At 71.6% G+C, this 41,891-nt stretch carries 39 protein-coding genes; 10 read left to right on the forward strand and 29 right to left on the reverse strand.

The features are described from left to right. The first annotated feature begins 939 nt into the window (after positions 1 to 939). Both VF746_21825 and VF746_21830 read left to right on the forward strand, forming a co-directional pair. A complete protein-coding gene (locus tag VF746_21825; GenBank protein HEX8695066.1) occupies positions 940 to 1,167 on the forward strand; it encodes a hypothetical protein in 228 nt (75 codons plus the stop codon). Further along, on the forward strand, positions 1,161 to 1,571 hold the full coding sequence (locus tag VF746_21830) for a hypothetical protein (protein HEX8695067.1): 411 nt from the start codon (positions 1,161 to 1,163) through the stop codon (positions 1,569 to 1,571). The genes VF746_21825 and VF746_21830 overlap by 7 nt, the downstream gene beginning before the upstream one ends. Positions 1,572 to 2,631: 1,060 nt before the next feature. Here VF746_21830 and queG read toward each other — a convergent pair. From queG to VF746_21845, 3 genes are all read right to left on the reverse strand, one after another. After that, the gene (gene queG / locus VF746_21835) at positions 2,632 to 3,828 is read right to left on the reverse strand and encodes a tRNA epoxyqueuosine(34) reductase QueG (GenBank protein ID HEX8695068.1); all 1,197 of its coding nucleotides are present in this window, start codon (positions 3,826 to 3,828) and stop codon (positions 2,632 to 2,634) included. Between the two features lie 76 nt (positions 3,829 to 3,904). After that, on the reverse strand, positions 3,905 to 4,702 hold the full coding sequence (locus tag VF746_21840) for a glucose 1-dehydrogenase (GenBank protein ID HEX8695069.1): 798 nt from the start codon (positions 4,700 to 4,702) through the stop codon (positions 3,905 to 3,907). 294 nt (positions 4,703 to 4,996) lie between these two features. Continuing rightward, the gene (locus tag VF746_21845; protein HEX8695070.1) at positions 4,997 to 6,538 is read right to left on the reverse strand and encodes a DASS family sodium-coupled anion symporter; all 1,542 of its coding nucleotides are present in this window, start codon (positions 6,536 to 6,538) and stop codon (positions 4,997 to 4,999) included. A 408-nt stretch (positions 6,539 to 6,946) separates the two neighbouring features. On the opposite strand from VF746_21845, the gene VF746_21850 reads away from it, so the two are divergent. Together VF746_21850 and VF746_21855 are read left to right on the forward strand one after the other, a co-directional pair. Continuing rightward, positions 6,947 to 7,186 (forward strand): hypothetical protein, encoded by a 240-nt coding sequence (locus tag VF746_21850; GenBank protein HEX8695071.1) that lies wholly within the window; start codon positions 6,947 to 6,949, stop codon positions 7,184 to 7,186. Positions 7,187 to 7,353: 167 nt separating this feature from the next. Continuing rightward, positions 7,354 to 7,563, forward strand: a complete 210-nt coding sequence (locus tag VF746_21855; GenBank protein ID HEX8695072.1) for a DUF5683 domain-containing protein — start codon at positions 7,354 to 7,356, stop codon at positions 7,561 to 7,563. Positions 7,564 to 7,664: 101 nt separating this feature from the next. Here the strand turns inward: VF746_21855 and VF746_21860 are convergent, their stop codons facing one another. Beyond that, positions 7,665 to 8,849, reverse strand: a complete 1,185-nt coding sequence (locus VF746_21860) for a hypothetical protein (GenBank protein HEX8695073.1) — start codon at positions 8,847 to 8,849, stop codon at positions 7,665 to 7,667. A gap of 74 nt (positions 8,850 to 8,923) precedes the next feature. Further along, positions 8,924 to 9,964 (reverse strand): bifunctional oligoribonuclease/PAP phosphatase NrnA, encoded by a 1,041-nt coding sequence (locus tag VF746_21865; protein ID HEX8695074.1) that lies wholly within the window; start codon positions 9,962 to 9,964, stop codon positions 8,924 to 8,926. 710 nt (positions 9,965 to 10,674) lie between these two features. Here VF746_21865 and VF746_21870 point away from each other — a divergent pair. The 6 genes from VF746_21870 (at position 10,675) to VF746_21895 (ending at position 17,255) form a co-directional block, all read left to right on the forward strand. Next, positions 10,675 to 12,201 carry an amino acid permease gene (locus VF746_21870; GenBank protein HEX8695075.1) on the forward strand — a complete coding sequence of 509 codons (1,527 nt, stop codon included), beginning with the start codon at positions 10,675 to 10,677 and terminating at the stop codon, positions 12,199 to 12,201. A gap of 215 nt (positions 12,202 to 12,416) precedes the next feature. Then, positions 12,417 to 14,627, forward strand: a complete 2,211-nt coding sequence (locus tag VF746_21875; protein ID HEX8695076.1) for a sodium-translocating pyrophosphatase — start codon at positions 12,417 to 12,419, stop codon at positions 14,625 to 14,627. A 291-nt stretch (positions 14,628 to 14,918) separates the two neighbouring features. Further along, positions 14,919 to 15,155, forward strand: coding sequence for a DUF4160 domain-containing protein (locus VF746_21880; GenBank protein HEX8695077.1), 237 nt, complete (start codon positions 14,919 to 14,921; stop codon positions 15,153 to 15,155). Then, on the forward strand, positions 15,148 to 15,573 hold the full coding sequence (locus VF746_21885; GenBank protein ID HEX8695078.1) for a DUF2442 domain-containing protein: 426 nt from the start codon (positions 15,148 to 15,150) through the stop codon (positions 15,571 to 15,573). Before VF746_21880 ends, VF746_21885 begins: the two co-directional genes overlap by 8 nt. A gap of 8 nt (positions 15,574 to 15,581) precedes the next feature. Next, the gene (locus tag VF746_21890) at positions 15,582 to 16,613 is read left to right on the forward strand and encodes an NAD-dependent epimerase/dehydratase family protein (GenBank protein ID HEX8695079.1); all 1,032 of its coding nucleotides are present in this window, start codon (positions 15,582 to 15,584) and stop codon (positions 16,611 to 16,613) included. A gap of 237 nt (positions 16,614 to 16,850) precedes the next feature. Then, the gene (locus VF746_21895) at positions 16,851 to 17,255 is read left to right on the forward strand and encodes a response regulator (GenBank protein HEX8695080.1); all 405 of its coding nucleotides are present in this window, start codon (positions 16,851 to 16,853) and stop codon (positions 17,253 to 17,255) included. Positions 17,256 to 17,537: 282 nt separating this feature from the next. On the opposite strand, the gene VF746_21900 is transcribed toward VF746_21895, so the two are convergent. The 24 genes from VF746_21900 to VF746_22015 all read right to left on the reverse strand — a co-directional run bounded on the left by VF746_21900 (position 17,538) and on the right by VF746_22015 (position 41,359). Next, positions 17,538 to 18,812, reverse strand: a complete 1,275-nt coding sequence (locus VF746_21900) for a hypothetical protein (GenBank protein ID HEX8695081.1) — start codon at positions 18,810 to 18,812, stop codon at positions 17,538 to 17,540. Positions 18,813 to 18,816: 4 nt separating this feature from the next. Then, complete coding sequence (locus VF746_21905; GenBank protein ID HEX8695082.1) at positions 18,817 to 19,029, reverse strand: hypothetical protein; 213 nt, start codon at positions 19,027 to 19,029, stop codon at positions 18,817 to 18,819. Then, positions 19,026 to 19,916: a metallophosphoesterase gene (locus VF746_21910; protein HEX8695083.1), complete on the reverse strand. Its 891-nt coding sequence runs from the start codon at positions 19,914 to 19,916 to the stop codon at positions 19,026 to 19,028. Before VF746_21910 ends, VF746_21905 begins: the two co-directional genes overlap by 4 nt. Positions 19,917 to 20,262: 346 nt before the next feature. Continuing rightward, positions 20,263 to 21,333 (reverse strand): tRNA (adenosine(37)-N6)-threonylcarbamoyltransferase complex transferase subunit TsaD, encoded by a 1,071-nt coding sequence (gene tsaD, locus VF746_21915; GenBank protein HEX8695084.1) that lies wholly within the window; start codon positions 21,331 to 21,333, stop codon positions 20,263 to 20,265. Then, positions 21,330 to 22,298: a hypothetical protein gene (locus tag VF746_21920; protein ID HEX8695085.1), complete on the reverse strand. Its 969-nt coding sequence runs from the start codon at positions 22,296 to 22,298 to the stop codon at positions 21,330 to 21,332. The genes tsaD and VF746_21920 overlap by 4 nt, the downstream gene beginning before the upstream one ends. Before the next feature lie 4 nt (positions 22,299 to 22,302). Beyond that, entirely contained in the window at positions 22,303 to 22,839 is a 537-nt protein-coding gene (locus VF746_21925) for a TlpA disulfide reductase family protein (protein HEX8695086.1), read from the reverse strand. A 517-nt stretch (positions 22,840 to 23,356) separates the two neighbouring features. Continuing rightward, entirely contained in the window at positions 23,357 to 24,286 is a 930-nt protein-coding gene (locus VF746_21930; protein HEX8695087.1) for a PASTA domain-containing protein, read from the reverse strand. Then, positions 24,283 to 25,599 carry a 16S rRNA (cytosine(967)-C(5))-methyltransferase RsmB gene (gene rsmB, locus VF746_21935; protein ID HEX8695088.1) on the reverse strand — a complete coding sequence of 439 codons (1,317 nt, stop codon included), beginning with the start codon at positions 25,597 to 25,599 and terminating at the stop codon, positions 24,283 to 24,285. The genes VF746_21930 and rsmB overlap by 4 nt, the downstream gene beginning before the upstream one ends. Positions 25,600 to 25,737: 138 nt before the next feature. Beyond that, a complete protein-coding gene (locus VF746_21940; protein HEX8695089.1) occupies positions 25,738 to 26,538 on the reverse strand; it encodes a thiazole synthase in 801 nt (266 codons plus the stop codon). A 221-nt stretch (positions 26,539 to 26,759) separates the two neighbouring features. Continuing rightward, positions 26,760 to 26,993 carry a sulfur carrier protein ThiS gene (gene thiS, locus VF746_21945; protein ID HEX8695090.1) on the reverse strand — a complete coding sequence of 78 codons (234 nt, stop codon included), beginning with the start codon at positions 26,991 to 26,993 and terminating at the stop codon, positions 26,760 to 26,762. After that, a complete protein-coding gene (locus VF746_21950; protein HEX8695091.1) occupies positions 26,981 to 27,610 on the reverse strand; it encodes a thiamine phosphate synthase in 630 nt (209 codons plus the stop codon). Before VF746_21950 ends, thiS begins: the two co-directional genes overlap by 13 nt. Before the next feature lie 24 nt (positions 27,611 to 27,634). Next, positions 27,635 to 28,570: a methionyl-tRNA formyltransferase gene (gene fmt / locus VF746_21955; protein HEX8695092.1), complete on the reverse strand. Its 936-nt coding sequence runs from the start codon at positions 28,568 to 28,570 to the stop codon at positions 27,635 to 27,637. Then, a complete protein-coding gene (def, locus tag VF746_21960) occupies positions 28,567 to 29,064 on the reverse strand; it encodes a peptide deformylase (protein ID HEX8695093.1) in 498 nt (165 codons plus the stop codon). Before def ends, fmt begins: the two co-directional genes overlap by 4 nt. A gap of 101 nt (positions 29,065 to 29,165) precedes the next feature. Next, on the reverse strand, positions 29,166 to 29,483 hold the full coding sequence (yajC, locus tag VF746_21965) for a preprotein translocase subunit YajC (GenBank protein HEX8695094.1): 318 nt from the start codon (positions 29,481 to 29,483) through the stop codon (positions 29,166 to 29,168). Between the two features lie 44 nt (positions 29,484 to 29,527). Then, positions 29,528 to 30,739 (reverse strand): tRNA guanosine(34) transglycosylase Tgt, encoded by a 1,212-nt coding sequence (gene tgt / locus VF746_21970; protein HEX8695095.1) that lies wholly within the window; start codon positions 30,737 to 30,739, stop codon positions 29,528 to 29,530. Between the two features lie 69 nt (positions 30,740 to 30,808). Then, positions 30,809 to 31,693, reverse strand: coding sequence for an acyl-CoA thioesterase II (gene tesB / locus VF746_21975; GenBank protein ID HEX8695096.1), 885 nt, complete (start codon positions 31,691 to 31,693; stop codon positions 30,809 to 30,811). A gap of 192 nt (positions 31,694 to 31,885) precedes the next feature. Next, a complete protein-coding gene (locus VF746_21980; protein HEX8695097.1) occupies positions 31,886 to 33,124 on the reverse strand; it encodes a serpin family protein in 1,239 nt (412 codons plus the stop codon). Positions 33,125 to 33,451: 327 nt separating this feature from the next. Next, complete coding sequence (locus VF746_21985) at positions 33,452 to 34,816, reverse strand: hypothetical protein (GenBank protein ID HEX8695098.1); 1,365 nt, start codon at positions 34,814 to 34,816, stop codon at positions 33,452 to 33,454. Positions 34,817 to 34,822: 6 nt separating this feature from the next. Continuing rightward, positions 34,823 to 35,923, reverse strand: coding sequence for a redox-regulated ATPase YchF (gene ychF, locus VF746_21990; GenBank protein HEX8695099.1), 1,101 nt, complete (start codon positions 35,921 to 35,923; stop codon positions 34,823 to 34,825). A gap of 126 nt (positions 35,924 to 36,049) precedes the next feature. Beyond that, a complete protein-coding gene (locus tag VF746_21995; protein ID HEX8695100.1) occupies positions 36,050 to 36,625 on the reverse strand; it encodes a hypothetical protein in 576 nt (191 codons plus the stop codon). Positions 36,626 to 36,797: 172 nt separating this feature from the next. Next, positions 36,798 to 37,604, reverse strand: coding sequence for a ceramidase domain-containing protein (locus tag VF746_22000; GenBank protein HEX8695101.1), 807 nt, complete (start codon positions 37,602 to 37,604; stop codon positions 36,798 to 36,800). A 114-nt stretch (positions 37,605 to 37,718) separates the two neighbouring features. Further along, positions 37,719 to 38,450: a glycoside hydrolase family 25 protein gene (locus VF746_22005; GenBank protein ID HEX8695102.1), complete on the reverse strand. Its 732-nt coding sequence runs from the start codon at positions 38,448 to 38,450 to the stop codon at positions 37,719 to 37,721. Between the two features lie 229 nt (positions 38,451 to 38,679). Further along, a complete protein-coding gene (locus VF746_22010) occupies positions 38,680 to 39,111 on the reverse strand; it encodes a class I SAM-dependent methyltransferase (GenBank protein ID HEX8695103.1) in 432 nt (143 codons plus the stop codon). Positions 39,112 to 39,589: 478 nt separating this feature from the next. Further along, a complete protein-coding gene (locus VF746_22015; GenBank protein HEX8695104.1) occupies positions 39,590 to 41,359 on the reverse strand; it encodes a sodium/proton-translocating pyrophosphatase in 1,770 nt (589 codons plus the stop codon). Positions 41,360 to 41,891 lie beyond the last annotated feature (532 nt).

The raw sequence follows: 41,891 nt of genomic DNA on the forward strand, positions 1-41,891 counted from the left end.
GAAAAGGTCTCACACAGAGGGCACAGAGAACACAGAGGAACAGCGGAAGAGATTGAAGTTCTCTCCGTGTCCTCCGTGTCCTCTGTGTGATGCCAATCTGTTTCTCGCGAACCAGAACAATGCTCGGAAACGTGGTATGAAAGGTTCGTTCGCTTGGCGACTCCACCACCTGCGTCACGAACTCGGATTGACTCAGCTTCAGGTCGCGCTCCTGATGGGAACGACGTCTTCGACGATCAACAATTGGGAGTGCGGACGATCCATGCCGCACCGCTCGCATCGCGAGTCGGTTGATTGGCTATTCCAAATGCGCAGAGTTCGGAACGGAGTCTAAAAGGATTGCCCTGCTCTCCCCGCGCGCGGCTCTGGTCAGACCAGCGCCGGAGCTAACGCGGGCTGGGAGATGCACTCCAGCACCGCCTCCACCTTCAGCGGCTCGACTTCCCTTGCCGCGGGCCAGGTCGGCCTCGGGATTGGAGCAGGGCGGCCAGTCGGTTGCGTATGCGCGCCGGGCGCAGGTTCGATGAGGAGCAGCCAACTGGTAGCCTGCCACAGAACCTTGAACGTACAGCAGAAAGATCATTCCAATACACCAAAGTTTTTCTTGAAGTGTTCGATACGCCGGACCACATTAGAATCAAGAGTTCTTCCGGGTCCGTAACTGGCCGTGATGAGCGGTGCGCTAACACGGCTCCGCCAGCGCATAAGAGGAATCGATCGGCCGAGCGGAGCGACTCTCTCACGGCCGGACCAACCGCGATGAACATGAGCATATCATCATCGTGACAGACTGTTCCCCCGCTCCCCGTAGCCAAACGGCGCCAGATAACAGGAGATCACTTCATGAGGAAGCTCGCGATACTTGTCTTGGTCGTCAGTCCACTCAGTCTGCTGGCGCAACGCACGCCAGTGGCGTTCACGAACGTGAACGTGGTTCCCATGGACCACGACACCGTGCTGCCGGCACAGACGGTGGTGGTGCAGGGCACGCGCATCACCGCGGTGGGGCCGACGTCGCAGGTGGCGGTGCCGGCCGGGGCGCAGCGCATCGACGGCACCAGCAGGTACCTGATGCCCGGGCTGGCCGACATGCACGCGCACGTGGTCTCGCCGGGGACAGCTACACCGGAACGACGTTCGAGCGTCCGGACTTCCAGGACATGGTGAGCTTCTGCAAGGCGAACCCGCGTCCGAAGTCCAGCATCGGATACATCGAGATGTACGCACCCAGCCGGTTCGGACGGATTCTCGACGAGGAGAATCGTCCAGACCTGAACGCGTACATGCTGATGTACCTGGAACTGGAAAGGAGCGGCTGGCAACTCCGGTTCGTTACGATCGAGCTTACCGGAAATCCGACGATCGACTACGTCCTCATCGCAATCCACGCTACCGAAGCAGCGAATTACGCTACGAACCTCTCGAAGGACGTCTCGCGCGGAATCAGGAACGCGTCCCGCGAGGGCTGGTGGCCGCACGCCATTCCACCGTTCGGCACGCTCCGTTTCGACACGCGAGCCAACAAGGTCCTGCGCCATGGCGAAGCTCGACGGGCGGAGCAGGCGGTGTGATCCTGGTCCCGGACCCTGTGCTGGCGGGTGTCTGGGAGTACGCGGCTCACCAGCTTCTCGCGGGCGCCAGCTATGACGCCGTCGGCGCGGCCATCTACGAGCGCGGTATCCGCGGCCGACACGGCGGCACGCTAGGACACCGGCACGTTCGGAACATTCTCACCAACTGCGCACTGATCGGTGAAAACGAATTTAAGGACCTTGGCCCGGACGGCCGGCCGGTACGGAGAAGAGTGAAAGCGCGCTGGCCCGCGCTGGTCGACGAAAAGCTTTTCCGCGAAGTGGAAGCCGAGGTCGAACGGCGTAATGCCAACCCGCGCAACAAGAAGCGCAAGGTGCGCGGGTGGTACCCGCTCCGACCGATCTGCGCACACTGCGGGCTTGAGTATAACGGCAGCCGACTGAGCAAAGCGCAGGATGAAGCGAGGAGCTACACGCACCCCGTCCCCAAGGAGCGGCTGAATCCCGAGGCGTATCAACTCTTCCACGCCGAGGGGTGCAAGGCGTACTCGATCGTCGCCGACGAACTCGAGGCCGCCATCGGTGACATCATCCTCATGGAGAGGGTTTCCGCGGACTTCGAAGCGGAGATCCGTGGGTACATTCTGGAGCGCGAGGAATTCCGAACGGCTGCAGAGCAGTCCATCGAGGCTGCCCGCGCGGAAGTCCAGGCGACCAAGACGAGGCTCGATAAGATGCTGAGAGCCATCGCTTTGGCCGCCGATGCCGATTTGGACGAGTCGGAGTTCCGGCGTGAGATCGAGCCGCTCAAACAGGATCTCAAGGCAGCGAAGAGACGCTTGGCCGAGGCCGAACAGCTGGCCAGTTCGCGGGAAGATGCGTGGGAGACACTATCAGCGATCCTCCACGAGACCCGCAATCTCGCGGAAACGTGGGATATCGCTGGACCCGAGGAGCGGAAGATCCTGCTGGACTACTGGGTACTCGATGTTTGGATCGTCGTCGACCCGATCCCGGGGATGAAGCGCGCGAACCAGAAAACCGCGGTGGTCACGCTGGCGGCCGCGCCCAACCTAGTCAAGCCATTGCCGGTCGGGCGTCAACTCGACAGCGCACCCGTGATCTCCTCGCGGACCCAGGGATCCTCCTCACTCACCAGTCGCCGCACGAGGGTCGAACCGATCGAAGCAATCACCTCGGCCGAACAGTCAGCGCCAGAAGCGATTCTGCCGAGCGCCCAGGCTGCATGCCCGCGGACCAGCGCCTCCGGGTCGTCAAGCGCACGGGTAAGGGCCGGCACCGCGTCGGGCGAGCCCCAGTTCCCCAGCGCGACGGCGACGTTGCGCAGCAGTCCGCGACGCTTTGCCCGCTTCACGGGCGACCCGCGGAACCGGCTGGAAAATTCCTCCTGCGTCAGCGACATCATTTCGGTGAGCTCAACGCCATCCACGCCCAGCCGCGGCACGAAAGCTGGCTCCGCCGTTGGCGTTGAGAATTTATGGTTGAATGGGCACACTTCCTGGCAGATGTCGCAGCCGTAGACGCGGTTGCCGATCAGCGGGCGGAGCTCGCGCGGGATCGGGCCTTTGAGCTCGATGGTGAGGTAGGAGATGCACCGCCGCGCGTCCATCCGCGGCGCGCCGGCCTCGTCGCGGCCCAGCAGCGCGCCCGTGGGGCAGGCGGACAGGCACGCCGAGCAGGTGCCGCAGTGGTCGCGCGCGAACGGCTCGTCGTACGCCAGCTCCACGTCCAGCAGCACCACGCCGAGGAAGTAGTACGACCCCCGCCGCGGCTGGATGAGCATGGTGTTCTTCCCGTGCCACCCGAGCCCCGCCCGGCTCGCCAGCTCGCGCTCCAGCACCGCCCCCGTGTCCACGTACGCCCGCCCGCCCACCGGCGTCAGTTCCGCGCCGATCCACTCCTGAAGGGCGATCAGCCGCTCCTTCATCAGGTCGTGGTAGTCGAGGTTGCGCGCGTACCGGGCCACGACGGCCCGCGACGGGTCGCCCGCCGTCGAGGCGTCCTCCTCCGCCGGGGCGTAGCCGAGTGCCACCACCACGGCCGACTTCACGCCGGGGACGAGCAGCCCCGGGTCGGCGCGCTTCGCCACCGCGTCCTCGCGCGCCAGGTAGCCCATCTCCCCGTGCATCCCCTCCCCCACCCAGCGCGCGTACGCCGTCCCGTGCGCGCTCGGCTCCGCGGGCGCGATGCCCACGGCGTCGAACCCCATCTCGCGCGCGCGGGCGCGGATGCGGTCGGAGAGCTCGGCGGGGGAGAGGACGGCAGTCGTAAGCATGCCCCCAGTACACACTTGAGGCCCGGCCGTGCCACGCGTCTCCACGTCCACCCTGGGTACTGGGCACTGGGCACTTTCAGTGGAGGACCGACGCCATCCCGCCGTCCACCACCATGGAGAGCCCGGTGACGTACGAGGCGGCGCCGGAGCAGAGCCAGAGCACCGCCTCGGCCGCCTCGCGCGGGTCGCCGACGCGGCCGGCGGGGATGAACTGCTCCTGCTGCGCCCGCACCGCCTTCGCCGCCTCGGCGTCGCCACCCGTCATCCCCAGGACGGCGCCGGCCAGCATCTCCGTCTCGAAGGCGCCCGCCACCAGCGCGTTGACGCGGATCCCGGCGCGGCCGTACTCCTGCGCGGCCGACTTGGTGAGCGCCAGCACCCCCGCCTTCGACGCCGCGTACGCCGAGGCGCGGGCCACGCCGCCCAGCCCGTTCAGCGACGAGGTGTTGACGATCGCCCCGCCCGGCGGGTCCTGGGCCAGCATCGCGCGCACCTCGGCGCGCATGCAGAGGAACACACCGCGCAGGTTCACCGCCATCGCCTCGTCCCACCCGGCCGGCTCCAGCTCGTGCACGGGCAGCAGCGGCCCGTGCGTGCCGGCGTTGTTGAAGGCGCAGTCCAGCCGCCCGAACGCCTCCACCGCCCGGCGCACCGCGGCCTCCACCTGGGCCTCGTCGGCCACGTCGCAGCGCACCGGCTCCGCCCGGCCGCCCGCGCCGCGGATCTCCTCCGCCGCGCCCCGCAGCAGCTCCTCGCGCCGCGCGGCGAGCACCACGCCCGCCCCCTCGCGCGCGAAGGCCAGCGCCGCCGCCCGTCCGATCCCGGAGCTGGCGCCGGTCACCAGCGCCACCTTCCCCGCGAACCTCCCCTCCATCGTCACCCTCCGGAAGATGCACCGCCTGTGACGCGGCCTGATGCAATCCGGTAAACCACGGATGACCAGGAGAGCGTCAGGCGCCTCATCGACTCGCCACCCTCCAGCACCGTCGGGTAGATCCCTCGGGCCGCTACCGCTCCCCTCGGGATGACATCTGCCTGGTCCACTCATTCCATCGGATCCGACCTCACGCACCGGACCCCGCCCCCGCGCCGGACCAGCCCGGGAAGGCAGGCTTCTCGCCGTTGTCGCCGCGGCTTCCAGCCGCCCGACATCCCCGGCCGGGCCGACCTACCGCAGCAGCGGCGCCAGCAGCGACACGGCGGCCACGATCACCACGATCCCGATCACGTCGAGGATGAGGCCGTAGCGCACCATCCGCATGAGCGGCACGTGCCCCGAGCCGTAGACGATGGCGTTGCACGGCGTCGACACCGGGAGCATGAACCCCAGGCTGGCGGCCATCGTGGCCCCCAGCGCCGGAGCCAGGGGGTCGACGCCCGCGGCGGTGGCGATGGAGATGACCACCGGCACCACCATGTTGGCCGACGCGGTGTTCGAGGTGGTCTCCGAGACCACGACGGCGATCAGCACCGAGGCCACCAGCAGCCCGAACTCGCCGTGCAGCGGCAGGAGCCCGGTGAGCCCGCGCCCCACCGCCTCGGCGAGGCCCGTCTGGAAGGAGAGCACCCCCAGCGCGAACCCGCCGCCGTAGAGCAGGATCACCCCCCAGTCGATCTTCGCCGCCTCGTCCCAGGTGATCGCCCGCTCGCCCGGGCGGCCGGGGAGCACGAACAGGAGGAGCGCGCCCAGCAGCGCGGCCGCCGCCTCGGGGACGCGCGCGCTCATCTCGCGGTAGAGCCCGCTCCCCTCACCGCCCAGGAGCGCCACCAGCCCCGGCGTGATCCACAGCGCCGCCGTCACGCAGAAGGCCAGCGCCACCGACTTCTGCCCGCGCGTCCACGGCCCCAGCGCCGCCCGCTCGGCGCGGATGAGGTCCGCCCCCGCGCCCAGCGTCTTCACCCCCGCCGGCGACAGCGCGTTCAGGTACAGGTAGAGGCAGACGAAGAGGACGGCCACCACCGGCACGCCGACGGCCATCCACTCGAAGAAGGTGATCTCCTCGCGCAGCAGCTCGCGGATGAACCCGATGCCGATCACGTTGGGCGGCGTTCCCACCGGCGTCGCCAGCCCGCCGATGGAGGCCGCGAACGAGGTCATCAGCATCAGCCCGGTGGCGTAGCGGGGGTCGATCGCCGGACGCCCCTCCTCGCCCGTGCGCATCATCACCGCGAGGATCGACATCCCGATCCCGAACATCATGGCCGTGGTGGCGGTGTTCGACATCCAGGCCGAGAGGGCGGCCGTCACCGCGCCGAAGGCCAGCAGCACGCGCGACGGCCGGCCCGCGATCCACGGCAGCGTGAGCACCCCGAACGCCACCCGCCGGTCGAGCCCGTGCAGGAAGATGGCGCGGGCGATGATGAACGAGCCGATGAAGAGGAAGATCAGCGGGTCCGCGAACGGCGCGAACACCTCCTTCGCCGGCGCCACGCGCAGCGCCACGCACGCCGCCGCGCCCAAGAGCGCGGTGGCGGGCATGGGGAGCGCCTCGGTGATCCAGAGGATGACCACCGCCGCCATCACCGCGGCCAGGCGGTGCGCCTCGGGCTCGAGCCCCTCCAGCGGCGCCAGCAGGAGCACGGCGAAGGCGAGCGGGGCCGCCACGAACCCGACGCGGCGCCGCACCCGCTCGAAGCGCTCCTCGGCGGCGGTGAGCACCTCGCGCGCGGCGGGGGCGGCGGTTTCGTCTGCTGCGGGTGGAAGAGTCACGGGCCGGAGTCGTGAGGAGCGGGACGGCGCGGGCCGGGAGACTGGGCGCTCCAATCTGCGGGAGACGGTGAGAAGCGCCAGCCCCCCGCGCGCTGCGATGGGCCGACGATCCGCCCGTTCGCTCGGATTGCGCCTGCGGGGGGAGGCGCGGGGCGGCGGCGGGACATCGGCTCCCCAACTCGGGGCAGGTCTGGGACGCACACGCCCCAGCGCAAGCGCTTCCCCTCCGGGGCGCCTGGAGCACAAGGCGATGCCGTTCAACGCGTTGCGGGACCGGGGACCGGACGCCGCGCGAGTGGAATGCGGGCTGCCTGGAAGGAGGGCGCCGGGCGCGACAGCCCGGCGCGCCTCGGGGGCGGCCACCGCCCCGGGGCTCTCACCGCAGTCCTGGGAACGCTTGAGGGACATATGTCGAACCACGTAGCGAATCGCGTTCGCCTCGTCTTCGTCGCGCTCGTGCTGACGCTGCTGGCGTACACCGGCCTGGACGCCGCGCTGGCGCACGGCCGGGGGCACGAGAGGGAGGCGTCCGCGTGCGGCTCGGCCGCGAACCCCTGCCGGCTCGCCCCGCTGGTGGTGACGCGCCCGGGCCCGGCGCACCTGGCCGGGGTAGCCGTGCGCGGCCCCGCTCCCCTGGCGCACTCCTGACCGCCCCGCGGCCGGCGATGCGCCGAACGCCGCCCCCGCGCCGCTCCCCGGCGCGGGGGCGCGCGCGTTCCAGGGACGGCGAAACTCGCGGGCGGCGCCTCCCGTAAGAGCGCCGGGCGGTCCGGAGCAGGGCCGGACCCGGCGACTTCCTGACAAGCGAGGCGAACGTGAGAGATCCCGGTCTGGCGGCGCTCTTGAGCCTGCTCGTACCCGGCGTGGGGCAGATCTACAACGGCACCTGGCTGCGCGGGCTCTTCTGGCTGATCATCACCCCCGGCCTCTGGATCGGCACCGGCGGGACGCTCGGGTGGATCTGCCACCTGATCGCGGCGTACACCGCCTACCGCTACGCCAAGAGCCACACGTACCGCCGGTAAGCGGGACGAGTGAAGACGCGCGAAGGGCCGCATCCCGGGACGGATGCGGCCCTCTTCATATGCCTTGCCCTGCAGCACAAATCAGGCAAACCCCTCCTTTCTCACTGCTCCGGGGCTTCTGGTGGATTTAAGTGTCGCTCAGCAAGAAGCTTCGCCTGATGAACCGTTTCAGCGAAACGGTTGATACGCATCCTGATTCCGTTGATTGACCCCTCGTGCTGGGAGACAATGAGGCGCGCTTCATCTCTGACTTCGGAAGGTGCGATCAGCAGCCATTGTGTGGACTTCGTTAAACGTTTCACAATTGTATCCAACTCAGCGGAAAGTGCAGTGAGCCGCTGCTGTGCTTCTAACAGCGCCTGTGCACGGTTGGTCATCTCGATTCTCTGCGGTTGAGCTGTCGGGGAATAGGAGTTCAGAACGGAGTTAAGCACCGGCGTGAGTGCTAATTCCAAAGCGGCCATCTGCTGCTCCACCCGCCCTAAAGCTTCATTCAGTTCCTTGAGTGCTACTTCGAGGACTTCTCGGAGCGTGGAACCGGTGAACTCGGCCTCCATCTGCTCTATCGCCTCTGACGGGGTGATCCGTCCGAAAGCAAGATCCTTGCGGATCTCGATCAACGTATCCAGAAACCGTGGCGACCGGCTGTGGGCTACGAGGCGACGGCCAAGCTCAGTTAGTGCAACTAAGAGCACTGCAAGCCGGAAAGCGGCCCGTTGCGTACCGGGATGCAGAGTCGGGAGTGCGAATGCGAAGCCCAAAATGGAGATACAAAGCAGAAGAAGAAGAACAAAGCGTCCGATTGAAGCACCCGTCTCGAATTTCGGAGAACGCAACGGAACAAAGATTCCGAGCTTTGGACCAATGAGGATAACCACGGCCCCGAGCAGCGATACGGCCCAATAGATAAGACCGGCAGCGGTTCCCCAGACGGGTATCCGATGAACCACGAAGATGATCAATACCAGAAAAGCAGTCGCATGAAAGACTGCTTCCGCCGCATAGGTACCGAGACTTTTAAAGTGCCGTGCTGCTATAAATCTGTGGCCGAGCGGACGCCAAGAAGGGTCGCTATTCCGACCAAACAACGAGAAAGCAAGCTCCCGAATGCTCAGCAGAAGTAGCCCCCACCGAACGACCTCTTGAATTTCAAATCCGCCTGACTCCCAAAACCCGAGAGCAGACCAAGATACTGCAGCCGTCGCACCGATAATTGCAAAGAGTGTCCACCCACTCCTTTCCTGTTCCGAGGTAACTCGTGTGATTTCCGCGTCCAGCACATGCATCACGCTTTCCGCACTCGGCCAAGAACTCTTAGCTTCGGGTGGCCGATCATTGGCTTCGCTCACGTGACGGCGCGTCAGTGCGGGAGCGGATTAGGCCCCTTGAGCGCGTCGCGGACGGCGGGGATCACCTGCGAGGCGACCGTCTCGGCGGGGCCCTCGACGAGCGCGCCGGCGGCCTTCACGTGGCCGCCGCCGCCGAAGCGCCGCGCCAGGCGGTTGACGTCGGCGTGGCCGTTGGAGCGGAAGGAGACCTTGGTCTTGCCGTCGCCCGTCTCGCGGAAGAGGAGCGCCACCTCGGTGCCCTCGATGGAGCGGGCGTGCTCGATCAGCCCGTCGAAGTCCTCGCCGGTGGCCTCCAGGCGCCGGGCGGTCTGGTCGGTCACCACCATCCAGGCCAGCCCCACCGCCGGGTCCACCCGCAGCGACTCGAGCGCCTCGCGCAAGAGCGACAGCCGCCGCAGCGGCGCCGTGGCGAAGAGCCGCCGGTACACCCACTCGGGGTCGATCCCCCGCGCCAGGAGCCGCGCCGCCACCGCGTGCGAGCGCGGCGTGGTGTTGCTGAAGCGGAAGCTCCCCGTGTCGCTCACGATGGCCACGTACGCTCCCAGCGCCGCCGCGGAAGGCACGTCGTCGCCCGAGAGGACGATCAGGTCGTAGACCATCTCGCCCGTGGCGCTGGCGGAGGGGTCCTGCACGGCGGTGTCGCCCAGCACCTCGGCCCCGGCGGGGTGGTGGTCGACCACCAGGGTGCGCTCGCGGGGGAGCCGCGCGGCCAGCTCGCCCACGCGCGGGGGCTCGCTGGTGTCGAGCACCACGAACAGGTCGGCCTCGGTCAGCGCCGCCTCGGCCTCGGGGGTGCCCAGGTCGGCCACCGCGTCGTGGCGGTGCAGGAGGAAGCGGAACCCCTCCGGGAAGGGCGTGGGGTTCACGATCGAGCACTCGATCCCCCGCCCCTCCAGCCACGCCGCCACCGCCGCCTCGGACCCGGCCCCGTCGCCGTCGGCGTGCACGTGCGTGGTGAGCACCACCCGCCGCGCGGCGAGCAGGCGCTGGAGCACGCGGCGGAGCGTGAACGAGCGCGAGTCGGGAACGTCGAGGAGGTCGTTCAGGGCCATCGGGCTTACCGGACGGAAAGAGCGCGGAAAACGAATACGCTACGCGCCGCGGGGCGGGAGCGCAATCGGTGCGCCGTAAAACCCGGTGCGTGAGTGCGAAAGTGCGAGAGTGCGAAAGTGCGATCCGGCTCCCAGCCGATCGTCGACACCGCGCGCGGGCCCGTCCCGGGTCGGTTGAAGCCTCGCGCGCGCCGGACCCGGCCTCCGCTCCGGACCCGACAGCGAGGCTTTCTGCCGTTGTTGCCGCGGGTTCACCCGCCTTTTGCGAAGCACGCCACCCCGCGCCGCCCCTCCTCCACGCGCCGGAGGAGCCCACGCAGGTGGGCTTTTCGCCGTCGTTGCCGCGGGTTCACCCGCCCCGACTCGTCCCGGCGTGCTTGACGCAGGTCCGCACGCGCGTAAGATTCACGACCTTCCCGGTTTCGCGGACGAAAAACCCCGGCGTCTGGCGGCACGAATGCGGCGCACGCGCGCGCTCCCCACCTTCCTGATCGCCTCCGCGCTCCCCCACGGGCCGCGGAGCGCGCCGGGCCATTCCACCCGCCGGGCCACGCCGTGAAGCGCCCTCCGCCCCCCGCCGCCTCCCGGGCGGCCTTCATCGCACCGAGCAGACGTTCGACCGGTCCCGCGCGGGACCTCGCAGCGGCGCGCCCACCCCGGGCGGCGCGCGTCCTCCCCCACGGCGGACGATAACCCTTCCAGGAGCCTCCATGAGCCTATTCGCCCGCAAGTCCATCGACGAGCTGCGCGCGGACGCGTTCTCCGAGGGCGAGCACTCGCTCAAGCGCGCGCTCTCGGCCACCAACCTCGTGCTGCTCGGCATCGGCGCCATCATCGGCGCCGGCATCTTCGTGCTCACGGGGAGCGCGGCGGCGCAGTACGCGGGGCCGGCCATCGTCATCTCGTTCATCGTGGCGGGGCTCGGCTGCCTCTTCGCGGGGCTGTGCTACGCCGAGTTCGCCGCCATGATCCCGATCGCCGGCAGCGCGTACACCTACGGCTACGCCACCCTCGGCGAGCTGATCGCCTGGATCATCGGCTGGGACCTGATCCTGGAGTACCTCTTCGGCGCCTCCACCGTGGCCGTGGGGTGGTCGGGGTACTTCACGGCGTTCATGAACGAGCTGGGGATCAAGATCCCCGCCGCGCTCAGCAGCGCGCCCTTCGCCTACGAGAACGGCGACTTCGTCCGCACCGGCGCCTTCCTCAACATCCCGGCGATCTTCCTGATCCTGCTGATGACCGCGCTGCTGGTGATCGGCATCCAGGAGTCGGCGCGCTTCAACAACATCATCGTCTACGTGAAGACGGCCATCGTGCTACTGGTGATCGCCTTCGGCTTCCAGTACGTGGACAGCGCCAACTGGTCGCCCTTCATCCCGCCCAACACCGGCGAGTTCGGCCAGTTCGGCTGGAGCGGGATCGTGCGCGGCGCGGCGGTGGTGTTCTTCGCCTACATCGGCTTCGACGCGGTGTCTACCGCCGCCCAGGAGGCCAAGAACCCGCAGCGCGACATGCCGATCGGCATGCTGGGGTCGCTGGCCATCTGCACGGTGCTCTACATCCTGATGGCGCTGGTGATGACGGGGATGGTGAAGTACACCGAGCTGAACGTGCCGCACCCGGTGTTCGTGGCCATCGACGCGGCGGGCCCGGCGCTGAAGTGGCTCACCTACTTCATCAACATCGGCGCCATCGCCGGCCTGGCCTCGGTGGTGCTGGTGATGCTCATGGGGCAGCCGCGCATCTTCTACTCGATGGCGCGCGACGGGCTGCTCCCGCCGGCCTTCGGCAAGGTGCACCCGCGCTTCCGCACCCCCTACATCACCACCATCCTCACCGGCGTGGTGGCGGCCGTCGTCGCCGGGCTCTTCCCGATCGGCATCCTGGGCGAGCTGGTCTCGATCGGCACCCTGCTGGCGTTCGTGATCGTGTGCGGCGGCATCATCTACCTGCGCTACAACGAGCCCGAGCGGCCACGCCCCTTCCGCACCCCCCTGGTGCCGCTGGTGCCGATCCTGGGGATCCTGATCTGCGGCTACATGATGTACTCGCTGCCGAAGGACACGTGGCTGCGGCTCATCATCTGGATGGCGCTGGGGCTGCTGATCTACTTCTTCTACAGCCGCAGCCACAGCGTGCTGCAGCGCACCGGGCACAGCTCGCACGCGGCGCAGCAGCAGCCCCCGGCGCCCACCTACACCGACTCGGACGAGCACCCCCGGCCTCCGCGCTGAGGAGGGTGGCGCTCCCGCAGGGAAGGCCCCGGAGGGCTCCCGGGGAACAGCCGGTCGGTCGGACGCCGGTCGCGGAGTTTCGCGACCGGCGTCCGGACGTTAGAATCCCCGCGCGCGCGGCCCTTCCGGCTCGCGCGAGAGGCCGCGCGCTCCGCTTCCGAGGAACGGGGCGGCGCCCGGAGTGGGCAGTCTACCGACATAAAGCAAACCGGAGCATGAATCCAATCGTTTACGCGGTCCCGCTGCTGGGGCTCCTGGCCCTGGCCTACACCGCCTGGCGCTCGGCCTGGGTCACCCGGCAGGACCCGGGGACCGAGACCATGCGCGAGATCTCGGGCCACATCGCCGACGGCGCGCTGGCCTTCCTGAAGGCCGAGTACCGGGTGCTGGCCGCCTTCGCGGTGATCGCCAGCATCCTCCTCTTCCTGCTGGGGATGAGCGACGAGCGCTCGCACCCGCTGATCGTGGCCGCCTTCCTGGTGGGCGCGCTCTTCTCGGTGCTGGCGGGCTTCATCGGCATGCGCATCGCCACCAAGGCCAACGTGCGCACGGCCCACGCGGCCCGCACCAGCCTCTCGCGCGCGCTCGACGTCTCCTTCGCCGGGGGCTCGGTGATGGGGATGGGCGTGGCCGGCCTGGCGGTGCTGGGGCTCGGCTCGCTCTTCATCGTCTTCTACACGGTGTTCGTGGACGGCGGCGACCCGAACGGGGTCGAGATGGCGCGGGCCCTGGAGGTGCTCACCGGCTTCAGCCTGGGCGCCGAGAGCATCGCGCTCTTCGCCCGCGTGGGCGGCGGCATCTACACCAAGGCGGCCGACGTGGGCGCCGACCTGGTGGGGAAGGTGGAGGCCGGCATCCCCGAGGACGACCCGCGCAACCCGGCCACCATCGCCGACAACGTGGGCGACAACGTGGGCGACGTGGCGGGGATGGGCGCCGACCTCTTCGGCAGCTACGTGGCCACCATCCTGGCGTCGATGGTGCTGGGGCGCGAGGTGCTCGCCCCGGGCGACCCGCTGGGCGGGCTCACCCCGATCCTGCTGCCGATGCTGATTGCCGGCCTGGGGATCGTCTTCTCGCTGGTGGGGATCTTCCTGGTGCGGGTGAAGGAGGGCGGCGACGTGCAGCGCTCGCTCAACATCGGCAACTGGGCGTCGATCCTGCTGACCGCGGTGGCCTCGTTCGCGCTGATCCAGTGGCTCTTCCGCGACGTGAACGTGCTCACCATGACGCGCGCCGACAGCGCGCGCTTCACCCCCAACGGGGTGTTCCTGGCTGTGTTCATCGGCCTGGTGGTGGGCGCGCTGATGAGCCTGATCACCGAGTACTACACGGCCATCGGGCGGCGCCCGGTGAACTCCATCGTGCGGGGCTCCTCCACCGGCCACGCCACCAACGTGATCGGCGGGCTGTCGGTGGGGATGGAGTCGACCATGCTGCCGATCCTGGTGCTGGCGGCGGGGATCATCGGCAGCTACGAGGTGGCGGGGCTCTACGGGGTGGCGATCGCGGCGGCCGGGATGATGGCGACCACGGCCATGCAGCTGGCCATCGACGCCTTCGGGCCCATCGCCGACAACGCGGGCGGGATCGCGGAGATGAGCCACCTGCCCAAGGAGGTGCGCGAGCGCACCGACGTGCTGGACGCGGTGGGCAACACCACGGCGGCCACGGGGAAGGGCTTCGCCATCGCCAGCGCGGCGCTCACGGCTCTGGCGCTCTTCGCCGCGTTCATGGGCACGGCGCAGATCGACAGCATCGACATCTCCAACGCGCGGGTGCTGGGCGGGCTGTTCGTGGGGGCGATGATCCCCTTCATCTTCTCCTCTCTCGCCATCAGCGCGGTGGGGCGCGCGGCGATGAGCATGGTGCAGGAGGTCCGCCGCCAGTTCCGCGAGATCCCCGGGATCCTGGAGGGGACGGGGAAGCCCGAGTACGAGCGCTGCGTGGCGATCTCGACGCAGGCGGCGATCCGCGAGATGGTGCCGCCGGGCGCCATCGCCCTGCTGGCGCCGGTGGTGGTGGGCTTCCTGATGGGCCCCGAGGTGCTGGGCGGGATGCTGGCGGGCGTGACGGTGTCGGGGGTGCTGATGGCGATGTTCCAGTCCAACGCGGGCGGGGCGTGGGACAACGCCAAGAAGAGCTTCGAGAAGGGGGTCGACATCGAGGGGCAGCGCTTCTTCAAGGGCTCGGACCCGCACAAGGCGGCGGTCACGGGCGACACCGTGGGCGACCCCTTCAAGGACACCTCGGGCCCGTCGATGAACATCCTGATCAAGCTGATGTCGATCGTCTCGCTGGTGATCGCGCCGGCCATCGCGGAAGACCGCGGCGGCGCCGAGGCGAGCCGCCCGGCCCCCGAGGCGCGCGCCGAGGCCCCCGCCCCGGCGCACGCCGCCCCGCCGCCCCCGGTGGTGATGCGCTGAGCGGCGGCGCGCGGCGTCGGAGGAATCACAGCGAAGCCCGGCCGGGATGCCCCGGCCGGGCTTCGTCGTTCCAACTAAACTGGACCGAGGATTTTCAGGTATTGTTCGACTCCTAACGAGACATCCCGTCCGATGTCTACCCCTCTGGTTTTCTCCATAGGTACATCTTGATGCCGGAAAATACCGGTACTTGCCGACACATTTCCATCCGCGTAAAATGGACGTCCCGCACGAGGTCGTGGCGATCTCTTTTCCCCGCCCTTGACGAAACCCAGCGATAGGTTTATTCTGATGAGCACCGTACTTCGGATGGACGGGTACGCCGTCGTCATCCACACGCGCGACCACCCTCCGCCGCACGTCCACGTGCTGTACGGAGGAGACGAAGAGGAAATCGTGGTGAACCTGCGTCCGATCGCGGTTCGCGAGGTCCGGGGGATGCGGCCCCAGCACATCGTCGAGGCCGTGCGCATCGTCGAAGAGCACAAGATCTACCTGCTGATCAAGTGGAAGGTGATCCATGGCTGAACGGCTCTCCGAGGCCGAGATCCTGGCCCAGGTCGACGCCGCGACCCGCCGGGCCCGGCGCGCGGACGCCACCGAGCCGCGCGCCGTCGCGGCCCGCTACGATCCCGATTCGCGCCTGGTGACGGTCGAGCTGCGCAACCGCTGCACGTTCGCGTTCCCGCCGGAGCTGGAGCCGGACCTCGCGCACCTGGCGCCCGGCGTCCTGGCCGGCGTCCGCGTGGCCTCGGGGGGGCGCGCGCTGCACTGGGAGGAGCCGGACGTGCACATCGACGTCCCCGGGCTGATCGCGCACGCGATCGGGCTCGACGCGTGGGCGCCGAAGTACCTGGGCTCGCGGACCAGCGCGGCCAAGGCGCGCGCCTCGCGCGAGAACGGCAGGAAGGGAGGACGGCCGCGGCGGCGCGCCACTCCCGAGTAGCCCGCAGCGTGCGCGTCCTGGTCATCGGCGGCACGCGCTTCGTCGGGCCGTGGGTGGTGCGGCGGCTGGTGGAGGCGGGGCACGAGGTCGCCGTCTTCCACCGCGGCCGGACGGAGGCGGAGCTGCCGGAGGGCGTGGAGGAGGTGCGGGGCGACCGGGCCCGGCTGGCTTCGTTCGCCGCCGCGCTGCGCCGCCTGCGCCCGCGGGTGGTGCTCGACATGGTGCCGTACACGGAGCGCGACGCGCGGGAGCTGCTGCGGACGTTCCGGGGCGTGGCCGAGCGGGTGGTGGCGGCCGGCAGCGGCGACGTGTACCTCGCCTACGACCGGCTGCGCCGCGTGAGCCCCGGCGAGCCCGGCCCGGTTCCGCTGGCGGAGGACGCGCCGCTGCGGGAGGTGCTCCACCCCTACCGGGCGGACGCGCCGGGGCCGGAGCACTGGACGTACGACTACGACAAGATCCCGGTGGAGCGCGTGGTCCTGGGCGACCCGGAGCTGCCCGGCACGGTGCTGCGCCTGCCGTGCGTCTACGGCCCGCGCGACCAGTTCCGCCGGGTGCGCGAGTACCTGCGGCGCATGGACGACGGCAGGCCCGCCATCCTGCTGGAGGAGGGGCACGCGGCCTGGCGCTGGACGCGCGGCTACGTGGAAGACGTGGCCGCGGCGGTGGCGCTGGCGGTGACGGACGCGCGCTCCGCCGGCCGCGTCTACAACGTGGGCGAGCCGGACGCGCTCACCGAGGCGGAGTGGGTGCGCGCCATCGGCCGCGTGGCGGGGTGGGAGGGGATGGTCGTGGCCGTACCCCGCGGCCGCCTCCCCGCGCACCTGGCGCCGGATGACTTCGACTGGCGGCACCACCTGGCCACCGACTCGTCGCGGATCCGCGCGGAGCTGGGCTGGGCCGAGGCCGTCCCGCGCGGCGAAGCGCTCCGGCGCACCATCGCCTGGGAGCGCGCGCACCCGCCGGACGGCGGCGCGGCGCAGCCCGACTACGCGGCGGAGGACGCGGCACTGCGGAAGATCGCCGGCTGTCTCCCGTAAACGTTTCCCCTGTACCTGGCGATCGCGGCGGCCGCATCGTTATGAAGCTGGGCCGGAGCGCGGCTATCTCTCGGCGGGCGTCGCAGTTGCGCCTGGACACAGGGCGTAGCAGAGCAGATGCGGCCAACAAGACTGTTGCATCACGTCTGTTTGCACTTTAGCTTGCTATCCCCCACCCAACGCGGGCCAGGTCCACAGGCGTCCGGAATCGCCGGGCGCCCACGCGGAGCACACGCCATGGCGTCGAAGACCGTGCTCATCGTGGACGACGACCCCGACCAGCATGTACTCTGTGGTCTGTACCTGGAGCATTCCGGGTACGCGGTCCTCCACGCGCACGACGGACGGGAAGGCTACGAGACGGCGCGGTCCAGGCAGCCCTCGCTGATCCTGATGGACCTGCGCATGCCGCGCCTGGACGGGGCGTCGGCGTTCCGGCTCCTGGCCGCGGACGACGACACCCGCGCCATCCCGGTGGTGGCGCTCTCGGCCGACGTGCTGGAGTGGTCGGAGACGCGCGCGCTGCGGGAGGGCTTCGCCGGGCACATCGCCAAGCCGTGCGACCTGCGCCGGATCCGCGACCTGGTGCAGCGCCTGATCGGCCCCGCCGAGCCGGCCGGGATGGCCGCGGCCATGGCCTGATTCGAAGCCTGCACATCGATCGCCAGCGGATGCCGGGTCCCCGGCATCCGCTGTTTTCTTTTGGATGAGTTCTCCAGACACAACGAGACTCTCACAGAGGACACAGAGGGCACGGAGGAACAGCGGGTCGGATGCAGTTCTCTGTGTCCTCCGTGTCCTCTGTGAGACAAAAACAGCAGGCCTCACGCAGAGTCAGCAGAGTTAGCAGAGAACCCCTCGTTGTTCTCTGTTGACTCTGCTGACTCTGCGTGATCCAAATCTGTTGAAGTTTGGATGTTTGGATTATGTCTCCGGCGTGGGGTCGGCGCGCTCGGGGCGGGCGTTGTCGCCGCGGATCTCGGCGCCGCCCAGCACCAGGCCGCGCACGGGGAGGCCGTCGGGGAGCATCCGCTCGATCAGCGACACGCGGATCGGCTGGGCGCGCACGTTCATGTCCACGAAGCGCAGCGTATCGCCCAGGATCATCCCGAAGCTGCCGGCGATGCGCGTCCCGGGCGCGCGCAGGCTCGCGTTGCGGGCGGTGATCATGACGCCTTCGGGGCGCGACTCCACCAGCAGCGACAGCGAGCCGCGCAGGTCGGGCGGGAAGCCGCGGTAGAGCCACTGGAAGTCGCCGAACGCCAGCGAGTCGCCGCGCAGCGCCACGTCGTACATCGGCGCCTCGGCGGGGTCGAACCAGCGCGGGAAGTCGCCGAAGCGCACCACCCCCGAGGTGGCGAGCCGCGAGGTGGGCAGCCGCGCCGCCGGGATGTCGAACTCCAGGTGGTCGGGGAAGAGCGCCAGCGTCCCCCGCAGGTGCCGGATCTCGACCGGCTTGCGGTAGAAGTGCACGTTGCCGCGCAGCGTGTCGACGTGGAAGCGCGACCCCGTCCTGCTCCCCGGCGAGAAGCGCACGTCGTGCAGCACCCCCTGCAGCTGGCGGACCTCGACGGTGCGCACGTAGCCGCCGTTGTTCGGGAGCTGCCGCACCACCACCGGCGAGGTGTCGGCGAGCGCCTCGCGCAGCAGGCGCCGCTGGCGGGCCGCCGGGAGTGTGCTGTCGGTGCGGAACGGCGTCTCCATGCGCACCAGGCCGTTCACCACCTTCACGTACCCCATCATGGTCACGCGCTCGGGGCCGCGGCGCGTGGTGTCCTTCGGCGTGGTGTCGGCGAAGATCGCCTGGTAGTTCCAGAGCGAGTCGCCCGGGAACTTGAAGACGTAGATCTCCGGGTCGTACAGCGTGAGCCGGTTGATGACGATGCGCGGCGACAGCAGCGTGCTGACGTCGTACTCGGCGAAGGCGCTGTCGGCGACGATGAAGGGTCGTCCCCGCGTGTCCTGGAGGCGGAGCCCGTAGATCTTCGCGCCCTCGAAGAGGTTGCCGTCGATGCGGTCGATCAGGAGCTTCCCGTTGGGGAGGCCCTTCCCCAGCGCGGTGAGCGTCTGCTGCAGCACCCACTCGCGCCCGGAGCTGGTACGCGCCACCAGGTTCAGCGCCAGGAACGCCAGCCCCGCGCCGAGCGCCAGCCCGCCCACGGCCCACGAGGCCGTCCGCACCGCCCGGGAGCGCGCCATGGGCCTACTCCTCCCCCGCCGCGCCGGCCGCGGCCAGCTCGCCGCGCACCAGGGCGAGCGGCCGCCCGGCGGTGGGCGGCTTCACGGACGAAGCGTGGGAGCGCGCGGAGAGGGCGCGGCGGACGTAGAGCGTGAGCGCCCCGGCCGTGAGCAGCGCGCCCGCGGCGGCCAGCACCAGCCGGAGCGGGGGGCGGCGCCCGCCTGCTTCGCCGTTCATGGGCGGGGCTCCTTGCGGTCGTCCAGGAAGATGGCCTCCACCTGCGCCTGCCCCTCGGCGTCCAGCGGCGGCCGGCCCCGCCGGAAGAAGAGGTGCCGGCTCACGGGGACGAAGTCCTTCGCGTCTTCGAAGTACATGTAGTGCGTCACCCGGATGGTGCGCTCGTCCAGCCGCAGCACGTTGAGCGAGTTCTTCTCGGCCTCGCGCGCGCGCCCGCGGCGCGAGGTGGACGTGCCGCTCTGCACGATCACGATGCCGTGCTCGCGGTCCATCCCCGCGTACACGTCGAGCGAGTTGCCGATGTAGGCGCGGTGCAGGTGCCCGCCCATGATCATGTCCACCTTCATGCGGGTGAAGGCGTCGAGCGCGCGCTTGGCCTTGGGCATCACGTCGCCCCCCTCCCAGTCGGGCGGCGGGGCGAAGTGGTGGTGCGCCACCACGATGCGGTAGTCGTTTTCCGGCACCCCCTGCAGCGCCTCGCGCACGAAGTCGAGCTGCCAGCGGTGGATGCGCCCGTTGGTGACGGCCCTGCGCGGCGCCGTGCTGTTGATCGACACGATCACCGCGCCCGGGATGCGCATCACCGAGTCCAGCTCTTCGCTGATGTACTGCCGGTAGTACCGGTACGGGTCGAACAGCCGCTCGAAGACGCGGTAGAGCGGCACGTCGTGGTTGCCGGGCGTCACCAGCGTGGGCAGCTTCGGCAGCCGGTCCAGGAAGGCGCGGGCGGCGGCGTACTGCTCGGGCTTCGCGCGCTGCGTGAAATCGCCCGAGGCCACGATGGCCGTAGGCGCCAGCCGCACCGCGAACTCCTGCAGCGCCTCGCCGACGTGCTCGACGTAGGGCGGCCCGAAGTGCAGGTCCGAGACGTGGAGGAGCGTGATCAAACCGGACGATCTTGGGTCTCGGTGTTTGCCAGCCTCGACTGCGCGAACCTGCACGCCTGACGCGACGGGCGTGCCAGGGCGGGCCAGGGCGATTGAAAGCGCGGCAACAACGGCGCGAAGTCCGCCTGCGCGGACTCCCACGCAAGGATCCGCCCGCGCCCCCGGACGTCGGTGCACGCCGCGGAATGCCCCCTCCCCCCGCCCTCCCCCGCTGCGCGGGAGAGGGAGCTAATTCGGTCGCGGCACCGGGCTTCGGCGCAACGCCGCCGGGCCGCACCGAGCCGTAAAGTACCCTCTCCCGAAGTCGGGAGAGGGTGGCGACGCGGTAGCGGCGCCGGGTGAGGGCCTAGCGCCGGACGCCGATCCGCTCGTCCACCAGCCCGGGGAACGGCAGGTCGGCGCGGGCGTTGAGGTCCAGGCCCGAGACCTCGCCGCGCTCCCAGCGGAAGAGGGCGGCGCGGGCGATCATGGCGGCGTTGTCGGTGGAGAGGCGCGGGCTGGGCGCGTACAGCTCGCCGCCGTCCCCGAGCCTCCGCCGCAGCTCGTCGCGCAGGGCGCGGCTGTTGGCGACGCCGCCGCCCAGCACCACGCGCCGGCAGCCGGTCTCCTCCACCGCGCGCATCGTCTTCCCCGCCAGCACGTCCACCACCGCCGCCTGGAACGACGCCGCCACGTGCGGCAGCTCCGCCTCCAGCCGCCCGGCGGCCTCCAGCTCGCGCACCAGCAGCCGCACCGCGTTCTTGAGCCCGCTGAAGCTCATGTCGTAGAACTCGGGCTCGCCCGGCTTCTCGCCCCGGCCCAGCAGTGGACGGGGGAGCCGGTGCCGCTTCGGGTCGCCGGCTTCCGCCGCGCGCTGGATCGACGGGCCGCCGGGGTACGGCAGCCCCAGGATCCTGGCCGCCTTGTCGAACGCCTCCCCCGCCGCATCGTCCCTCGTGGCTCCCAGCAGGTGGTACTCGCCCCAGGCGGGCACCCAGAGGAGCAGCGTGTGGCCGCCGGAGACCAGCAGCGCCACGAAAGGCGGGCGCGCACCCGGGTGCTCCAGCTCCGTGGCGAAGAGGTGCGCCTCCATGTGGTGCACGCCCACCACGGGCCGCCCCTCCGCCCACGCCGCCGCCTTCGCCCAGGCGACCCCGACCAGCAGCGCGCCGATCAGCCCCGGCCCCGCGGTGACGCCGAAGACGTCCACGTCGCCGAGCGCCACCCCCGCCTCGCGCAGCGCCCCGTCCACCACGTCGTCCAGCGTCTTCAGGTGCGCGCGGGAGGCGATCTCGGGGACCACGCCGCCGTAGAGCCGGTGGACGTCCTGCGTGAAGATCACGTGCCCCAGCAGCTCGCCGTCGCCCCGCAGCACCGCCGCCGAAGTCTCGTCGCACGACGTCTCGATCCCCAGCACCAGCGGAGCGCGCCCCGTCACGGCAGCCTCGGCGCGCCGGGCGGGGCCGGCGGCGCGGCGGGCGCCACGCGCACGCGCAGCGGCACCGTTCTGGCCGCCACCCCCGGCGGGAGTCCCTCGACCACCACCGGCGCCTCCACGCCCGCCGCCGGCAGCGCCGCGGGGAGGGAGTCGCGCGGGACCACGGCCCGCAGGGCCGCCGCGGTGACGCCGGCCAGCGCGCGCCGGCCGCCCTGCGCGTGCACCTCCACCTGCACGGGCGCCGAGCGCATCCCCTCCGGCGTCCACACCGCCACCCCGGGGAAGGCCAGGTCCTCCCTGCGGTCCACGCCCCCGCTCACCCGCACCTCGGGCGCGGAGAGGGAGACGCCCTCGCCCAGGCCCTCCACGTCCAGGCGCACCGGGTTGGCGAAGGTGCTGTCGTCGTCGCCGGGGACGATCTCGAAGGAGCGCGTCTCGACCGCCTCGATCCGGGCCAGCACGTCCTCGGGCCCCATCACGCGCACGGTGGAGGGCGAGACGCGGACGCTGTCGGAGAGCACCCAGCGCCGCAGCGAGCGGGCGCCGATGCGCGCGCGCACGGGCACCACCCTGCTCGCCAGCCGCTGCAGGTGCACGCGCACCACCGCCGGGCGCACGTCGCGCGCCTCCACCTCCAGCCGCTCGCGCGTGCGCACCATCGAGGGGTCCACCGTGAAGCTGCGGGCGCTGCCCACCTCGCGCAGGCGCAGCACCAGGGTGGGAGGGTCCACCGCCAGCTGCCACAGCTCGCGCCCGGGGCCGGTGAAGCGCACCCGCACCTCGGCCGGGTCGGCGCCGCCGGTCAGCACGTAGGCGGGGTCCTCCAGCACCGGCTCCACCCGCACGGGGATCCACTGCGACGAAGGCTGCTCGGCCGTCACCACCGCCCACAGCAGCAGGGCCAGCGCCAGCGCCGCCAGCTTCAGCCTCCAGTTCTCCGTCATCCCGCGCAGCGAGAGCCGCACACCGTCACTCCTTCAGCAGCCGCCGGATGAGCGCCACGCGGGTGGAGTCGTCCCACTCCGTGGCGCCGACCACCTTCTTCGCGATTCGTCCGTCGCGCCCGATCAGGTAGCTCTCGGGCACCCCCGTGGCGCGGTAGTCGCGCTGCACCTGGGCCGAGCTCTGGCGCCAGACGTCGAAGGTGAGCCCCAGCTCGCGCGCGAACGCCCAGGGGTCGCCCCCGGCGTACCCCATCGCCCCCAGCTGCCCCGGCGCCGCGTCGATGCTCACCGCCACGACACGCAGGCCCTCGGGCTTCAGCTGCCGGTAGAGGCGCTCCATCGAGGGCATCTCCACCTGGCAGGGCACGCACCAGGTGGCCCACACGTTGAGCAGCACCACCTGCCCGCGCAGGTCGGAGAGGCGCACGGGCCGCCCGGCCGAGTCGGCGGCGAGCACCTCGGGCGCGGGGCTCCCCACGTCCACCGGCAGGAAGCGGCCGCGCATCAGCCACCCCGCCCCCACCAGGAGCGCGAGCAGCGCCACGACACCCGCGACCGCCATCCACTGCCTGCGATTGCCGCTCGTCATCGTCCAACGACTGGTCGTTCAACTGCGAACTGCTGAACTGCGTGTTTGGGCGTGTCCCTCCGCTGCGCTCCGGGCCGGGCTGCGCGCGCGGTAAGGCAGCAAACAACGCTGCCCAACCGCGCCGGGCCACCGCCGCCACGATACCCCTGTGGCGGCGCCGTCCCGGCCCTCCGGGCGCGCATCCCTCACGCACGTGCCGGTCGGTGGGGTACCGACGCGGGGCCACCGCCGTTCCCCCGGTTGAAACCGGAGGCTACAACGGCACAAAGTCCGCCTGCGCGACTGCGATGGCGGGCCCGGCGCTTCGCCCCACCACCCTCGCGGCGCCGGCGCGGTCGAGGCATGCCTCGCCCCTACGAGCCGTTCCCGCGTCTCGCCCATCACGAGCGAAGCGAGGAGGTCCCTCCCCCAGGCTGTTTTGGGGGAGGGACAGGCGCCTCAGGCGCCAGGGAGAGGGCCCCGCGCCGGCATCCGCCGCAGGGCGCCAACCCTACCGCCGCCGCTCCGGGATGCGGATCGTGTCCCTCGGCTCCGCGGGCGGCGGCTCGGGCGGCGGCTCCTGGGGCTCGCCCGGCTCCCCGGGCTCCGCCGGCTGCAGGGTGTCCACCGGCACCACCACGGGCGGCGGGTTGGGGTCGGGGCCCGCCAGCACCACGCGCACCGCGCTCCCCATCCGCAGGCTGTCGCCCGCCGCCGGAGCCTGCGAGAGCACCGTGCCGCGCGGCTCGGCCGAGAGCGAGTCGTAGCTCACCCTCCCCAGCCTGAGCCCCACCGCCTCCAGCCGTGCCGCCGCGTCGCCCTCGTCCAGCGCCAGCACGCTGGGGACCAGCACCTTCGGCGGCCCGGCCGAGAGCGTCAGCGTCACCGTCCCGGGCATCGGCATGCGCGTGCCGGCCTTCGGGTCCATCCCCAGCAGCTTCCCCTCGGGGCTGTCGTCGACCACCGAGGCCAGCCGCACCCGGAAGCCCATCCGCTGCAGGAGCGCCACCGCGTCGTCCTTCCCCAGTCCGGTGATGGAGGGCACCGCGCGCCGCTCCGGCCCCTGGCTGACGATCACCTCCACCTCGCTCCCGCGCGCCGCCTCCTGCCCGGGGAGCGGCACCTGCGCCAGCACCCGCCCCGCGCGGACGGTGGGGTGCGAGAGCGAGTCGCCGATCTGCGCCTCGAGCCCCACCCGGTCGAAGGCGCGCCGGGCCTGCGCCAGCGTCTTCCCCCGCACGTCGGGCACCGTCACGATCGCCGAGCGGCCGAAGGGGAAGAAGAGGAGCGTGATGAAGACGTAGCCGAGCAGGAACCCCGCCAGCCCGCAGTAGATCACGTACTTGAGGATCTTGCGCTCGTTGAAGTACGTGGCCACCCGCTCGGGCACGCGGGGGCGCCAGCGCCGCCCCGGCGGCGCGGGCCGCGCGGGCGCCCTCACGCGCGCCTCTCCAGGCGGGCCGCGAAGGCGCCGTCCACGCCGTGGCGCTGCGGCAGCACGCACAGGCGGCCGGCCGCGTCCAGCAGCTCGGGCGCCACGGCGCCCTCCGCCGGCCGGGGCGCGAACTCCGGATGGTCCGCCAGGAAGGCCTCCACTCGCTCCTCGTTCTCCTCGCGCTCCAGCGAGCACGTCGAGTACACCAGCACCCCGCCGGGCCGCACCAGCGCCGCGGCCGCCTGCAGCAGCTCGGCCTGCAGCCGCGCGAGCGCCTCCAGGTCGTCCGGCGCCACCCGCCAGCGCCCGTCGGGGTGCCGGCGGAAGGTGCCCGTCCCCGTGCACGGCGCGTCCAGGAGCACAGCGTCCGCCGCCCGGAAAGGGGGAAGGCGCGCGTCCGCCGCCACCGCGCCGAGGCGCTCCGCCCACCCCACCCGCGCCGCGTTCTCCACCACGCGCTTGAGACGCCGGGGCGAGAGGTCCGCGGCCGCCACCCGGGCCGCGCTCTCCGCCAGCCCCAGCGCCTTCCCCCCCGGCGCCGCGCACACGTCCAGCACCGTCGCCCCGGCGGGCACGGCCGCGTAGCGCACCACCAGCGCGGCCGCCGGGTCCTGCACCACGGCCGGGATCGCCGCCAGCGCCTCCGCGGCGGACGCGGGGGGCAGCACCCGCAGCGAGTCGGGCGAGACCGGCACCGGCACCCCCTCCACGCCCGCCTCGTGCAGCCGCGCCGCCGCGTCGGGGAGCGAGAGCCCCAGCGGCCGCACGTACAGCTCGGGGCGCGCGTTGTCGGCCTCCACCAGCAGCCGCGCGTCGTCGGCCCCCCAGCGGGCGATCCACCGCTCCACCACCCAGCGCGGGTGCGAGCCCCAGGTGGCCAGGTGGCCGGCGGGGTCGCGCTCGAAGGCGGGGAAGCGGATCGACTCGCGCCGCCGCTGCAGGTTCTGCAGCACGCCGTTCACCAGCCCCGCCGCGCGCTCCGCGCCGCCCGCGCGCGCGAGCTCCACCGACTGCGAGACGGCGGCGTACGGCGGCACGCTCCCCATCTCCAGGAGCTGGTAGGCGCCCAGGCGCAGCACGTCCAGCACCACGGGCTCCAGCTTGTCCACGCCCCCGCGCACCAGCGCGCCCAGCAGGTGGTCGATGCGCCCGCGCAGGCGGAAGGTGCCGTAGACCAGCTCCTGCGCCCAGGCGCGGTCGCGCGGCTCCAGCCCCGCCGCGGCGTGGTCGAAGGCGCGGTCGGCCAAGTCGCCGCCGCGGACGCGCTCCAGCACCCGCAGCGCCGCCCTGCGCGCCGCCGTCGCCCGGCCCGTCTTCATCCGCCGCGCCCCGTCCGGCAAAGGAAAACGGTGCAGATCGAGGCGCGCGAGGAGTCCCCGACCGAGGCGTACGGGGTCGTACGCCGCGGGGAGCGGCGACGAGCAGCAACGCGGAGTTGCGCCATTTTCCGCAGCCGGTCAGTCGAGCATCCCCGCGAGGGGGGACGAGGGGACGGCGCGCTCCCGCTTCGGCATCCGCCCGGCGAGGTACGCGAGGCGGCCGGCCTCGGTCGCCAGCGCCATCGCGCGGGCCATGCGCACGGGGTCCCGCGCCTCGGCCAGCGCGGTGTTCATCAGGATCCCGTCGACCCCCTGCTCCATCGTGACCGCCGCGTCCGAGGCCGTCCCCACCCCCGCGTCGACGATAACGGGGACACAGAGGCGGGCCTTGATGGTGCGCACGTTGTAGGGGTTCACCAGCCCCAGCCCGCTCCCGATCGGCGAGGCCAGCGGCATCACCGCGGCGCACCCGGCGTCCTCCAGCCGCAGCGCGGTGATCAGGTCGTCGTTGGTGTAGGCCAGCACCGTGAAGCCGTCCGCCACCAGCTCCTTCGCCGCGCGGACGGTGGCCTCGGCGTCGGGGAGCAGCGTCTCCTGGTCGCCGATCACCTCCAGCTTCACCCAGTCGGTGAACCCCGCCGCCCGCGCCAGCCGCGCGTAGCGGACGGCGTCCTCGGCGGTGTAGCAGCCGGCCGTGTTGGGGAGGAGGAGGAAGCGCTCGGGGTCCAGGTGGAAGAGGACGCCCTCCTCCTTCGTGCGGTCGAGGTCCACGCGCCGAACGGCGACGGTGACCACCTCGGCGCCGGACGCCTCGATGGCGCGCACCATCAGGTCGTTGCCGCGGTACTTCCCCGTGCCGACCATGAGCCGCGAGCGCAGCGCCCGCCCCGCGATCACCAGGGGCTCGTCCATCACCTGCGGCTCCAGCACCGTCGCCATGTATCCCTCCACTGAAATCGAAGATCGACCCTCACCCCGGGCGGCCCTCACCCGGCCGCCTTAGGGCGTCCACCCTCTCCCAACTGCGGGAGAGGGTACTTTGCGGGCTCGGCGCAGGACGAATCCCATCGTCGCGCGCGGATCTCACCCCGGGAGTCCACGCAGGCGGATTTTGCGCCGTCGTAGCGGTGATTTCAATCGCCCTACTGGCCCCGACCCCCTCACCCGCCCCCGACGAAGTGCACCAGCTCGTACGCGTCCCCCGGCTCCACCGCGGTCGTCTCCAGCGCGTCGCGGCGCAGGATGTCGCCGTTGCGCTCGACGACCACCATGCGCGGGTGGAGGTCGAGGTGCGCGAGCAGCCCCGCCACGGTGAGCCTCGCCGGGACCTCGCGCTCGTCGCCGTTCACGCGGACGCGCACCGCCTCGTCCGCCGCCGTCTCTATCGTCGCCATGCCTTCAGGTACCTCGTCACTGCGTCAGCGGGATCGGAAGCGTCCCATACGCCACGAACCACCGCCACGCCCGCGGCGCGCGCAGCTCGCGCCTCGCGCGCCCGCTTCGGCGTCACGCCCCCGATCGCGATCGTCGGGATGCCGAGCGCGGCGATCTGGCGGACCAGCCCGGTCCCGGCGCCGGGCCGGTCGGGGTGCGACGGCGTCTCCCAGATCGTGCCGGCCAGCACGAAGTCCGCGCCGGCCGCGCGCGCGTCCCGCGCCTCGTCCACCGAGTGCACGGAGGCGCCCAGCAGGTAGTCCGGGCCCAGCACCCGCCGCGCGTCGGCCGGGAGCAGCCCGCGGGCGCCCACCTGCGCGCCATCCGCTGCGGCCGCGAGCGCCACGTCCACGCGGTCGTTGACCACGAGCCAGGCGTCCGCGCCCAGCACCGGGTCCCGCAGCGCGCGCGCGAGCTCGTACAGCCGCCGGCCGGACGCGCGCGGGGCGCGCAGGTGGAAGACGAGGTGCGGCCCGCCGCTCTCCAGGACCCGCTCCGCCTGGCGGAGGAAGTCCTTCCGCGCCACCACCGCGTCGTCGGTGACGACGTGCAGCGGCGGGATGGGATTCGGCTTCACGTCGGAAACCCACCGGCGCGGGGCTCAGCCCTCCAGGCCGAAGCGGTCGCCCACGGCAACGCCGCGCCCGCGCACCCACTCGCCGGCGCCCATGCGGCGCTTCCCCGGCGGCTGCACCTCGCGCACGCGCACGGCGCCCTCGCCCGCGGCGACCAGCACGCCCTCCTCGTCCGCCGCCAGCACGGTGCCCGGCTCGCCGGCGCCGCCCTCCACGCGCGGGCGGAAGAGCTTCACCGGGCCGCGCGCGCCGAGCGGGCTCCAGGCACCCGGGACGTCGTCGAGCCCGCGGATCCAGAGCGCCAGCTCCGCCGCGGGGCGCGTCCAGTCGAGCCGCGCCGACGCGCGGTCCAGCTTGGGCGCGTAGGTCGCCCTGCCGTGGTCCTGCGGCTCCTGGACGAGCTGGCCGTCCTCCAGGAGCGCCAGCGCCTCCACCAGCGCCTCGGCCCCGATCTCGGCCAGGCGCCCCGCCAGCTCGCACCCGGCCTCCTCCGGCTCGATCGGCTCCTCCACCCTGAGCAGCATCGGCCCCGAGTCGAGCCCCGCGTCCATGCGCATGATGGTGACGCCCGTCATCTCGAGCCCGCGGATGATGGCCCACTGCACCGGCGCCGCCCCGCGCAGCTCGGGAAGGAGCGACGCGTGGATGTTCACCGAGCCGAGGCGCGGCAGGTCCAGCACCTCGGGCCGGAGGATCTGCCCGTAGGCGACCACCACGGAGAGGTCCGGGTCGAACGAGCGCAGCCGGGCCAGGAAGTCGTCCCCGCGCGCCCGCTCCGGCTGCAGCACGGGGATTCCCTCCGCCAGCGCTTCCTCCTTCACGGGAGAGAAGTGCACCTCGCGGCCGCGCCCCGCGGGCCGGTCGGGCCGGGTGACCACCGCCACCACGTCGTGCCCCTCCTCGCCCAGCGCGCGCAGCGCCGGGATGGAGAAGTCGGGCGTCCCCCAGAAGACGATCTTCACGAGGCGAGCTTCCGGTACTTGCGCAGCACCATGTTGCGCTTGAGCGGCGACAGGCGGTCGATGAACAGCACCCCGTCCAGGTGGTCGATCTCGTGCTGGAGGCAGCGCGCCAGCATCGCCTCGGCCTCGATGCGCACGGGGTTCCCCGCGCGGTCCAGCCCCTCGACGGTGACGGCGAACGGGCGTTCCACCACGCCGGTGACGCCGGGGATGCTCAGGCACCCCTCCTCCATCTTGTCGAGCTGCGGGCCGGCCTCCACCACGCGCGGGTTGTACAGCGCGAACGGCTCCACGTCGGGCTCGTTGACGTCCACCACGATCACCCGCCGGGAGACGCCAACCTGGGGCGCGGCCAGGCCGATCCCCTTCTGCTCGTACATGGTCTCGAACATGTCGTCGATCAGCCGGTCCAGCTCCGGGTCCGGCCCCGCGACCTCTTCCGCCCGGCGCCGGAGCACCTCCGACCCGAGCAGCTCCACCTTGAGCACTGCCATCGTTAGTCCTAAGTGCTAAGTCCTTAGTGCCCAGTGCCCAGTGCCCAGGATTCAGTACCCGGCACTCGGCACTCGGCGCTCGGCACTTCTTTTCCTCGATCTTACTTCTCCGAAGCGGCCGGCGTGGCCCGGCGCGTGATGCGGGCGCGCTCCACCACCACGGTCGAATTGCCGGTGCGCAGCTGCACCGTGTCGTCCTTGATGGAAATGATCTCGCCGATCAGCCCCCCCGCCGTCACCACCTGGTCGCCCTTCTGCAGGCTGTCGACGAGCCTCTGGTGCTCCTTCACCTGCCGCCGCTGGGGGACGATCAGGAGGAAGTAGAAGATCGCCAGCATCCCCAGCAGGGGGAGCAGGTTCACCAGCGGGTTGGCCCCGCCCTGGGGTGCGCCCTGCAGCAGAATCGCCATCGCGTGCATCTATTCCGTCTCCGTCTCGAGTGTCCGCCGGTTCACTTTCGCACTCACGCACTTCCCACCGCCGCCCCCCGGAACCGCTCCAGCCACGCCCGGCTCCACCCGGCGAACCCGCCGGCCAGGATCTTCTCGCGCGCCGTGGCGGCGAGGTTCACCAGGAAGTGCAGGTTGTGGATCGAAAGCAGCCGCATCGAGAGCGCCTCGCCCGCCACGAACAGGTGGCGCAGGTAGGCGCGCGTGTACGTGCGGCAGGTGTAGCAGCCGCAGTCCGGGTCCAGCGGCCCGCGGTCGGTCAGGAAGCGGCGCTGCTTGATGTTCACCTGCCCCTCGGCCGTGATCCACACCGCCCCGTTGCGCCCGTTGCGGGTGGGCGCCACGCAGTCGAACATGTCGATGCCGCGGCCGATCGCCTCCAGCAGGTCGTCGGGGTAGCCCACGCCCATCAGGTAGCGCGGCAGGGGCGGCGGCAGGTGCGGCTCCAGCACCTCGATCATCCGGTACATCACCGGCTTGGGCTCGCCCACCGACAGCCCGCCGACGGCAATTCCGTGCCAGTCGCCCGCCGCCAGCGTCCCCCGCGCGCTGGCGACGCGCAGGTCGGGGTGGATGCCGCCCTGCACGATCGGGAACAGCGCCTGGCCCGCCCCGCGGTCGTCCTCGCGCTGGATCTCGTCGAAGCGGCGGCGGCAGCGCTCCAGCCAGCGCAGCGTGCGCTCGTACGCCTCGGTCGCCACCTCGCGGCTCGACTGCCCCGGCGGGCACTGGTCGAAGGCCATGATCACGTCGGCCCCCAGCGCGTGCTCGATCTCCATCACCCGCTCGGGGGTGAAGAGGTGGCGGCTGCCGTCGATGTGGCTCTGGAACTCGACCCCCTCCTCGCCGATGGTGCTGATGTCGGCCAGCGAGAACACCTGGAAGCCGCCCGAGTCGGTCAGGATCGGCCGGCTCCACCCCTGGAAGCGGTGCAGCCCGCCCAGCTCGCGCACCACCTCGTGGCCGGGGCGCAGGTACAGGTGGTACGTGTTCCCCAGGATGATCTCGGCGCCGAGCGCCTCCACCTCTTCGGGGGTGAGCGTCTTCACCGTGGCCTGCGTGCCCACGGGCATGAACACGGGCGTCCGCACCTGCCCGTGCGGGAGCGTGAGCGTCCCCGCGCGCGCGGCGCCCTCCGCCGCCTCGATCTCGAACTCGAACAGGGCTCGCTTCCGGCTCGGTTTCCGGTGGTCCCGGAGGACTCGCGGTCCTCCGGCACGGTTCACGGTAAACCGGTAGTTTGCGGAACCGGGGGGGAGAAAGCAAGGCAGGGAAAAACACTTAGCGGAGATGGATCACCCCTCCCGCCGCAGCCGGAGCAGCCCCTCCTGTGCGGTGGAGGCCACCAGCGCGCCATCGCGGGTGAAGATGGAGCCGCGGGTGAAGCCGCGCGCGCCGGCCGCGGTGGGGCTGTCGGTGGTGTAGAGGAGCCAGTCGTCCACGCGGAAGGGGCGATGCAGCCACACGGCGTGGTCCAGGCTGGCGGCCTGCACGTCGCGCCGCAGGAACGACAGACCGTGCGGCAGCAGCGCCGTCCCCAGCAGCCCGTAGTCCGACGCGTACGCCAGCACCGCCTGGTGCAGGATCGGGTCGTCGGGCATGGCGCCCTCGGCGCGGAACCACATGTGCTTGAGCGGCTCCCGCCGGTCCGGCGCGAAGGGGTTCACCGGGTCCACGGGGCGGAAGTCGATCGGCCGGTCCTGCGTGTACACGCCCCGCAGCGGCTCGGGGATGCGCTCGGCCATCGCGCGCACCAGGTCCAGCTCGCGCGGCACCGCCTCCGGCGGCGGCACCTCGGGCATCGGCGCGGAGTGCCCGATGCCTTCCTCGCCGACGTGGAACGAGCAGAGCATGCTGAAGATCTCCCGCCCCTGCTGGATCGCCAGCACGCGCCGCGTGGTGAAGCTCTTCCCGTCGCGGATGCGGTCGACCTGGTAGAGCACCGGCGTGTCCAGGTCGCCGGGGAGCATGAAGTAGCCGTGCAGCGAGTGCGCGGTGCGCCCCTCCACCGTCTGCCCCGCCGCCACCAGCCCCTGCGCCAGCACCTGCCCGCCGAACACCCGCCCCGAGCCGATGTCGCGGTTCTGGCCGCGGAACAGGTTCAGCTCCAGCCGCTCCAGCTCCAGCAGGCGGAGGAGGAGGTCCAGGGGCTGTCCGTCGGGGTCGCCTGTGCCGCTCATGCTGGCTCGTGGTTGCGGGAAAGACCGGCGGCTGCGCGCGCCAATCTCTCCTCGCCGCCCGCCGAGCACAACCAGGGCTCGCGGGAAGAACTCCCGCGAGCCCTGAAAGCACCTCTCTCTGCCTTCGTCATGTCCACCTTCTCCCAGACTTGGGAGAGGGTTGCCGCTCTAAGGCGGCGGGTGAGGGCTCCGTCAGTCGCCGAGCTTCGCGATCTTGCCGATGAAGAGGATGGTGCCCGAGAAGCGCTCCCGGATCGCGAAGACGAAGGGACGGTCGGCGCGGAACGACGGCGGGACGGACACGAGACCCACGTTGACGCTGGTGACGGCCGCGGCCTCGGTGCCCTCCTCGTTCACCTCCACGAAGCTCTTCTGCAGCACCTCGCTGACGTAAACGCCGCCCGCGGGGGAGAGCGCCGTGAAGTCGGCGGCGTCGGTGAACGCCAGCGGCATCCCCAGCGCCTTCAGCGCGTCGTTGAGGGTCTTCTCGTACGTCACCCGGAAGCGCGGGAGGAAGACGCTCATCTCCGTCTCCTGCACCCCGTCGAGCGCCGCGGTGATCTCCTGCCACCGCGCGGCGTCCAGCGAGCCCACCAGCGCGTCGACGCCGTGCCCCTCGCGGGGAAGGACCACGGTCATCACGAACGCGCCGTTGCCGTAGGGGAGGTCCACCGCCTGGTACTCGGGTCTCCAGACGTGGCGGTAGTTCCCGCCGCGGACCATCAGCGGCACGGTGCGGTCCACGCCGTCGGCGCCGTGGAAGGGCGCCTGCGTGGTCTGCGCCGGGTCGAACGCGGCGCGCCAGCTTCCCTTGAAGTAGAGCGCGTTGACCAGGAACATGATGTCGTCGCCGTCGATCTTCTCGACGATCTTGTCGATGCGGCCGCTGGTGGCCTGGCTCGCCCACCGGTTGATCGAGTCCACCGCGGCCGGCGAGCCGAAGTCCAGGCCGGCGGCCTTCGCGCCGAAGTACGTCCGGCAGGTCTCCAGGAACGACGTCTCGAACGGGAACTCCCGCCGGTACCACACCGAGTTGGCCAGGCGCACGTCCACGCCGCGGTCGAGCCCCAGCAGGAGCTCGATGAGGCTCCGGTAGCTCCCGTTCACGTCGGCCATCGCCAGCGAGCCGAAGCCGAGGGTGGCGCGCATCTCGTCCAGCGTCTGGCCGCGGGCGCCGTTCATGGTCATCCCCAGCGCCATGGAGGCGCTGAGCGGGGAGATGAAGACGTTCTCCGCGCCCTGCCCGCCCACCTGGCGGAAGAGGCCGAGCGCGAACTGGTTGCCGGCCCCCACCAGCGCCCGCTCGGCGTCGGTCAGCGGGCGCGGCAGCTCGGTCAGGGTGCCGGGGTCGGACGGGGAGCCCTCGCACGCGGCCAGGAGGGCGGCGGCGGCGAGGCCGGTGAGCGTGCTGCGCACGAGTGCACGTCCCATGAGCGGCTTCTCCGTATTGCAGTGGTGGGCTGAAACGGTGGGTGTTCGTTTCTCGCCGGTGAAACGTCCATCCCCCGCCCGGAGTGACACCCTCACGCGATGGAGCATCTCCCCACTCCCACCGTCTCGCCGACGATTCCCCTGCTACGCGGAGGCGGCGGCCGGACGCGCCGGTCTTCCACCTCGAACGGATCGAGCTGGAGGGAGAGATGACAACCTCGAAGAAGGTCCTGCAAAGATCTTTCCGGATCTCCGAACGACGAAGGCCCGCGTCCGCTGCGGCGGACGCGGGCCCAGGTGCGTACCCCCGCGGACCAGCCCGGCGGGCTACATCTCCATCTGCCCCATGCCCCGCATGGACTCCCCGACGGGCTTGAGCCGGACGAAGACGGTCAGCCCGGCCGGCGTCCTCGACCCGTAGGCCGGCTCGAGCGCTCCGGGGAGCAGGTTGATCGAGCCGCGCACGCCCGCGCCCAGCGTGGCCTTCGGCAGCCGCACCAGCTCCCGCACGTAGCCCAGCGCCACGGAGCCCACCGTGAAGGCGCGCTCCTCCGGGAAGCCTTCCAGGACCAGGTCCTCCGCGGTCTTGCGGACGACCTCGGCGCGGCCGAAGAACGCGTTGCGGCGGTCCGGCTCCAGGTTGCTCTCCAGCAGCAGGCTGGGGGCGAAGCCGCCTCCGTGGTGCCGGTTCGCCCCGAAGACCAGGGCGCTCGACCAGTTGCCCCGCTTCCCGAGCGCCCGGCCGTGGAGGACGGAGGCCGTCGCCCGCTGCATGTCCTCTTCCGGCTCGTGCGCCTCGGGGCTCCGGATCCAGGCGTACGAGGCGCTCAGGCTCCACGCGGACGACGGGTTGAAGGTGAGCCGGGCGGCGCGGGAGTCGAGCGCGCGGAGCTCGACGTCGGTGCGGTCCTCGTCCGGCTCGCGCCCGTTGAACAGCGAGCCCTCCACCTTCAGCCGCCGCGTGAAGAGCCCCGCCGTCACCACCCCGAAGGTGATGTGCGTGGCGTCCTGCCAGTGGTGGCCGATCGGCGGGATCGGGTCGTTCTGGGCCGACGGGCGGTGCATGAAGGCCACGGGGCTGGCCGCCGGCTCGCCCGAGGGCGCCAGGTAGAGCGAGAGGCCCAGGTCGCGCGTGAGCTCGCGCTCGAAGAGGACGCCCAGCTCCATGAAGAGGTCGTGCGGGTGCTGCCGGTCGTGGATCGGCTCGCCCCGGAAGGTCTCGCCGGACTGCAGCAGGAGCGGGTAGCCGCGCCCCGAGACGGTCCACGGCTCCAGCGTGAGCATGGTGCGCAGCTGCAGGCGGCCGCGCGGCAGGTTGCGCGTGGCCATCAGCATCGCCCAGTTGATGCTCCCCAGCTGGTCGTCGCCGCGCGCGCCGTACTGCCGCTGGTACTGGCCGAACGCCACGCCGTGCACCATCACCGACCACTCCCCCGCCCGGAAGCGCACGAAGGGCATGATCGACTCGTCGGGGAGCCAGCTCGTCCCCGAGCCCATGCGGTCCACCGGGATCCCCAGCGGCCCCGTCATCTCCGCCATCATCCGCGCGTGCTCCCCGGCGCTCATCCCCATCGCCGCGCGGGCGCGCGCGGTGTCGGGGCGCGCGGGCGGGTGCTCGTGCTGCGCGCGGAGGGCCGGGGCCAGCAGCAGGGCCGGCAGCAGGAAGGCGTACAGGACGGCTCTACGAATCACGACAACTCACACGTTGAAGCGGAAGAGCAGGATGTCGCCGTCCTTGACGACGTACTCCTTCCCCTCGGAACGCATCAGCCCCTGCTCGCGGGCGGCCTTCACCGAGCCGGTCTTCACGAAGTCGTCCCACCCCACCGTCTCGGCGCGGATGAAGCCGCGCTCGAAGTCGGAGTGGATCACCCCCGCCGCCTCGGGCGCCCGGGCGCCGACGGGGATCTCCCAGGCGCGCACCTCCTTCTCGCCCGCCGTGAAGTACACGTGCAGCCCCAGCAGCCGGTAGCTCTCGCGGATCAGCTTGTGGAGCCCCGGCTCGTCCAGCCCGAGCGACTCCAGGAACTCCGCCCGGTGCGCGTCGTCCAGCTCGGCCAGCTCCGACTCGATCTTGCTGGAGATGGGGATCACGTGCGCCTCCTCGCCGCTCTCCTCCACCGCCCTGCGCAGCGCGCGGACGTGCTCGTTGTCGCCCTCCGGCAGGTCGTCCTCGGCGACGTTCGCCAGGTAGAGCACGGGCTTGGAGGTGAGGAGGTTGAAGCTCTTGAGCAGCTTTCTCTCCTCGTCGCCGACCTCGACGCTGCGCGCGGGGCGCCCCTCGCCGAGCGCGGCCACCAGGCGCTCCAGCAGGGCCAGCTCCGCCTGCGCGTCACGATCGCCGCCGCGGGCGGTCTTGCGCACGCGCTCCAGGCGCTTCTCGGCCACGGCCAGGTCCGAGAGCACCAGCTCCAGGTTGATGACCTCGCGGTCGCGCACCGGGTCCACGCTCCCCATCACGTGCACCACGTCGGGGTCGTCGAAGCAGCGCACCACGTGCACGACGGCGTCGGTCTCGCGGATGTTGGTGAGGAACTGGTTGCCCAGCCCCTCGCCCTCGCTGGCGCCCTTCACCAGCCCGGCGATGTCGACGAACTGCACCACGGCCTTCACCACGCGCTGCGGCTGCACCTTCTCGGCGAGCAGGTCCACGCGCGGGTCGGGCACCTCCACCATCCCCACGTTCGGCTCCACGGTGCAGAACGGGTAGTTGGCGGCGTCGGCCCCCGCGGCGGTCAGCGCGTTGAACAGCGTCGACTTGCCCACGTTGGGCAGCCCCACGATCCCCAGCTTCAGCATGTCTCGACAGTCGATCAGAAGACGATTCGGGCAAACGAACAGGCCGGGCGCCCCAGCGGGAGCCCGGCCCAGCGCTCTGAATCTAACGAATCGTCCCGCTCGATTCAACGAGCGGCGCCCGGCCGCTCAGCGGTTCGCCCGCGCCACGGCGCTGTCCGCCAGCATGCCGGCGATCTGCCGCTCCAGCACGCCCTTGGTCATGCAGCGCACGGGCGTGCTGCTGGCGGTCTGCTGGCGGCCGCTCGCCTCCAGCCAGGTGCTGACCTTCGCGGCTTCGCCGGCGGGGCGCACCTCCGTCACCACGCTCATGGTGATGGCGTACGTGTCGGCGTCGCCCGCGTAGGTGCTGCCGCACTCGATGACGCGCGAGAGCGGGCGGCCGCCCAGCCGGCGGTGCAGGCGCAGGTTCTGGCGCCCGTACCTCCGCGCCGCGGGATCCTGGCTCATCACCCCCGCGCCGTCGATGCCGAGGGCCGCGTAGACGCGGGGGAGCGCCGCCCACACCCGGTCGGCGCTCGCGTTCACCGTGCCTTCGGCCGGGCGGCGGTCGATGTCCAGCTCCACATCGGCGGCGTCGCCCGAGCGGGCGGCGGTCTCGTCGCGGACCACGACGCGGCCGTCGCTGGGCGGCGATCCGCCGGAAGCGGTGGAGGCGCAGGCGGCGAGCAGGGGCAGCAGCAAAAGGGGACGCAGGCGGCGCATCAGGGGCTCCGTGCAGAGGTGGGTGGGGCGGGGCGTGACACCGCGGTCACACAAACTATGCTGCGGGAAAGCGAAGCGGCCAGGGTTCTCGTTCGGCCCCGGGGAGACGCCCGCTCGCGGAAGCGCGCGGGGGGGTGGCGAAGGCGCACGGGCGGAGATGGACGGCCCTGCGTCACCCGGGAGCCGCGCGCGCGTCCACTTCGGATGCGTAGTAGCCGAAGACGAGGAGCGACGCGGCCGCGCCCGCCACGTGCCAGAGCGCGTGTCCCTGCAGCCAGCTCGAAGGCGAGCACGCGCGGTGGGTGATGTCGAGAACCCAGATGCCGAATCCGACCGCCATCAAGAGAAGCGCGAGGAGGAGATGGCGCCCCTGCAGCTCGCGAGTCCTCCGCCGCCGGACCAGGGATTCCGGGACCAGCGCGGAGAGCAGAACGGCGGCGAAAAGGTACCTGCGGAGTGCCGGCACCGCGTACAGGAGGCTCGCCAGCAGCGCGTTCAGCGCTACGTAGCCGAGCACGACCGTAACCGTCTTCAGCCGGCGTATTCTCGCGAGGTTGTAGAGGAAGATGAACGTGGCCAGCAGGTACATCCCGAACACGTCGAAGAACTGCCCGGCGAACGTCAGCGATGCGTGATAGAAGGCGCTCCCGAAGCCGATCAGCAGGACGGCGGTCCCGTAGACGGCGCGGTAGGCGGGGTTTCGGGTGATCGGATTCACGCCGTGGCCCGCGCCCCGCGTGGCGCCGCCCGCCAGGATCCAGGCGCCCACGAGCACGAAGCCGGCGGACGACAGCGCGTTCGCCGGCTGGCGGATGGAGCCCGGCCGGATCAGCTCGCAGAAGCAGCGGCCCGGCATGCACGTGGCCGGCCGCCAGTCCGCCCAGGAGAGGCTGGAGGAGTCGAGGAGCAGGTAGAGCGCGAGAAAGGCGAGCGGCGGCGCCCCGAAGAGCAGCGCGTGGACGATCCTGCGCGGAAGCATCGAATCAGCACGCCGCTCGGCCGGAGGAGGATCACCACATCGTGCGACGATGGATTCTGCGGGCGAAGCGCGGGAAGTCAACCACGCCGTTGCCGCCGCCTCCGGTGCCGCGCGTCAGTGGTGGCGGTGCCCGTCGGCCTCCACGAAGCGGAGGAACTGGGCGCGGGTGCCGCGGAAGCGGTTGACGTCCACGCGCCTGCCGATGCCGTCCACCCGCCCGCGCGTGGTGTACTGCCAGAACGTCCACCGCCCCCACTCGCCGGGCACCCGCGGCGCGCTGCTGCGGTAGTGCGCGATCCAGAGCGCGTGCCGGCGGAAGCCCCCGCCCTCCAGCCGCCGCGCGAACCGGGGGTTGGTGTAGACGATCGGCCGCTTCCCCGTCTCCTCCTCCACGATGCGCAGCCAGGTGCGCACGCCCCGCCGGAGCCGCGCCGAGCCGATGCCGCCGTGCACCTCCACGTCCAGCACGGGCGGCAGGTCGCTCGGCCCCAGCCGCACGGTGCGGAGGAAGTGGCGCGCCTGCCGCGCCGGGTCGGTGCCGGGGCGGTAGAAGTGGTACGCGCCGCGCACCACGCCGGCCCGCTTCGCGCCCCGCCAGTTGCGCGCGAAGGTGGGGTCGGTGAGGTCGCCGCCCTCGGTGGCCTTGATGAAGGCGAACGCCACGCCGTCGTCCTTCACCGCGTGCCAGTCGATGCTGCCCTGGTAGCGGGAGACGTCCACGCCGCGCAGCGAGCGCGGCGCCTCGGCGGCGGAGAAGAGCGGGCGCGCGGCGAGCAGGAGGCCCGCGCTGGCCGCGGCCGCGGCCCAGCGCGCGCGCCGGGAGCGGAGCAGGTGTGCGATCTTCATGGAGGTGCGGGGAGTTGCGACGAGAAGTTGCGGCGCTCGGTACCCGCCTGCGCCGCGCGAAGATCCACCTGCACAACGCAGCACGGCGGCCCGCGGATTCACGGCCCGCCACCGTGACCCTTCCTGTCGACATCCGGAGTCGAACAACGAGCGGGCCGGGCGCCCGTGAAAGGCACCCGGCCCGCTTCGGTCATCCCGCCGCGCTTCCGCCGTGGCGCGGCCGGTGCGGTCAGAGCTCCAGCTCGATCACCTGCGGCTCCTGGCCGCTGGCGGTCTCGCCGGGGCGCAGGACGCGGACGGCCAGCATCTGCGTGCGGCGCTCGACGGGGACGTTCAGGACCGCCGCGGCCACGCGCGTGGTGAACTTCGGGTCCTCGAACTCGCCCAGGATGATGGCGTTGGCGCCGAGGCGGCCGGCCTTCTTGCGCGCGGCCTCGATCATGTCGTGGTGGTTGATCACGTCGGCGTTGGCCGAGACGAAGAGGAGCGCCACCTTCTCGAAATCGCCGGGGACGTCGGACTCCGCCTGGTAGACGCGGACCTGGCCCCGCGGCACGGGCTCGTAGTGGGTGCCCTCGCCCAGGCGCGAGGCGTGGACCTGGACGCACGCGCCGAGCGCCAGCGCGAGGGGAAGCGCGAGCAGAAGCGACTTGCGGCTCATATGAACAGACTCCGGGTGGACGGCTGGGTGGAGATCGGCCCGCTTGCGCGGGGTTGCCGGCAGGGGGCTCACTCAACACGAATGCCAGTCGGAGGGATTCCGGGTACGGAAATGTAAGCGATTACACGATAACGAGATGCGATTCGAATCCGATCCCCGGCTCCGGACGCGCTCCCTTCCCCCTGTCCACGATTCAGGTCAGCTCGCGCCCAGCCGATGACGGGCGGAGATCCGGATTTCCAGAACGAGATGTCATCCCGAGGGGAGCGTCGGCGCAAGCTCCGTCCGGCACCGCGGCCCGGACGCTCGCGAGGGATCTACCCGATGCGGCCGAGGAGCCGGCAGTCGCGCGCGAAGGCCGGCCACCAGCACGGTCGAGTAGATCCCCCAGGCGCCGCCGAACCGCGGTGCGGAGGAAGGGGTCGGTGCAGCGGCGCCTTCGGGATGACATCCGATGGATGTCACTCCCGACGACCATTCACCCGAGCAGCGCCGACACGGCGTGGCGGAGCGCGTCGAGCATCAGTCCGCCGTCGGGCTCGCCGGGGGGGCCCTTGAACTGGGTGTTGACGGCGAAGCGCAGGAAGAAGGGGACGAGCACCAGCGAGACGGCGCCCATCAGCTTGAGCGCCACGTTGACGGCCAGGCCGGCGCAGGCCAGGCGCTCGCCCGCCCCGTCCCAGGCGTGCACCAGGAAGAGCGAGAGCGGCACCCCGGCGACGACCGCGCCGGCCAGGAGCCCGCAGAGCCCGTCGAGGCCCACCAGCGCCCCCGTCAGCACGGGGACGGCGACCGCGATCAGCCCCGGCACGATCAGCCCGCGCAACGCCGCGCGCCCGGGGTCGGCGCCCGTGCGGAGCGCCGCCATCAGCACCAGCGCGGCGAAGACGAACGGCGCGGCCCCGCCCACCAGGAGCCCGGCCAGCACGCGGCCGGAGAACACGTCCACCCACTCCAGCAGCCCCTTCGGCGCGGAGCCGACGCCCGCCGCCAGCGCCAGCGCCGCCAGCCCCGCCGCCGCGCTCGCGAACGCCCGCCCCGCCGCGCCGGCGTCTCTCGTTCGCACCGCGTCCGCGTCCGCAGCCGACGCATCCGCCGGCGCTGTCACCGGCGCCACCGCCGGCACGTCCAGCGCCGCCGCCGCGGTGACGCCGAGCGTGGCGACGATGCCCACGGCGGCCAGGGCGACCCCGTAGAGCCCCGCCAGCGCGTAGCCCACCCCGGCCGCCACCGCCAGCGCCGTCACCGGGAAAGCCGTGGCCGCCAGGCCCACCGCCGCGCCGGCCGCCGGATCGGGCTCGGCCACGGCCGCGTCCGCCGCCCGGCCCCGGGCGCCCAGGCCACGCGGGAGCCAGCCGATCGCCACGCCCGCCAGCGCGCCGGCCAGGAGCGCCCAGTACGGCCCGTCGTAGCGGTAGACGGTGCCCACCTCGTCGGTCATGTCGAAGCCGAGCCGCGTCGCCACGAACCAGGCGGCGACGAGGAAGACGGCCGTCGCGGCGAGCACTGCCGCGCGCAGCCCCGCCCCAGCGCCGCGCCGCCTGAGCGCGCGCGCCAGCGGGAGGCAGAGGGCGGAGGCAACGAGCCCCAGCGCCAGCGCCAGCACCGGGAAGCTCACCGCGGCGATGCGGTTGTCGTAGCCCTGCAGCGACGCGTCCGTGGCGCCGACGGCCCAGGCGGCGGCGACCGCGCACGCCAGGCTACCGAGGAGGTCCGCCGCGCTCCCCGCGGCGCGCCACCCCGGCGAACCGCCCGCGCAGATCCCTCCGCCCACGCGCAGGAAGAGCGCGGCCAGCGCGGCGCCGAGCGCGAACCCCGACGAGATGTCGACGAACTCCTCGAAGCGAACCTGCTGGGTGACGCCCGCGTACGTGATCCCGAAGTAGTAGACGATCCCCAGCCCCAGCAGCCCGAGCGAGGCCGCCGCGAGCCCCACCGCCGCCCCGCGGCCGGGCCCACTTCCCGCCCTGGCGCCCACCCACAGCGCGAAGAGCCCCGCCGCCGCCGCCGAAGCCGCGCCGATCCCGAACGCCGCCGCGGTCTTCATGCGGATCACCAGCGACAGCAGCACGATCCCGAGCACGACCACCGCCGCGAAGGCGATCCCCGTGCGGCGGAGAAACGGGCCGGGGGCGGCGCGCGCCGCCTCCCCCGCCGCGCGCGCGCCGCGCAGCGCCAGCACCGCGGCCAGGGCCAGCCCGGCGAGCCCGAGCAGCCACACCCAACCCGCGAGGTCGATGATCGTCAAGGACCAACCTCAGGCGATGGTGGTTCGACTCCCCTCCGGAGCGCCGCGTGCCCCTGAAAACAACGTGCCGGACGGTTCGCCGGGCATCCGCGCGGAGGCCGGCAGCCCCCTTCCTGGCGCCTGGCGCGCCTGTCCCTCCCCCGAGAACCCCCGGGCCATCGTGGACGAAGCGGCGGCCGGAATCGGTGCCGCTACCGCGCCCCACCCACCTGCCAGGGGGAGAAGATCCCTCGGCCCTGCCGTCATCCACGCGGACGCTGGTTCCGTGTGGCCGGGGCCCAGACCGTGTGAAAACCTCGGCAACTGGGAGTTGCGACGGTTTTCAAGAAGAGCGAGACGCGAAATTCGGGGTGAGCGGCCTGAGCAGCGTCTCAGATGCGTCTGGAGAGCTGAGAACCCGCTCCTCTGGAGCCTTGAAGACGACGCAAACGGCTCAGATCGGCTGCGGAACGGGCATTTTACCGCTCCTCAGCACCTCCAGGAGACACTCCACCCCAAGCAGGTTCAACACCCGCCTCAGGTTGTACGCCAG

The sequence above is a fragment of the Longimicrobium sp. genome (genome assembly GCA_036389795.1).
Taxonomy (GTDB): Bacteria; Gemmatimonadota; Gemmatimonadetes; order Longimicrobiales; family Longimicrobiaceae; genus Longimicrobium.

Excerpts from the sequence above, each read along its gene's own strand:
- VF746_21825 (HEX8695066.1), top strand. The coding sequence starts at position 940 with ATGGACCACGACACCGTGCTGCCGGCACAGACGGTGGTGGTGCAGGGC.
- VF746_21830 (HEX8695067.1), top strand. The coding sequence starts at position 1,161 with ATGGTGAGCTTCTGCAAGGCGAACCCGCGTCCGAAGTCCAGCATCGGA.
- queG (HEX8695068.1), bottom strand. The coding sequence starts at position 3,828 with ATGCTTACGACTGCCGTCCTCTCCCCCGCCGAGCTCTCCGACCGCATC.
- VF746_21840 (HEX8695069.1), bottom strand. The coding sequence starts at position 4,702 with ATGGAGGGGAGGTTCGCGGGGAAGGTGGCGCTGGTGACCGGCGCCAGC.
- VF746_21850 (HEX8695071.1), top strand. The coding sequence starts at position 6,947 with ATGTCGAACCACGTAGCGAATCGCGTTCGCCTCGTCTTCGTCGCGCTC.
- VF746_21860 (HEX8695073.1), bottom strand. The coding sequence starts at position 8,849 with ATGCATGTGCTGGACGCGGAAATCACACGAGTTACCTCGGAACAGGAA.
- VF746_21865 (HEX8695074.1), bottom strand. The coding sequence starts at position 9,964 with ATGGCCCTGAACGACCTCCTCGACGTTCCCGACTCGCGCTCGTTCACG.
- VF746_21870 (HEX8695075.1), top strand. The coding sequence starts at position 10,675 with ATGAGCCTATTCGCCCGCAAGTCCATCGACGAGCTGCGCGCGGACGCG.
- VF746_21875 (HEX8695076.1), top strand. The coding sequence starts at position 12,417 with ATGAATCCAATCGTTTACGCGGTCCCGCTGCTGGGGCTCCTGGCCCTG.
- VF746_21880 (HEX8695077.1), top strand. The coding sequence starts at position 14,919 with ATGAGCACCGTACTTCGGATGGACGGGTACGCCGTCGTCATCCACACG.
- VF746_21885 (HEX8695078.1), top strand. The coding sequence starts at position 15,148 with ATGGCTGAACGGCTCTCCGAGGCCGAGATCCTGGCCCAGGTCGACGCC.
- VF746_21895 (HEX8695080.1), top strand. The coding sequence starts at position 16,851 with ATGGCGTCGAAGACCGTGCTCATCGTGGACGACGACCCCGACCAGCAT.
- VF746_21900 (HEX8695081.1), bottom strand. The coding sequence starts at position 18,812 with ATGGCGCGCTCCCGGGCGGTGCGGACGGCCTCGTGGGCCGTGGGCGGG.
- VF746_21905 (HEX8695082.1), bottom strand. The coding sequence starts at position 19,029 with ATGAACGGCGAAGCAGGCGGGCGCCGCCCCCCGCTCCGGCTGGTGCTG.
- VF746_21925 (HEX8695086.1), bottom strand. The coding sequence starts at position 22,839 with ATGGCGGTCGCGGGTGTCGTGGCGCTGCTCGCGCTCCTGGTGGGGGCG.
- rsmB (HEX8695088.1), bottom strand. The coding sequence starts at position 25,599 with ATGAAGACGGGCCGGGCGACGGCGGCGCGCAGGGCGGCGCTGCGGGTG.
- VF746_21940 (HEX8695089.1), bottom strand. The coding sequence starts at position 26,538 with ATGGCGACGGTGCTGGAGCCGCAGGTGATGGACGAGCCCCTGGTGATC.
- thiS (HEX8695090.1), bottom strand. The coding sequence starts at position 26,993 with ATGGCGACGATAGAGACGGCGGCGGACGAGGCGGTGCGCGTCCGCGTG.
- def (HEX8695093.1), bottom strand. The coding sequence starts at position 29,064 with ATGGCAGTGCTCAAGGTGGAGCTGCTCGGGTCGGAGGTGCTCCGGCGC.
- yajC (HEX8695094.1), bottom strand. The coding sequence starts at position 29,483 with ATGCACGCGATGGCGATTCTGCTGCAGGGCGCACCCCAGGGCGGGGCC.
- tesB (HEX8695096.1), bottom strand. The coding sequence starts at position 31,693 with ATGAGCGGCACAGGCGACCCCGACGGACAGCCCCTGGACCTCCTCCTC.
- VF746_21980 (HEX8695097.1), bottom strand. The coding sequence starts at position 33,124 with ATGGGACGTGCACTCGTGCGCAGCACGCTCACCGGCCTCGCCGCCGCC.
- ychF (HEX8695099.1), bottom strand. The coding sequence starts at position 35,923 with ATGCTGAAGCTGGGGATCGTGGGGCTGCCCAACGTGGGCAAGTCGACG.
- VF746_21995 (HEX8695100.1), bottom strand. The coding sequence starts at position 36,625 with ATGCGCCGCCTGCGTCCCCTTTTGCTGCTGCCCCTGCTCGCCGCCTGC.
- VF746_22000 (HEX8695101.1), bottom strand. The coding sequence starts at position 37,604 with ATGCTTCCGCGCAGGATCGTCCACGCGCTGCTCTTCGGGGCGCCGCCG.
- VF746_22005 (HEX8695102.1), bottom strand. The coding sequence starts at position 38,450 with ATGAAGATCGCACACCTGCTCCGCTCCCGGCGCGCGCGCTGGGCCGCG.
- VF746_22010 (HEX8695103.1), bottom strand. The coding sequence starts at position 39,111 with ATGAGCCGCAAGTCGCTTCTGCTCGCGCTTCCCCTCGCGCTGGCGCTC.